At 71.0% G+C, this 57,671-nt stretch carries 43 protein-coding genes (2 of these 43 cut by a window edge); 19 read left to right on the plus strand and 24 right to left on the minus strand.

Features of this window, described 5'->3' with window-relative positions; genetic code table 11:
• Both OG965_RS15860 and OG965_RS15865 read right to left on the minus strand, forming a co-directional pair.
• Window positions 1-630: the beginning of an ABC transporter permease gene (locus OG965_RS15860; RefSeq protein WP_371652721.1), read on the minus strand. Its footprint begins 1,818 nt before the window's first position; the window shows 630 of its 2,448 coding nt (coding positions 1-630); the start codon lies at window positions 628-630; the stop codon falls past the left edge of the window.
• 236 nt (window positions 631-866) lie between these two features.
• On the minus strand, window positions 867-1,679 hold the full coding sequence (locus tag OG965_RS15865; RefSeq protein WP_371652722.1) for an ABC transporter ATP-binding protein: 813 nt from the start codon (window positions 1,677-1,679) through the stop codon (window positions 867-869).
• A gap of 211 nt (window positions 1,680-1,890) precedes the next feature.
• On the opposite strand from OG965_RS15865, the gene OG965_RS15870 reads away from it, so the two are divergent.
• Both OG965_RS15870 and OG965_RS15875 read left to right on the plus strand, forming a co-directional pair.
• On the plus strand, window positions 1,891-2,727 hold the full coding sequence (locus tag OG965_RS15870; protein ID WP_371652723.1) for a Scr1 family TA system antitoxin-like transcriptional regulator: 837 nt from the start codon (window positions 1,891-1,893) through the stop codon (window positions 2,725-2,727).
• Window positions 2,699-2,956, plus strand: coding sequence for a DUF397 domain-containing protein (locus OG965_RS15875; protein ID WP_371652724.1), 258 nt, complete (start codon window positions 2,699-2,701; stop codon window positions 2,954-2,956). The genes OG965_RS15870 and OG965_RS15875 overlap by 29 nt, the downstream gene beginning before the upstream one ends.
• Here the strand turns inward: OG965_RS15875 and OG965_RS15880 are convergent.
• The gene (locus tag OG965_RS15880) at window positions 2,940-4,085 is read right to left on the minus strand and encodes a PP2C family protein-serine/threonine phosphatase (protein ID WP_371652725.1); all 1,146 of its coding nucleotides are present in this window, start codon (window positions 4,083-4,085) and stop codon (window positions 2,940-2,942) included. The genes OG965_RS15875 and OG965_RS15880 overlap by 17 nt on opposite strands.
• 107 nt (window positions 4,086-4,192) lie before the next feature.
• Between OG965_RS15880 and OG965_RS15885 the strand changes: the two genes are divergently transcribed.
• The gene (locus OG965_RS15885) at window positions 4,193-5,422 is read left to right on the plus strand and encodes a GNAT family N-acetyltransferase (RefSeq protein ID WP_371652726.1); all 1,230 of its coding nucleotides are present in this window, start codon (window positions 4,193-4,195) and stop codon (window positions 5,420-5,422) included.
• Between the two features lie 236 nt (window positions 5,423-5,658).
• On the opposite strand, the gene OG965_RS15890 is transcribed toward OG965_RS15885, so the two are convergent.
• Together OG965_RS15890 and OG965_RS15895 are read right to left on the minus strand one after the other, a co-directional pair.
• The gene (locus OG965_RS15890; protein WP_371652727.1) at window positions 5,659-6,474 is read right to left on the minus strand and encodes an Fpg/Nei family DNA glycosylase; all 816 of its coding nucleotides are present in this window, start codon (window positions 6,472-6,474) and stop codon (window positions 5,659-5,661) included.
• 9 nt (window positions 6,475-6,483) lie between these two features.
• Window positions 6,484-6,972, minus strand: a complete 489-nt coding sequence (locus OG965_RS15895; RefSeq protein WP_371652728.1) for a ribose-5-phosphate isomerase — start codon at window positions 6,970-6,972, stop codon at window positions 6,484-6,486.
• A 193-nt stretch (window positions 6,973-7,165) separates the two neighbouring features.
• On the opposite strand from OG965_RS15895, the gene OG965_RS15900 reads away from it, so the two are divergent.
• On the plus strand, window positions 7,166-8,668 hold the full coding sequence (locus tag OG965_RS15900) for an amino acid permease (RefSeq protein WP_371652729.1): 1,503 nt from the start codon (window positions 7,166-7,168) through the stop codon (window positions 8,666-8,668).
• On the opposite strand, the gene OG965_RS15905 is transcribed toward OG965_RS15900, so the two are convergent.
• A complete protein-coding gene (locus tag OG965_RS15905; protein WP_371652730.1) occupies window positions 8,632-10,491 on the minus strand; it encodes a protein kinase in 1,860 nt (619 codons plus the stop codon). The two genes, OG965_RS15900 and OG965_RS15905, sit on opposite strands and share 37 nt — an antisense overlap.
• Window positions 10,492-10,667: 176 nt before the next feature.
• Between OG965_RS15905 and OG965_RS15910 the strand changes: the two genes are divergently transcribed.
• The gene (locus OG965_RS15910) at window positions 10,668-11,423 is read left to right on the plus strand and encodes a hypothetical protein (protein WP_371652731.1); all 756 of its coding nucleotides are present in this window, start codon (window positions 10,668-10,670) and stop codon (window positions 11,421-11,423) included.
• 82 nt (window positions 11,424-11,505) lie between these two features.
• Here OG965_RS15910 and OG965_RS15915 read toward each other — a convergent pair whose 3' ends face one another.
• Window positions 11,506-12,099, minus strand: coding sequence for a biotin transporter BioY (locus OG965_RS15915; RefSeq protein WP_371652732.1), 594 nt, complete (start codon window positions 12,097-12,099; stop codon window positions 11,506-11,508).
• Window positions 12,100-12,391: 292 nt separating this feature from the next.
• Here OG965_RS15915 and OG965_RS15920 point away from each other — a divergent pair, with 292 nt between their 5' ends.
• The 4 genes from OG965_RS15920 (at window position 12,392) to OG965_RS15935 (ending at window position 16,973) form a co-directional block, all read left to right on the plus strand.
• Complete coding sequence (locus tag OG965_RS15920) at window positions 12,392-13,834, plus strand: amino acid permease (protein ID WP_371652733.1); 1,443 nt, start codon at window positions 12,392-12,394, stop codon at window positions 13,832-13,834.
• A 182-nt stretch (window positions 13,835-14,016) separates the two neighbouring features.
• Window positions 14,017-15,420, plus strand: a complete 1,404-nt coding sequence (locus tag OG965_RS15925) for an amino acid permease (protein ID WP_371652734.1) — start codon at window positions 14,017-14,019, stop codon at window positions 15,418-15,420.
• Between the two features lie 183 nt (window positions 15,421-15,603).
• Complete coding sequence (locus OG965_RS15930) at window positions 15,604-16,245, plus strand: superoxide dismutase (protein WP_371652735.1); 642 nt, start codon at window positions 15,604-15,606, stop codon at window positions 16,243-16,245.
• 191 nt (window positions 16,246-16,436) lie between these two features.
• On the plus strand, window positions 16,437-16,973 hold the full coding sequence (locus tag OG965_RS15935) for a DUF4240 domain-containing protein (RefSeq protein WP_371652736.1): 537 nt from the start codon (window positions 16,437-16,439) through the stop codon (window positions 16,971-16,973).
• Between the two features lie 66 nt (window positions 16,974-17,039).
• On the opposite strand, the gene OG965_RS15940 is transcribed toward OG965_RS15935, so the two are convergent.
• Window positions 17,040-17,702, minus strand: coding sequence for a DsbA family protein (locus OG965_RS15940; RefSeq protein WP_371652737.1), 663 nt, complete (start codon window positions 17,700-17,702; stop codon window positions 17,040-17,042).
• A 134-nt stretch (window positions 17,703-17,836) separates the two neighbouring features.
• Here OG965_RS15940 and pepN (OG965_RS15945) point away from each other — a divergent pair, with 134 nt between their 5' ends.
• Both pepN (OG965_RS15945) and OG965_RS15950 read left to right on the plus strand, forming a co-directional pair.
• The gene (pepN, locus tag OG965_RS15945) at window positions 17,837-20,416 is read left to right on the plus strand and encodes an aminopeptidase N (RefSeq protein WP_371652738.1); all 2,580 of its coding nucleotides are present in this window, start codon (window positions 17,837-17,839) and stop codon (window positions 20,414-20,416) included.
• A 136-nt stretch (window positions 20,417-20,552) separates the two neighbouring features.
• Complete coding sequence (locus OG965_RS15950) at window positions 20,553-21,632, plus strand: hypothetical protein (RefSeq protein ID WP_371652739.1); 1,080 nt, start codon at window positions 20,553-20,555, stop codon at window positions 21,630-21,632.
• 36 nt (window positions 21,633-21,668) lie between these two features.
• Here OG965_RS15950 and OG965_RS15955 read toward each other — a convergent pair whose 3' ends face one another.
• The 3 genes from OG965_RS15955 to OG965_RS15965 all read right to left on the minus strand — a co-directional run bounded on the left by OG965_RS15955 (window position 21,669) and on the right by OG965_RS15965 (window position 24,491).
• Window positions 21,669-22,859 (minus strand): serine hydrolase domain-containing protein, encoded by a 1,191-nt coding sequence (locus tag OG965_RS15955; protein WP_371652740.1) that lies wholly within the window; start codon window positions 22,857-22,859, stop codon window positions 21,669-21,671.
• Between the two features lie 117 nt (window positions 22,860-22,976).
• Window positions 22,977-23,864: a pyridoxamine 5'-phosphate oxidase family protein gene (locus OG965_RS15960; protein WP_371652741.1), complete on the minus strand. Its 888-nt coding sequence runs from the start codon at window positions 23,862-23,864 to the stop codon at window positions 22,977-22,979.
• Between the two features lie 174 nt (window positions 23,865-24,038).
• Entirely contained in the window at window positions 24,039-24,491 is a 453-nt protein-coding gene (locus tag OG965_RS15965) for a VOC family protein (RefSeq protein ID WP_371652742.1), read from the minus strand.
• A 123-nt stretch (window positions 24,492-24,614) separates the two neighbouring features.
• Between OG965_RS15965 and OG965_RS15970 the strand changes: the two genes are divergently transcribed.
• Both OG965_RS15970 and OG965_RS15975 read left to right on the plus strand, forming a co-directional pair.
• Window positions 24,615-25,157: a CGNR zinc finger domain-containing protein gene (locus OG965_RS15970; RefSeq protein WP_371652743.1), complete on the plus strand. Its 543-nt coding sequence runs from the start codon at window positions 24,615-24,617 to the stop codon at window positions 25,155-25,157.
• A 157-nt stretch (window positions 25,158-25,314) separates the two neighbouring features.
• On the plus strand, window positions 25,315-28,632 hold the full coding sequence (locus OG965_RS15975; RefSeq protein WP_371652744.1) for a S8 family serine peptidase: 3,318 nt from the start codon (window positions 25,315-25,317) through the stop codon (window positions 28,630-28,632).
• Between the two features lie 68 nt (window positions 28,633-28,700).
• Here the strand turns inward: OG965_RS15975 and OG965_RS15980 are convergent, their stop codons facing one another.
• Window positions 28,701-30,200 (minus strand): M28 family metallopeptidase, encoded by a 1,500-nt coding sequence (locus tag OG965_RS15980; protein ID WP_371652745.1) that lies wholly within the window; start codon window positions 30,198-30,200, stop codon window positions 28,701-28,703.
• Between the two features lie 281 nt (window positions 30,201-30,481).
• Between OG965_RS15980 and OG965_RS15985 the strand changes: the two genes are divergently transcribed.
• Window positions 30,482-31,510, plus strand: a complete 1,029-nt coding sequence (locus tag OG965_RS15985; RefSeq protein WP_371652746.1) for an aspartate-semialdehyde dehydrogenase — start codon at window positions 30,482-30,484, stop codon at window positions 31,508-31,510.
• A 161-nt stretch (window positions 31,511-31,671) separates the two neighbouring features.
• Here OG965_RS15985 and OG965_RS15990 read toward each other — a convergent pair whose 3' ends face one another.
• Window positions 31,672-32,847 (minus strand): MFS transporter, encoded by a 1,176-nt coding sequence (locus tag OG965_RS15990; RefSeq protein ID WP_371652747.1) that lies wholly within the window; start codon window positions 32,845-32,847, stop codon window positions 31,672-31,674.
• Between the two features lie 100 nt (window positions 32,848-32,947).
• Here OG965_RS15990 and OG965_RS15995 point away from each other — a divergent pair, with 100 nt between their 5' ends.
• Window positions 32,948-33,886 carry a LysR family transcriptional regulator gene (locus tag OG965_RS15995; RefSeq protein ID WP_371652748.1) on the plus strand — a complete coding sequence of 313 codons (939 nt, stop codon included), beginning with the start codon at window positions 32,948-32,950 and terminating at the stop codon, window positions 33,884-33,886.
• Here OG965_RS15995 and OG965_RS16000 read toward each other — a convergent pair.
• A complete protein-coding gene (locus tag OG965_RS16000; protein ID WP_371652749.1) occupies window positions 33,837-34,340 on the minus strand; it encodes a DUF1203 domain-containing protein in 504 nt (167 codons plus the stop codon). The genes OG965_RS15995 and OG965_RS16000 overlap by 50 nt on opposite strands.
• A gap of 161 nt (window positions 34,341-34,501) precedes the next feature.
• On the opposite strand from OG965_RS16000, the gene pepN (OG965_RS16005) reads away from it, so the two are divergent.
• On the plus strand, window positions 34,502-37,072 hold the full coding sequence (pepN, locus tag OG965_RS16005; protein ID WP_371652750.1) for an aminopeptidase N: 2,571 nt from the start codon (window positions 34,502-34,504) through the stop codon (window positions 37,070-37,072).
• A 219-nt stretch (window positions 37,073-37,291) separates the two neighbouring features.
• On the opposite strand, the gene OG965_RS16010 is transcribed toward pepN (OG965_RS16005), so the two are convergent.
• Genes OG965_RS16010 through OG965_RS16020 form a run of 3 tightly spaced genes read right to left on the minus strand, consistent with a single transcriptional unit; the run spans window position 37,292 to window position 40,208 of the window.
• The gene (locus tag OG965_RS16010) at window positions 37,292-38,236 is read right to left on the minus strand and encodes a LysR family transcriptional regulator (protein WP_371652751.1); all 945 of its coding nucleotides are present in this window, start codon (window positions 38,234-38,236) and stop codon (window positions 37,292-37,294) included.
• Window positions 38,237-38,257: 21 nt separating this feature from the next.
• On the minus strand, window positions 38,258-39,163 hold the full coding sequence (locus OG965_RS16015; RefSeq protein ID WP_371656951.1) for a DMT family transporter: 906 nt from the start codon (window positions 39,161-39,163) through the stop codon (window positions 38,258-38,260).
• Window positions 39,164-39,221: 58 nt separating this feature from the next.
• Window positions 39,222-40,208 carry an EamA family transporter gene (locus OG965_RS16020; protein ID WP_371652752.1) on the minus strand — a complete coding sequence of 329 codons (987 nt, stop codon included), beginning with the start codon at window positions 40,206-40,208 and terminating at the stop codon, window positions 39,222-39,224.
• Window positions 40,209-40,288: 80 nt separating this feature from the next.
• On the opposite strand from OG965_RS16020, the gene OG965_RS16025 reads away from it, so the two are divergent.
• Window positions 40,289-40,786, plus strand: a complete 498-nt coding sequence (locus tag OG965_RS16025; RefSeq protein ID WP_371652753.1) for a MarR family winged helix-turn-helix transcriptional regulator — start codon at window positions 40,289-40,291, stop codon at window positions 40,784-40,786.
• Between the two features lie 102 nt (window positions 40,787-40,888).
• Here OG965_RS16025 and OG965_RS16030 read toward each other — a convergent pair whose 3' ends face one another.
• The 3 genes from OG965_RS16030 to OG965_RS16040 are packed head-to-tail and all read right to left on the minus strand — an operon-like array spanning window position 40,889 to window position 43,474.
• Complete coding sequence (locus OG965_RS16030) at window positions 40,889-41,116, minus strand: hypothetical protein (protein ID WP_371652754.1); 228 nt, start codon at window positions 41,114-41,116, stop codon at window positions 40,889-40,891.
• Between the two features lie 20 nt (window positions 41,117-41,136).
• Window positions 41,137-43,290: a 4-alpha-glucanotransferase gene (malQ, locus tag OG965_RS16035; RefSeq protein ID WP_371652755.1), complete on the minus strand. Its 2,154-nt coding sequence runs from the start codon at window positions 43,288-43,290 to the stop codon at window positions 41,137-41,139.
• A gap of 4 nt (window positions 43,291-43,294) precedes the next feature.
• Complete coding sequence (locus OG965_RS16040; protein ID WP_329404543.1) at window positions 43,295-43,474, minus strand: hypothetical protein; 180 nt, start codon at window positions 43,472-43,474, stop codon at window positions 43,295-43,297.
• Between the two features lie 350 nt (window positions 43,475-43,824).
• On the opposite strand from OG965_RS16040, the gene OG965_RS16045 reads away from it, so the two are divergent.
• Window positions 43,825-46,884, plus strand: coding sequence for a beta-N-acetylglucosaminidase domain-containing protein (locus tag OG965_RS16045; protein ID WP_371652756.1), 3,060 nt, complete (start codon window positions 43,825-43,827; stop codon window positions 46,882-46,884).
• Window positions 46,885-46,950: 66 nt separating this feature from the next.
• Here the strand turns inward: OG965_RS16045 and OG965_RS16050 are convergent, their stop codons facing one another.
• Window positions 46,951-47,487 (minus strand): HNH endonuclease, encoded by a 537-nt coding sequence (locus tag OG965_RS16050; RefSeq protein WP_361387815.1) that lies wholly within the window; start codon window positions 47,485-47,487, stop codon window positions 46,951-46,953.
• 254 nt (window positions 47,488-47,741) lie between these two features.
• Here OG965_RS16050 and OG965_RS16055 point away from each other — a divergent pair, with 254 nt between their 5' ends.
• Window positions 47,742-48,824: a mechanosensitive ion channel family protein gene (locus OG965_RS16055; RefSeq protein WP_371652757.1), complete on the plus strand. Its 1,083-nt coding sequence runs from the start codon at window positions 47,742-47,744 to the stop codon at window positions 48,822-48,824.
• 207 nt (window positions 48,825-49,031) lie between these two features.
• Here OG965_RS16055 and OG965_RS16060 read toward each other — a convergent pair whose 3' ends face one another.
• The 3 genes from OG965_RS16060 to OG965_RS16070 all read right to left on the minus strand — a co-directional run.
• Window positions 49,032-49,364, minus strand: coding sequence for a hypothetical protein (locus OG965_RS16060; RefSeq protein ID WP_371652758.1), 333 nt, complete (start codon window positions 49,362-49,364; stop codon window positions 49,032-49,034).
• 80 nt (window positions 49,365-49,444) lie between these two features.
• On the minus strand, window positions 49,445-56,401 hold the full coding sequence (locus OG965_RS16065; RefSeq protein ID WP_371652759.1) for a polymorphic toxin-type HINT domain-containing protein: 6,957 nt from the start codon (window positions 56,399-56,401) through the stop codon (window positions 49,445-49,447).
• A 133-nt stretch (window positions 56,402-56,534) separates the two neighbouring features.
• Window positions 56,535-57,671 carry the 3' end of a LamG domain-containing protein gene (locus tag OG965_RS16070; RefSeq protein ID WP_371652760.1) on the minus strand. It continues 2,418 nt past the right edge of the window, so the window shows 1,137 of its 3,555 coding nt (coding positions 2,419-3,555); its start codon lies off the right edge, out of view — the gene reads right to left on this strand; the stop codon is at window positions 56,535-56,537.

Raw genomic sequence — 57,671 nt, forward strand, 5'->3', positions numbered from 1 at the left:
TACGGCGATGGCGTCGGCCTTGCCGGGGTGCCCGGACAGGGCCAGGGCCTGGGTGTCGGTGAACCACATGGTGCCGGGGGCCTTGGTGGTGCCGGACACCGTGAACTGCCGCTTGCCGGAAGGGGTGTCGACGGTGAGTCGGTCGCCGATGGCGGCGCGGTCGCCGGTCACCACCTGGCCGGTACGGGGCGGAGTGCCGGAGGTGAGCTTCGTGCCGGTGAAGGCGGTCGAGCCCCAGCCGTGTGCAGTGGCAGGCGTATTTCCCGTACGTACGTCGCGTACGTCGCGTACGGGAAAGGAGACGTCCGCGATTGCGGCGGCCGCGCCGGGGGCGGTCGCCGCGCGGGCCGTCAGGGCGGCGTCGAGCCGGGCCTTGTCGGGCAGCGCGACGGACTCGGTGTCCCGGTCCTCGCCGCTGCCGGTGGTGTAGTGGGCCTGCTGGTCGGCGGCGACGACCACGGGGGCGCCGGCGTAGCGCTCGGCCGGGACGGCCGCTCGTACGCCGGTCTCCAGGAGGATTCCGCACGCGGAGACGATCATCGCGGCCATGAAGAGGGCGATGAAGGTGCCGACGAAGGCGGACGGTTTGAAGCGGATCGCTGCGCGGGCGAGGCCGTTGGGGCGGGTCATGGTGGGGTCACTCCTGTGGGTGCGTGTTGCGTGTGCGGGTGGGGGTGCGCCTGCGGCGGGCGGGATTCCCCACCCCGCCCCTTCCCGAAAGCCCTGGGCGGGCGGCCTGGAGCTTTGTCCGCGGACCGTGCTGGGTTGCTCGCGCAGTTCCCCGCGCCCCTAGGTAGTTAGGGGCGCGGGGAACTGCGCGACCAGCCACAGACGGCCCGCAGACGAACGGATCCCCCGGGGGGAATTCACGCCGCTGCCGCCGCGTACGTGGCCGCCGGGGCCGTCAGTGACGTCATCCGGGCCGCGATCTGCCCCGCCGACGCGCCGGTCAGCGCATCCGCCATCGACCCGTCCGCAAGGAAAAGGACCTGGTCGGCATAGGCGGCGGCCGACGGATCATGCGTGACCATGACGACCGTCGCCCCCATCCCGTCCACCGCGTTCCGCAGCAGCGACAGCACCTCCGCCGCCGTCCGCGTGTCCAGCGCACCCGTCGGCTCGTCCGCGAACACGACGTCCGGACGGGTGACCAGCGCGCGGGCGATCGCGACCCGCTGCTGCTGCCCACCGGACAGCTCACCCGGGCGCCGCTTCCCCTTCCCCCCGAGCCCCACCTGCCCCAGGAGCTCCTCGGCCCGGCGCCGCTCCGGCCGCCGCCCCGCAAGGCGCATCGGCAGCAGTACGTTCTGCTCCACCGTCAGCGACGGCAGCAGGTTGAACGCCTGGAACACGAACCCCAGCCGGGCGCGCCGCAGTTCGGTCAGCTTGTTCTCGCTCATGCCCGTGATCTCGGTCCCGCCGAGCCGTACGGACCCGTCCGTGGGCCGGTCCAACCCCGCCGCGCACTGGAGGAACGTCGACTTCCCCGACCCCGACGGCCCCATCACCGCCGTGAAGCTCCCGCGCGGCAGCTTGAGGTCGATCCCCCGCAGGGCGTGCACGGCCGAGCCGCCGCGCCCATACTGACGCCGCACCCCGCGCAGCTCGACGGCCCAGCGGGCGTCGCCCTCGACGGCCTCGACCTTTGCCGCCCGCCGCTTGCCGCGTCCCAGTGCCATCGTCCTCGACCTCTCCTCGTACGTGCGTTGTCCGATGCCTCGAAGTTACGGATTCGGGCAGGTCGCAGGCCATGGCGGCTCCCGGCGGATCGGGGGTGGGGACACCCCCACCCCCGTACGGGAGTTGTCCCGTTTCCCCTCGCGGGGTGCGGTTGTTTGGTTACGCTCCGCTATGTGACCTGAGCAACTCCGCGAGCCGCTGGAGGCCGCCGTGGTGAACATCCGCACGCTGGATCCGAGCGCGTCGCCGCTCGACTATTACGGTTCCGAGCTGCGTCGAGAACGTGAGCGCGCCGGAATGACGCAGGAGCAGTTGGGGGGCTGTCTGTTCTGTGCCGCGTCGCTGATCGGGCAAGTCGAGACGGCGATGAAAGTCCCGACGAGGAACTTCTCGGAGCGGCTGGATGCCGCGCTGGGGACGGAGGGCCGGTTCTCCCGGCTGGTGGGGTTGGTGCTGCGCAGCCAACTGCCGACTTGGTTCCAGCAGTTCGCGGAGATGGAGGCGCGAGCTACTTACATCAGCACCTACCAAGCGCAGGTGGTGTACGGCTTGTTGCAGACGAAGGAATACGCGGAGGCGCTTGTGGGCGCCCACAGTCCGGACGAACTCGACACGCTGGTGGCTGCGCGACTGGAACGCCAGCGAATCCTGGAGCGGGACACCCCGCCCGCGCTGTGGGTGGTACTCGACGAGGCGGTGCTGCACCGCGAGGTCGGCGGCAAGAAGGTCATGCGAAAGCAGCTGACCCACCTGCTGAATGTCTGCGACCGCCCGTGGACGTACCTCCAGGTGCTCCCCTTCTCGGTCGGTGAACACCCCGCAACTCTGGGGTCGTTCACCCTCCTGCGGTTCGATGACGACCCGGACCTTTTCTACTCGGAGAGCTACGACAGCGCACACATGACCGCCAACCCTCCAGTGATCAGGGAGCGTTCAGTCAGCTACGCTCGCCTGCAAGCCACAGCCCTCTCCCCCGAGGACTCGGCGGCACTGATCGCTCGCGTAATGGAGGAACGCTATGGACCTGACGGACGCGCGGTGGCGTAAGTCGAGCTACAGCGGAGGCAGCGGCGGCGAATGCGTGGAGTGTGCAGCACTCGGGGGCGCCGCCTGGCGTAAGTCCAGCTACAGCGGGGGCAGCGGCGGCGACTGCGTCGAGGTCGCAGACCTCCCCCACGTCGTCGCCATCCGCGACTCCAAGCGGCCCGAGGGCGCGGCCCTCACCGTCAGCTCGGCCGCCTTCGCCGCGTTCGTCGCGGCTACGCGTCGCGCCTGATCAGCAGCAGCGCGCGGTCGTCGTTGACGTCCTTCGCGACCGCCTCGATCAGGTGCCACGCCGCGCCCTCGAAGCCCGTCGTGACGTAACGGTCGGCCTCGCCCGTCAGGCGGTCGATGCCTTCCGCGATGTCGCGTTCGGCCGTCTCGACGAGGCCGTCCGTGAAGAGCATGAGCACGTCGCCGGGGCCGAGTGATCCCTTGACCGGGTGGAACTCGGCCCCGTCGTACACCCCGAGCAGCGGCCCCTCCCCCGACACCTCGCGCCAGCGGCCGGAGCCCGCCTGGAGGTGGAGGGCGGGGAGGTGGCCGGCGGAGAGCAGCTCGTAGTCGCCGGAGTCCAGGTCGAGTACGAGGTGGATCGACGTCGCGAACCCCTCGTCCCAGTCCTGGCGGAGCAGGTAGCCGTTGGCCGCCGTGAGGAAGCCGTGCGGCGGCAGCGAGCCGAGCAGCCCGCCGAACGCACCGGACAGCAGCAGCGCACGCGACCCCGCGTCCATGCCCTTGCCGGAGACGTCCGTGAGGACGACTTCGAGCGTGCGGTTCCCGTTCGTACGGGCCGCCACGACGAAGTCGCCCGAGAAGGATTGGCCGCCTGCGGGGCGCAGGGCCATCTCGCGGTGCCAGCCTCGCGGCAGGCGCGGCAGGGCGGACTGGACGCGGATGCGTTCGCGCAGGTCGAAGAGCATGGTGCCGCCGCGCCGCCAGGGCACGCCGACGCGGGCCCGGAACTGGGCGATGAGGAGGCCGAAGAGGCCGCAGGCGGCGACCACGAGGACCGTGCCGGGGGTCACCCTGGCGGGGCCCTCCGTGTACGGGCCCAGTTGTACGGACTCCACGATCAGGGCGAGGGCTGAGGCCGCGTACAGGCCCAGCAGGCTCGCGGGGCGGAGCAGGACGCCGCCCGCGACGATCGGCAGGGCCAGCGCGCCGGGCGCGCACCAGACCGGTGAGGCGAGGCTCGCGGCGGTGATCGCCGGAACGGTCAGGAGCAGGCCCGCGAGCGCGATCCAGTCCGATCCGTCGCCCCGGAAGTAGTCGACCCCGGACTTGCGCAGCGCAATACGTGCCCGGTGCGCCGACTTGCGCCACCGGGCACTGAACGAATCCGCTCCCACGCGTCGTGCCATTGCCGGTGACCCTATCCAGCCGACGCCGTCGTGCGCAGGGGGACCCCTCTGGCAGTGCGTTCGAAATCCGGTCGACCGGATGGCATAACCGCTGGTAGTCATGGCGTATGACTGTGGACGTACGTGCTCTGGACCCCTCCGACTTCGACCAGTGGTACGGGGTGGTGGAGCGGGTGTTCGGGGGCGTACCCGAGGACCCGGAGCTGGAGGAGTTCTGGCGCACGGTGATCGATCCGGCGCGGTGCCTGGCGGCGTACGAAGGGCCTTCCGTCGTCGGCACGACGCAGACCTTCGCACTGCCGGTGTCGGTGCCGGGCGGCGGATTCGTCCCGACCGGGGCGGTCAGCGCGGTCGGCGTCGCGGCGACGCACCGGCGGCGCGGGATCCTCACGTCGATGATGCGGAGCCAGCTCGACGCCCTGCGCGAGGAGGGCGTCCCGCTCGCCGTCCTCACGGCGTCCGAGCCGGGGATCTACGGGCGGTACGGGTACGGCCTCGCCACCCAGCAGATGAGCCTGGAGATCGACTCCTCGCGGGTGCGGGTGGATGTGCCGGAGGGCGCGGAGGACGTGACCCTGCGGTACGCGTCGGTCGCGGATGCCGCTTCGGTGTGCGAGGAGGTCTACGGGCGCGCGGTGGGCACGCGCGCCGGGATGTTCCTGCGCACGCCCGGCTGGGAGCGGCACCCGCTGCTCGACCCGCCGGGCTTCCGGGACGGCGGGTCGCCCGCGCAGTGCGTGCTGGCCTCGCGGGGCGGCGAGGTCGTGGGGTACGTGCGCTTCCACACCAAGCCGGTGTGGGACGCGGCGGGCCCGAAGGGCGTCGTGACGCTGCGGGACATCAACGCGGACGACCCCGCCGTGTACGGCGCGCTGTGGCGGTTCCTCTGCGACATCGACCTGACGTCGACGGTCAAGGCGGGGAACCGTCCGGCGGACGACCCGCTGCTGCATCTCGTGTCCGATGTGCGGCGGTGCGGGGTGCGGATGCGGGACGGGCTGTACGTGCGGCTGGTGGAGGTGGGTTCCGGGCTGGCGTCCCGTTCCTACTCGTCCCCGGTGGACGTGGTCTTCGACGTCTCGGACTCGTTCTGCGGCTGGAACGCGGGGCGGTGGCGGTTGAGCGGGGACTCGAAGGGGGCGGTGTGCTCGCGCACGGCGGACCCGGCGGATGTGGCGCTGTCCGCGCGGGAGCTGGGCGCCGCCTTCCTGGGCGGGGTGTCCCTCGCCTCTCTCGCCTCGGCGGGGCGGGTGCGGGAGCTCCGAGAGGGTGCCCTGACGGAGGCGAGCGCGGCGTTCAGCACGGCCTTGGCCCCGTGGCTGCCGCACGGCTTCTAGGCGTTTGAGCCCCCACCCCACCCCTTCCCGAAAGCCCTGGGCGGGCGGCCTGGTTTCTCGGCTGCGAGCCGTCTGTGGCTGGTCGCGCAGTTCCCCGCGCCCCTAGGTAGTTAGGGGCGCGGGGAACTGCGCGAGCAACCCAGCACGGTCCGCAGCCGAACGGGGTCCAGGGGCGCAGCCCCCGGCCGCCCGCCAGAGGGCTTTAGGGAAGGGGTGGGGTGGGGGCTCAATCCCCGTTACGCGTGCCCCTGGCACTGCGGGCACCAGAACAGGTTTCGGGCCGCCAAGTCCGCCGTGCGGATCTCCGTGGTGCAGATGTGGCACGGCAAGTGCGCGCGGCGGTACACGTACACCTCGCCGCCGTGGTCGTCGACCCTCGGCTCGCGCCCCATCGCCTCCGGCATGTGCTCCGGCCGCACCGTGTCGATGCGGTTCAGGCGTACGCCCTCGCGCATCAGCAGAACCAGGTCCGACCACATCGCGTCCCACTCCGCACGCGACAGGGAACGGCCCTCCCGGTACGGGTCGACTCCGTGGCGGAACAGGACCTCGGCCCGGTAGACGTTCCCCACGCCCGCGATGATCTTCTGGTCCAGCAGCAGCGCCGCGATCGTCGTGCGGCTGCGCGAGATCCGCGCCCACGCCTTCTCGCCGGTGTCCGCGGCCCGCAGCGGATCCGGGCCCAGGCGGTCGTGTATCGCCTGCTTCTCCGCGTCGGTGATCAGCGCGCAGGTCGTGGGGCCGCGCAGGTCCGCGTAACCGCCGGGGCCGGAAAGGCGCAGCCGGACCGTCTCCGTGGCCGGCGGGGCCGAACCCGTACCCAGTGCGTACTTGCCGAACAGGCCCAGGTGGATGTGGATCCAGCCGACCGGGCCGCCGAAGCCCAGGAACAGGTGTTTGCCGTGGGCTTCCGCCACCTCAAGCACCTGGCCGTCCACCAGCGCCGCCCCGTCCGAGAACTTCCCCTGCGGACTGGACGCGCATACGCGGCGGCCGCCGAACCACTTCCCGTGGTCGGCGGCCAGCCGGTGAATCGTGTGCCCCTCGGGCATAATGCCAGGTCAGCCCTGCTGCGGGTGGTGCGCGGGGATCTCGGGGAGCTCGCCGGTCGTCTCGTAGCGCGACAGCATCTCGATACGGCGGGTGTGGCGCTCCTCGTTCGAGTACGGGGTGTTCAGGAACACCTCGACGAACTTGGTCGACTCCTCCTCGGTGTGCATCCGGCCACCGATGGAGAGCACGTTCGCGTTGTTGTGCTCGCGGCCGAGCGCCGCCGTCTGCTCGCTCCAGGCCAGGGCCGCCCGTACGCCCTTCACCTTGTTCGCGGCGATCTGCTCACCGTTGCCCGAGCCGCCGATCACGATGCCCAGCGAGTCCGGGTCGGCGGCCGTCTTCTCGGCGGCGCGCAGGCAGAACGGCGGGTAGTCGTCCTGGGCGTCGTAGATGTGGGGACCGCAGTCGACGGCCTCGTGGCCATGGGCCGTGAGCCATTCGACCAGGTGGTTCTTGAGTTCGTATCCGGCATGGTCTGAACCGAGGTACACGCGCATGGTCCCGAGTGTGGCATGCGATCCGGCGGGCAGGGTTCATCGGGGTGAGGCCCGGTAAGGACCTTCGTCCCCGAAAAGTAATGACCTTGTGCCCCTCATCACGATTCGGAGTCAGGCCTTCCGTACTTGGGAGTACCGGGCTTCAATGCGTTGGTTCGTAACCCGAGCGACCCTTAGACCTAAGGATTCGTCCATGACCTCGCAACCCTCCCTTGCGAAGGAAGAAGGCCGACCGGGCGACCCCGGAACGCCCGACTCCCCCGTCGTCGGCGCCCCGCACGGCTCCAACGGCCTCCAGGCCGGTCTCAAGAACCGTCACCTCTCGATGATCGCCATCGGCGGTGTCATCGGAGCGGGGCTCTTCGTCGGCTCCAGCTCCGGCATCGCCGCCGCCGGTCCCGCCATCCTGCTCTCGTACGCGCTCGTCGGCCTCATGGTCGTCTTCGTGATGCGGATGCTCGGCGAGATGGCCGCCGCCCGGCCGACCTCCGGCTCCTTCTCGGCCTACGCCGACCAGGCGCTCGGCCGCTGGGCCGGGTTCTCCATCGGCTGGCTCTACTGGTTCTTCTGGGTCGTGGTGCTCGCCGTCGAGGCGACCGCCGGAGCGAAGATCCTGCACGGCTGGGTCGGGGGGGTCCCGCAGTGGGGCTGGGCACTGATCGTGATGATCGTGCTGACGGCCACCAACCTCGTCTCCGTGTCTTCGTACGGAGAATTCGAGTTCTGGTTCGCCGGGATCAAGGTTGTCGCCATCGGCGCCTTTGTCGCCATCGGGCTGCTCGCCGTCTTCGGAATACTTCCCGGGTCCGACAACCCCGGTGACGGATTCGCGCATCTCACCGATGCCGGTGGATTCATGCCGAACGGCGCCGGAGCCATTCTCACCGGTGTACTGATGGTCGTCTTCTCCTTCATGGGCAGCGAGATCGTCACCCTGGCCGCCGGTGAGTCCGAGGACCCGCAGCGCGCCGTCACCAAGGCCACCAACAGCGTGATCTGGCGCATCGGCGTCTTCTACCTCGGCTCGATCCTCGTCGTCCTCACGCTGCTGAAGTGGAACGACCCGGCGATCCTCAAGGACGGCTCGTACGTCGCGGCGCTCAACTCGATCGGCATCCCGCACGCCGGGCAGATCATGAACGTGATCGTGCTGACGGCGGTGCTCTCCTGCCTCAACTCCGGCCTGTACACCGCCTCCCGCATGGCGTTCTCGCTCGGCCAGCGCGGTGACGCGCCGCGCGCCTTCGCCCGTACCAACGCGCGGGGCGTGCCGCAGGCGGCCATCCTCTGCTCGGTCCTCTTCGGGTTCGTGGCCGTCTTCTTCAACTACAAGTGGCCGGACACCGTCTTCGACTTCCTGCTGAACTCGTCCGGCGCGGTCGCGCTGTTCGTGTGGCTGGTCATCTGCTTCACGCAGCTGCGGATGCGCGGGATCATCCTGCGCGAGACGCCGGAGAAGCTGACGGTCAAGATGTGGCTGTTCCCGTATCTGACGTGGGCGACGATCGCGATGATCTCCTTCGTGCTCGTCTACATGCTCACCGACGACGCCGGTCGCAAGCAGGTGCTGCTCTCGCTGCTGGTCGCGGCGATCGTCGTGGCGATCGCGCTGGTGCGGGACTTCATGCAGCGCGGTGCGGTCGTGGAAGCCGCCGTCGCTCAGAGCGGTGTGAACGACGAGGTCACCGCGGAGTAGGTGCGCAGGGCTTCGTCCTCGGTGGTGGCGAGGTACCAGATGTTGACCTGGTACGACTTGCCGCCCTCGTCGAAGCCCGTCTGGCGGGCCTTCCAGGGGTCGCCGTCCTGTGTGAAGTAGTAGTCCCAGACAACGGCCGGGCGGCCGTTGAAGGTGGTCCGCTCCAGACGGATGTTCCGGTAGCCCGGGACGTCGTGGGAGCCCTGCTCGGCCACCTGCCACTGGTTCATGAGATCGCCGCCGCGTACGAGTGCGTACGAGGCGGCGATCTCCTGTTTTCCGCCGGGCGAGTGGTAGTGGATGTTGGACGGGCTCTTGGCGGTCCGCGTCCAGCCCTTCGGGGGCGCCCAGGCGAAGCCGGTCTCTCCTCGGGTGCCGGGGGGTGGGGTGCTGGGAGGGCGGGAGGTGCCGGCGACGGTGGGGGACACGGTGGGGCTCGTGGTGGTGGGGGGGCCTGCGGTGCCGGTTGCCTTGTCTTTGTCGCCGGTGCCTTGTGTGGTGGCCAGGACGACGACTATGGCTGTGGCCGCGGTGACGGCTGCGGCGGTGGTGATGGCCAGGCGACGGCGATTCCCCCACCCCGCCCCTTCCCTGAACCCTCCGGGGGTGGGGGTGAGTTGAGGCGGGAGGGGTGTTTCTGGGGGCTGCGCCCCCAGACCCCCGGCGGGGGCTTCGCCCCCTGCGCCCCCTTCGGGGCTCCGCCCCGGTCCCCGCTCGGGGTGGGGGGCGGGTGGGGGCAGCGTGTAGGCCTCGGCCCCTCCGGCGGGGAATGGGGGCGGCGAGGCTCCGGCCCCGTCTGCGGCCCAGGCTGGGCGCTGGCTCGGGCCCGGCTGGGGGGTCTCGGGCTCTGGGGCACGCGTCGGTGGGGGAAGCGTGGGGGCTGCCTCCCTTGCGCGCGCCTCGGGCGCCGGGGGGTGCGGGAGCGGTGACTCCGGTGCTTCCGGCGCCGGGGTGGGCGCCGTGTGTGCCGGGGCCGCCAGGGTCGGGGTGCGGGCCAGGACCGTGGGTGGAGCCGCTATCGGCATCAGGAGCGTGGCCAGCGCGTCCAGGGTGGGGCGGTGGTCCGGTTCCTTCACCAGGAGCGCGGCCAGCGTGGGGGCCAACGGGCCCGCCGTGCCCGGGAGTTGGGGCTCCTCGTACAGGACCGCGTGCAGCGTCGCCAGCGTCGTCTCGCGGGCGAACGGGGACTGGCCGCCCACCGCCGCGCACAGCGTCGCGCCCAGGGACCACAGGTCCGACGCCGGGCCCTGGGGCCTGCCGCCCACCCGTTCCGGCGCCATGTAGTCCGGCGAGCCGACCAGCATCCCCACCACCGTCAGCGCCGTCGCGTCCTGGATCGCCGCGATGCCGAAGTCCGTCAGGACGATCCTGCCCGTGCGGCTCAGGAGCACGTTGCCCGGCTTGATGTCCCTGTGCAGGACTCCTACCGCGTGCACCTCCCGTAACGCCTCCACCAGGCCCAGGCCGATCCGTGCCGCCTCTCGCGGAGGCACCGGGCCGTCCTCGACCAGGAGTTGCTCCAGGGAGCGCGCGTCCACCAGCTCCATCACGATCCAGAGGCGGTCGGACTCCTCCACCACGTCGTAGACGCGCACGACGTTCGGATGGTCGATGCGGGCCGTCGCCCGCGCCTCGCGCAGGGTGCGTTCGCGGCGGATGCGGCTGTCCTCGGCGTCGAGGTCGTTCATGCGCATCTCTTTCACGGCGACCTGGCGGTCCAGGGTCTCATCGAACGCCCGCCACACCCGCCCCATTCCTCCCTGGCCGATCGTGACGTCGAGTCGGTATCGCCCCGCTACCAACAGCCCCCGAATTCCCGGCATTACCGCCCGCCCCCTCAGCACCTGGTGCGACCAGGACAGAAACACGAACTTGCCACCATCACAGCATAATTCCGCGAAATCTTGTGGGACCCTTCTCAGCACTGCTTTCAGTAAGTCCAGCCGCCCAACTCGGCTGAGGGGGATGGGAAATGCGTTCGAAGAAACATTGGGGATCTGTGGCCGCCGGTTTGTTCGCCGGGTTGTTGGTTTTGCCGCTGGGGGCCGCGGCTTTTGCCGCCGACCCCACACCCGGCAGTGATCAGGGCGGTTCGCCCGGGCCCAGCGCCCCGGCCGAGCTCAAGATCTCCACCGAGCTGCCCAAGGAAATCAAGGTCGCCAATTCCTCCGGAAAGACCACTCTCACCGCGAAAATCCTCAACAAGGGCACCAAGGACACCGGCCAGATCACCCTCACCGTCCTCGGCCTCGACGGTATGCGGATCACCGGCGTGGACGGGTGCGCGACGGTGCCCGAGAACAAGTTGCCGAAGGGGACCAACACCGGATTCGCCTGTGTCATCGACAATTTGGCCGCCGGTGCCGACAAGTCGTACACCGTCTCCGCCACATACGACCTGAAGAAGACCGGCAAGATCTGTCTGCCGGTCACCGAGGGCACCGGCGAGAAAATCCTCTGGCAGCAGGGGCCGGTCCCGTTCGGGACGACCAAGCCGACGCCCAACGCCCCCGACACCCCGCTGCTGCTCGGCACCGACAACGTGCCGGCCGCGCCGCCGGGCGGCGCCGCCGGCCCGTCCCCGTCCCCGACCACACCCGGCACTCCCGCCCCGACCCCGCCGTCCCAGCTCCCCAAGACCGGCGTCAACGACGGCGTACTGCCGCTGCTCGCGGCCGCGGGCCTGCTCCTCTTCGTCGGCTCCACCGGCATCTGGTGGGCCAACACCCGCCAACACCGCAGGCGTACGCACTGAAGTACTGAAATGACGCACTGACATGCGGAAGGGCCCGGATGCGCTCAGCGCGTCCGGGCCCTTTCCGTCGAACCACTCTTCGTTACTTGCGGCCCACGAACTTCCACGCCGCCGGCAGCGCCCCCATCGCCAGCGCCGCCTTCAGCGCGTCGCCGAGCAGGAACGGGGTGAGGCCCGCCGCGACCGCCTGGTTCAGGGACATACCGGTCGAGGCGGCCAGGTACGGGACGCCGACCGCGTAGATGATCGCCGAGCCGAGGACCATCGTGCCCGCGGTGCGCGGCACCGAGCGGTCGCCGCCGCGGCGGGCGAGGGCGCCCACGACGGTGGAGGCGAGCAGCATGCCGAGCACGTAACCGAAGGACGCGCCGCCCGCTCCCGAGGTGCCGTTCGCGAACCACGGCATCCCGGCCATGCCGATCAGCGCGTACAGCCCGAGCGAGAGGAAGCCGCGGCGGGCGCCGAGCGAGGTGCCCACCAGCAGGGCCGCGAAGGTCTGGCCGGTGACGGGGACCGGGGAGCCGAGGACGGGCACGGCGATCTGGGCGGCCACGCCGGTGAGCGCCGCGCCGCCGAGCACCAGGGCGACGTCCCGGGTGCGGGCGCCGGGCAGCAGGTCGGCGAGGACCTTGCCGGTACGGGGTGCGGCGGGGGCAGTGACTGTGGTCGTGGCCATCGTGGGCTCCGCGAAGTCGGGGACGGGCAACGGGATACGTGCTGGGGACAACGGTGACGTTAGCCGAGGGATTCTCACTCGATCACCATCAGCGGCCCACAAAGCGGTGGTTGGGGCCTTGGTGGAGATCGCACAAAGGCCGGACTGCTTCCGTCCGATGGCGTGACCCTCGTCACTGGATCGATGAGGAGTACGGACGGTTTTGCGGATACGGCCGCGACTCGGGGAGACTGTAGGTTCCCCATAAATGATCAGTTGCTGATCAGTCGCTGATCCGAGAGTTGCGAGCGCCATGCACGACGGCAAGACCACGGCCGGGGCCACCGCCGCCGACACCGCCTCGGTGGAAGCCGAGCCGCTGTCCCACGGGCTGAAGCAGCGCCATCTGACCATGCTGGGCCTGGGCGGGGTGATCGGTGCCGGTCTCTTCGTGGGGTCGGGGGCCGGGATCGCGGTGGCGGGGCCGGGGATCGTCGTCTCGTATCTCATCGCGGGCGCGATCGCGATGCTGGTGATGCGGATGCTCGGCGAGATGTCGTCGGCGATGCCCGCCTCGGGGTCGTTCTCGGTCCACGCCGAGCGGGCGCTCGGCCGCTGGGCCGGGTTCAGCGTCGGCTGGCTGTACTGGTTCCTGCTCGTGGTCGTCCTCGCCGTGGAGGCGACGGGCGCGGCCCAGATCGCCCACGGCTGGGTGCCGGGGATGCCGCAGTGGGCCTGGGTCCTCGTCTTCATGGTCGTCTTCACCGGCGCCAACCTGGCGGCGGTGAAGAACTTCGGCGAGTTCGAGTTCTGGTTCGCCACGCTGAAGGTCGGCGCGATCGTGCTGTTCCTGGTGCTGGGGCTGCTGGCCGTCTTCGGGGTGCTGCCCGACACGGATCCCGTCGGGTTCACCAACCTGACCGGGCAGGGCGGCTTCCTGCCCAACGGCTGGGACGGCGTGGTCTCCGGCGTCCTCGCGGTGATCTTCGCCTTCGGCGGCCTTGAGGTCGTCACCATCGCGGCCGCCGAGTCGGACGACCCGGTGCGCGCGGTCGGCCGCGCCGTGCGCAGCGCGGTCTGGCGCATCCTCTTCTTCTATGTGGGCTCGATGCTGGTCATCGTGACCCTGCTGCCGTGGACCTCGATGGAGCCCGGTCACAGCCCGTACGTCGCCGTGCTCGACTCGATCGGCGTCTCCGGCGCCGGGCAGATCATGAACGTGGTCGTCTTCGTGGCCCTGCTCTCCGCGCTCAACGCCAATCTGTACGGCTCCTCGCGGATGGTCTTCTCGCTGGCCGAGCGCGGCGAGGCGCCGAAGGGGCTGCTCAAGGTGTCGGGCGGCGGGGTGCCCCGGCGCGCGGTCCTCGCGTCGGTCGCCTTCGGGTTCGTCTCGGTGCTGCTCAATCTGAAGTGGCCCGACTCGGTCTTCCTCTACATGCTCAACGCGGTCGGCGCGGTGCTCCTGTTCGTCTGGGGTCTGATCGCCGTCTCGCAGCTGCGGCTGCGGCCCCGGATCGAGCGCGAGGCCCCGGAGCGGTTGACGCTGCGGATGTGGGCCTTCCCGTATCTGACGTGGGCGGCGCTCGCGGCGATGGCGGCGGTGCTCGTCCTGATGCTCCTCGACGACGACGCCCGGCCCCAGGTGCTCTGGTCGGCGGGCGCGACGGGCGCGGTGCTGGTGGTCGCCTTCGTACGGGAGTGGCGGGCGAGGACTGTTGATGCGGCGGCGGTGGCCGACCGATCGTCAGGTCGGTAGTTACGGGCGGGTTTGGCGGGACCCACGAGGGCGGACGTGTGCATTCCGTGGACGAGATGTGCGCAGAGCTTCACACTGTGTGAGTCGAGTGTCCGGATAGCGGTCTGGTGTTCCCTCTGAGCGGTGCCACATCCAGACTGTGGCTCCCGCTCCCCGTCTCAGCTACTGAACAGGGCCTGCCCATGTCCCGGACAAACGCGCCCGCGACGACCGACGCGCAGCCGAAGGTCGACTCCCCACTCACCCACGGTCTCAAGCAGCGCCACCTCTCGATGATCGCCCTCGGCGGCGTCATCGGCGCCGGGCTCTTCGTCGGCTCCGGCGCCGGAATCGCCGCCGCCGGGCCCTCGATCGTCCTCGCCTACGGCATATCCGGCGCGCTCGTCATGCTCGTGATGCGCATGCTGGGCGAGATGTCGGCCGCCAACCCCGCATCCGGCTCCTTCTCCGTGCACGCCGACCGGGCCATCGGGCCCTGGGCCGGCTTCACCGCCGGCTGGGCGTTCTGGGTGCTGCTCTGCGTCGCGGTCGGCCTGGAGGGCATCGGCGCCGCCAAGATCGTGACCGGCTGGCTGCCCGGTACGCCCGAGTGGGCCTGGGTCGCGCTGTTCATGCTCGTCTTCACCGCCACCAACCTCGCGGCCGTGAAGAACTTCGGCGAGTTCGAGTTCTGGTTCGCGGCGCTCAAGGTCGCCGCGATCACGCTCTTCCTCGTCCTCGGCCTGCTCGCGATCCTCGGCGTACTGCCGGACACTCCCGCCCCCGGCACCTCGAACCTCACCGGCGAGGGCGGATTCCTGCCCAACGGCTCCGAGGGACTGGTGCTCGGACTGCTCGCCTCCGTCTTCGCGTACGGCGGCCTGGAGACGGTGACCATCGCGGCCGCCGAGTCCGAGAAGCCGGTGCAGGGCGTCGCCCGCGCGGTGCGCACCGCCATGTGGCGCATCGCCGTCTTCTACATCGGCTCGATGGCGGTCATCGTCACGCTGGTGCCCTGGAACGACAAGACCGTGGTGGAGAAGGGCCCGTACGTGGCCGCGCTCGACCACCTCGGCATCGACGGCGCCGGACAGATCATGAACGTGGTCGTCCTCGTCGCGCTGCTCTCCGCGATGAACGCCAACATCTACGGTGCGTCGCGCATGGCGTACTCGCTGGTCGACCGGGGCCAGGGCCCCAAGGCGCTCGGCCGCATCTCCGGCGGCGTGCCGCGCGTCGGGGTGCTGTGCTCCTCGATCTTCGGCTTCGGGTGCGTGCTGCTGAGCTACTGGCGGCCGGACGACGTCTTCCCCTGGCTGCTGAACATGATCGGCGCGGTGATCCTGGTCGTCTGGATCTTCATCGCCGTCTCCCAGCTGCTGCTGCGCCGGCGCATCGAGCGCGAGACGCCGGAGAGGCTGGTCGTGAAGATGTGGCTGTACCCGGGGCTGACCTGGGTGGCGCTGGCGGCGATGGCCGGCATCTTCATCCTGATGGCCCGTCAGTCCGACACCCGCGACCAGCTGATGGCGTCGGGGGCGCTGACGGTGGTCCTGGCCGTCATCGGCTACGCGCGCCAGCGCATGGCAGCCCGCCAGGAGGCCTGAGCCACCCCGCCCGAAGTCGGCGCGAAGCCCTCGCCAAGCCCGCGCGAAGCCCTGCGTCCGGAGGTCCTAGATCTCCGGACGCAGGGCTTTTTGCTGAGGTCACCCTTAGCTGCGACCGTCCATACCTGCTGATAGCGTGCACTTGCACATCAGTTGCAACAAGCAGTCGGAGGGGCTTCGGACATGGCCATTTACACGCTTCCTGAACTTCCGTACGACTACGCCGCGCTCGAACCCGTCATCAGCCCGGAGATCATCGAGCTGCACCACGACAAGCACCACGCGGCGTATGTGAAGGGCGCGAACGACACCCTGGAGCAGCTCGCGGAGGCCCGCGACAAGGACGCCTGGGGCTCGATCAACGGCCTGGAGAAGAACCTCGCGTTCCACCTCTCCGGCCACATCCTGCACTCGATCTACTGGCACAACATGACCGGCGACGGCGGCGGCGAGCCGCTGGAGACGGACGGCACCGGCGAGCTGGCGGACGCCATCGCCGAATCCTTCGGCTCCTTCGCCAAGTTCAAGGCCCAGCTGACCAAGGCGTCGGCCACGACGCAGGGTTCGGGCTGGGGCGTCCTCGCGTACGAGCCGGTCAGCGGCCGACTCGTGGTCGAGCAGATCTACGACCACCAGGGCAACGTCGGCCAGGGCTCGACCCCGGTCCTGGTCTTCGACGCCTGGGAGCACGCCTTCTACCTCCAGTACAAGAACCAGAAGGTGGACTTCATCGAGGCGATGTGGCGCGTCGTCAACTGGCAGGACGTGGCGAGGCGTTACGCCGCCGCGAAGGCCGCCGGGAACAACCTGCTGCTGGTCCCGTAGGGACCCCCTGTCGTCCTGCTCGTGATCGTCTTCTCAACCTTCACTTGCGGGCGGAAATACGGACGACCCCCGCGAGGACGTGACTCGCGGGGGTCGTTCGCGTACGCGCATCCGTGCGCCGGTGTAGTGCGCCGGTCCTTCACCCTCTCGCCCCGGACCCGTTGTCAGTGGCGGGTGCCATGCTCGGAGCCATGGACACACAGGAGTTCTGGACGCTCATCGACGACGCCCGCGCGCAGGTGGCACACGCGGCGGACGCCGAGGCGGTCGCGGCGCGGGCCGCGGCCCTGCTCTCGGCCCGGCCGGTCGACGAGATAGTGGCATTCCAGCAGGTCTTCTGGGACCTGATGGCCGCCTCCTACCGCCAGCCGCTCTGGGCCGCGGCGTACACGATCAACGGCGGGTGCTCGGACGACGGGTTCGACTACTTCAGGGGCTGGCTGATCGCGCAGGGGCGCGAGGTGTTCGACCGCGCGGTCGCCGACCCGGACGGGCTCGCGGGCCTGAGCGCCGTGCGGGACGCGGCGGTGGAGGGCTGGGAGATGGAGTGCGAGGAGGCGCTCGGCATCGCCTGGGACGCGCACCTGGCCGCGACCGGCAAGGACCTGCCCGGCGACAGCTTCACGATCCGCTACCCGGAACTGGACCCGGGCTGGGACTTCGACTTCGACGACACGGGGGAGATAGCGAGGCGCCTGCCGCGCCTGGCGGCGCTGTACGGGGAGTAGGCGGGGGTGCGGCACGGCCCCCGCGAGTGCGTGACTCGCGGGGGCCGTGACACCGGGGGCGCCGGATCAGTCGAAGATCGGGCCGGATGTGCGCGTCCGCTTGATCTCGTAGAAGCCCGGGGTCGAGGCCACCAGGAGCGTGCCGTCCCACAGGCGTGCGGCGGCTTCGCCCTTGGGGGCCGGGGTGACGACCGGGCCGAAGAAGGCGATCTGCTCGCCGTCCGCGCCGGGCACGGCGATGACCGGGGTGCCGACCTCCTGGCCGACCTTCTCTATGCCCTCCTTGTGGGAGGCGCGCAGCTCCGCGTCGAACTCGTAGGCGCTGTTGTCGACCTCCGCGTGGTCGGCGAGCTCGGCGGGCAGGCCGGCCTCCTCCAGGGCGGCGACGAGGACCTCGCGGCCGGAGCCGAGGTCCTGGTTGTGGAAGCGGGTGCCGAGCGCGGTGTACAGCTTGCCGAGGACCTCCTCGCCGTACTTCTGCTGCGCGGCCATGACGACCTGGACCGGGCCCCAGGCCCGGGTCGTCAGGAACTCGCGGTAGGAGTCCGGCAGGTCGTCGAGCTTGTCCTCGTTGAGGACGCCCAGGCTCATCACGTGCCAGCGGACCTCGACGTCACGGACCTTCTCGACCTCCAGCATCCAGCGGGACGTCATCCAGGCCCAGGGACAGAGCGGGTCGAACCAGAAGTCGACAGGGGTCTTCCCGGTCTGGGGCACGGTCTCGGACATGTCTCTCCTCATCGGGGCACGCTGGGAAATCAACCAAGGGAACACCTCCGGCCACCCGCCGCATTCCCGCGTGTCCACGGCCCGGCGGGCATGGCAGGATCGGTGCTGTTCGAACGAGACACGAAGGAGTGCCCGTGCCCGGTGAGAATCTGTCCCGCGACGAGGCCCGTGAACGGGCCGAGCTGCTGTCCGTCGACGGGTACGACGTCGCCCTCGATCTGCGGTCCGCGATCGGGGACGCCCCGGACGGGCCCCGAACGTTCCGCTCGGTCACCACGATCCGGTTCCGCTGCGCGCGGCCGGGCGCGGAGTCCTTCGCGGATCTGGTCGCGCCGTCGGTGAACGCGGTCACCCTGAACGGCAAGCCGCTGGATCCGGCCGCGGTCTTCGACGGCACCCGGGTGGCGCTCGCGGACCTGGCGGCGGAGAACGTGCTGGTGGTGGACGCGAACTGTGCGTACAGCCGCACCGGCGAGGGTCTGCACCGGTTCGTCGACCCGGAGGACGGCGAGGTCTACCTCTACACCCAGTACGAGCCGGCCGACTCCCGGCGGGTGTTCGCGAACTTCGAGCAGCCCGACCTGAAGGCCCCCTACCGCTTCGAGGCGACGGCGCCCGAGGGCTGGACGGTGTGGTCCAACGGCGAGGGCGCCCGGGGCGAGGACGGGGTCTGGCGGTTCGCCGAGACCAAGCCGATCTCCACGTACATCACCTGTGTGGTGGCCGGGCCGTACCACTACGTGACGGACACCTACCGCCGCACCTTCGACGACGGCACCACGCTGGAGATCCCGCTCGGCGCGATGTGCCGCAAGGGCCTGGCCCGGCATTTCGACGCGGACGACGTGTTCCTCGTCACCAAGCAGGGCTTCGACTTCTTCCACGACCAGTTCGACTACCCGTACCCGTTCGGCAAGTACGACCAGGCCTTCGTGCCGGAGTACAACCTCGGGGCGATGGAGAACCCGGGTCTGGTGACCTTCCGCGAGGAGTTCATCTTCCGGGGCAAGGTGACGCAGGCCGCCTACGAGCGGCGGGCCAACGTCATCCTGCACGAGATGGCGCACATGTGGTTCGGCGACCTGGTGACCATGCAGTGGTGGGACGACCTGTGGCTGAAGGAGTCGTTCGCCGACTTCATGGGCAGCTTCTCGCAGGTCGAGGCGACCCGGTTCACCAACGGCTGGATCACCTTCGCCAACGGCCGCAAGTCCTGGGCGTACCGCGCGGACCAGCTGCCGTCCACGCACCCGGTCACGGCCGACATCCGTGACCTGGAGGACGCCAAGCTCAACTTCGACGGCATCACCTACGCCAAGGGCGCCTCGGTCCTCAAGCAGCTGGTGGCGTACGTGGGCCGGGAGGACTTCCTGGAGGGCGCCCGGCGCTACTTCAAGAACCACGCCTACGGGAACACGCGCCTGGGCGACCTGCTGTCGGTCCTGGAGGAGGTCTCCGGGCGGGACATGGCGTCCTGGTCGCGGTCCTGGCTGCAGACGGCGGGCGTCAACTCGCTGACCCCGGTGGTCACTTACGACGCGGGCGGGCGCATCACCGAGCTCGCCGTGGTCCAGGAGGCCGTCGAGGCCCATCCGACGCTGCGCCCGCACCGGGTCGCGGTCGGCCTCTACCGCTCCGAGGCGGGCGCCCTGGTGCGGTACGCGCGCGCCGAGGTCGACGTGGACGGGCCGCGCACCGTGGTGGCGGAGCTGGCCGGGGCCGAGCGGCCCGAGCTGGTCCTGGTCAACGACGACGACCTCACGTACTGCAAGATCCGCTTCGACGAGGGCTCGCTCGCCACACTCCGGGCCAACCTCGGCGACATCACGGACCCGCTGGCGCGCGCCCTGTGCTGGTCGGCGCTGTGGAACCTGACGCGGGACGCGCTCATGCCCGCGCGGGACTTCATCGACCTGGTGCTCGCCCACTCCGGGCGCGAGACGGACATCGGCGTGCTCCAGATGCTGCACGCCTGGACCCGCTCGGCGCAGACGTACTACGCGGCGCCCGAGTGGCGCGAGCAGGGCGCGCGGCTGCTGGCCGAGGGCGCGCTGCGCGAGCTGCGGATCGCGGCGGCGGGCAGCGAGCACCAGCTGGCCTGGGCCCGTTTCTTCGCCTCCACGGCGACGACCGACGCCGACTTCCAGCTCCTCGAAGGGCTCCTGGAGGGGACCGCGAAGATCGACGGCCTGGAGGTCGACCAGGAGCTGCGCTGGGTGCTCCTGGAGCCGCTGGCCGCGCACGGCCGCGCCGACGAGTCGGTGATCGGCGCCGAGCTCGCCCGCGACGACACGGCCTCCGGCAAGCGCCACCAGGTGCGGTGCCTGGCGGCCCGGCCGTCGGCGGCGGTCAAGGCGCAGGCGTGGGCGCAGGTCGTCGAGTCCGACTCGCTGTCGAACGCGCTGGTGGAGGCCACCATCGCCGGCTTCGGCCAGCCCTCGCAGCGCGAACTGATCGCTCCGTACGCACCGAAGTACTTCGAGGCGATCGAGCGCCTGTGGGCCGAGCGGTCCATCCAGATCGGCATGGACGTCGTGAAGGGGCTCTTCCCGAGCCTGCGGGACAACCGGTCGACGCTCGATTCCACGGACGAATGGCTGACCGCCCACCCGGACGCGGCCCCGGCGCTGCGCCGGCTGGTCCTGGAGGCCCGTGACGACCTGGCCCGCACCCTGCGCGGCCAGGCCTGCGACGCGGCGGCCGCCGCCCGCTGACGCCCGACGGGGGGCCCGGCGACGGGCCCCCTGATCGGCACTCGAACGCCCGTACTTTAGGACGGGCTTGTCCGGAATTGTCGACGGGCTTGTAACAGCGGTTAAGGGCCGCTCCGGGCGCGGAACACCCCCCGGCATGAACCACAACACCCCGACCTTCGGCGGCGAGACCCCCTCCCCGCTCTCCCCGCGCCCCCTCAGCCACCTCACCGATGTGCACCGGCGCGTCTACTCCGCGGCCCAGCTGCGCGCCCACGGCGTCCCCGCCTCCAGCGCCGCCGCCCAGTGCCGCCCCGGCGGCCCCTGGCAGCAACTGCTGCCCGGCGTCTACGTGTTGCACCCGGGACCGCCCACCAGCGAGGAGCGGCTGCACGCGGCCCTGCTGTACGCGGGGCGCCCGGCCCCCGAGCGCGCCAAGGCGATCCCGGTCCAGGGCCAGGCGCACGCGGCGCCCTGCGACGCGATCGTCACCGGGCTCGCCGCGCTCGCCCTGCACCGCTTCTCCTCCGCTCCCCCGCTGCTCTCGCTCGACCGGATCGACGTGCTGGTGCCGCGCACCCGGCGGCTGCGCTCGACCGGCTGTGTGCGCCTGGTGCGGGCGCATGTGATGCCGGTGCCGGAGCCGGTGGCCGGGGTGCCGGTGGCGCCGGTGCCGAGGGCGCTGGCGGACGCGGTGGCCCAGCTCACCGACGCGCACGCGGTACGCCGGCTGCTCACCGAGGCCGTACGCGGCGGACACTGCGAACCGGCCGCCCTCGTACGGGAGTTGACGCAGGCGCGGCTGCTGACGCGGGCGCACGTGGTGGACGCGGTGGACTCGCTGCTCGCCGAGGGGCGGGCCATCGCCGAGAACCGCCTCTACGAGATGGTGCGCACCCACGAACTGCCCGACCCGCTGTGGAACGTGGACCTGCGGCTGCCGGGCGGGCCGCACATCGGGGGCGTGGACGCGTACTGGCCGGACCAGGCGGTGGCGGTGGAGCTCGACACCCGGGCGGCGCGCCAGGGGCGCCGGCGCGAGGAGGACGAGGACGAGCTGTGGTGCGAGTACACGCGCAAGCGCGAGACGCTGGAGCGGCTGGGGATCACCGTCGTCCACCTCACGCCCAGGAAGCTGCGCGAGACGATGGAGCAGCAGGCGACCGTGGTCCGCACCGCCCTGATGGCGTCGGCGGACCGGGAGCCCGCCGCGTATGTGGTGGTGCTCCCCCGGTGAACGGGGAAGCACCACAAGGTCACTTGACGGGCTCGGTCACTTGACCGGCTTGGCCGCCGGCGCGGTGCCGCAGAACTCGGCGATCACGACCGCCGCACTGTCGCCCGACCAGTCGCCGTTGAAGTTGAACGCCAGTGAGTGGCGCCCGTCCTTCGTCGTGAGCGCCTCGGAGGACGAGCCGTGGATCCCGCCGCCGTGGCCCCAGACCTCGGTGCCGCAGGGCAGCTTGTTCACCATCAGACCCAGCCCGTAGCGGCCGTCGCCGGGCGCACCGGGGTCCATCGGGACGGTGGTGGTCATCTCCTTGAGCTGGCGCTGCGGCAGCAGCTCGCCGGTCAGCAGGGCGCGGTAGAAGCGGTTCAGATCGGCCGAGTTCGACACCATCTCGCCGGCCGAGCCCGCGATCGACGGGTTGAGCGCGGTGACGTCGTACGTCCTGCCGGTCGCCTCGCGGGACAGCTTGGAATAGGCCCGGCCGCTGGGCTGCGGCATCCGGGCGTCGGTGCCCGGCAGCGTGGTGGAGCGCAGGTGCAGCGGGCGCAGGACGCGGCGGTCGATCTCGGTGGCGTAGGAGTGGCCGGTGGCCTTCTCGATCACCATTCCGGCCAGGATGAAGTTGGTGTTGGAGTAGTGCCAGGAGGTGCCCGGCGCGAAGTCCGGCGCATGCGTCAGCGCGATGTCCACCAACTGCCGTGGTGCGTAGGTGTCATAGCGGTGCCGCAGGAAGTCCGTGCCGAAGACCCGCTGCCCGAAGGCCTCGTCCTCGGTGTAGTTGAAGATGCCGCTGGTGTGCTGGAGGAGCTGGCGCAAAGTGATCTTCGCGCCGTCGTGGCCGTTGCCCCGCACCACGCCCGGCAGCCAGTGCTCGACGGTGTCGTCCAGGCTCAGCCTGCCCTCGGCTTCGAGCTGGAGGACGACGGTGGCCACGAACGTCTTGGTGATGGACCCGACCCGGTAGCGGTCCTCGGCCTGCCGCTCGCGGCCGGTGCGCAGATCGGCGACGCCCGCGTCCCCGCTCCAGCCGCGCCCGCCCTGCTGGGCGAGCCCGACGACGCCCGGCACACCGTCCCGCACGGCCGCGTCCATGGCCTGCTGGGTGGCGCGGTGGGAGACGGGCGCCGCCTCCCGCGCCGAGGCCGGGGCCGCGCAGACGGTCGCGGTGATCCCGGCGGCCACGGCCACTGCGAAGGCGGCGGTCCTGACTCTCCTGCCCGTACGTACCGACATGCGCTCTCCCTGTCGCCCGCGGCGCCCACAACAGCGCCGTCGAAGGACAGGACCCCGCCCCCGCCGGGCCAGTTGCCCGGCGGGGCGAGGTTGAGCGGATTTCAGCCGATCCCCGACTCACCGGGGCGGGTTGGCCGGTGAGTAGTCGGGCGCGGACCACCGCAGCGGGCTCGCCCCCTGTGATCGCACCGCGCGCTCGACCGTGAACCGGACCGTGCGCTCCCCCGCAGCGAACACGGTGCGGGCCGTGCCCGAGAGCTGGAGCGTGGTGCCGTCCGCCCAGTCCACGAAGAGCAGCCCGGCGCGCGGGTCGGCCTCCAGGTTGCCGAGGGTGAGGAACATGGAGTTGCCGGGGTAGTCGCGCCACTCCAGGTGGCGGGGCGAAGTGACGCGTACGAAGCCGGGGTTGCCGCCCCGGTGGCTGGCGTCCACGCCGTCGGGGGCGGTGGTCGCGATGAAGAAGGTGTCGGCGGCGCGGACGAGCTCCTCCTGGTCGGGGGTGAGCCGCTCGCCGCGCCGCACGGCACCGGTCCCGTCCGGCGTGGGTGCGTACGCCTCGATCTCGCGGTGCTGGAGGTACTTGGGGCAGTTCGAGAAGACCTGCTCGGCCTCGACGGCGAGGCCGCGCGGGGTCGGGCGGGCCGTGCCGTTGAGCCGCATCCGGCGCCGGGTGCGCGGGTCGAGCGCGATCGTGCCGACGGGGCTCTCCCCGGCCGCGAGCACCCCGGCGAGGGGGTCGCTCCCGGCGGGGCGGCCCACCACCGAGATCTCATCGGGCCCGGTGGCCCGGACGAATCCGGGGCGCCCGGTGAGCAGCGAGGCCCACATCCGGCCGCCCTCGTCCGCCGCCCCGAGCACCAGCATCGGCTGGAGTTCGAGGAAGGCGGCGGCGACCGGCCGGATGCCGGGCCCGACGGCGCGCCCGACGTGGTCGGCCGCCTCCCGAACGCCGACGCGGTCCTGCACGGCACGGGAACCGGGGTGGTACGGGGTGGGCGTGGCCATCGGGACGTCCTCCGTTTCGAGTTCGTCTGCGGGTTGTGGTGGGTTGCTCGCGCAGTTCCCCGCGCCCCTGAATGCGCCCCTGCGGGGCGCCCAGGGGATTGCCGCGCAGCGGCACCCAAGGGGCGCGGGGAACTGCGCGACCAGCCCCCACCCAGCCGCAGACGAAGGCCGGACCTAAAAGAAGCCGCAGGTGGGGGCAGCCGACGGGGCGGGGGCCCGGTCCGTGCCCAGGGGGGCCGAGATCTCCAGGCGCATCCCGTCCGGGTCGTGGAAGAAGATCCCCCCGGAGGCCGCACCCTCATGGTGCGCCACGACCCCCTCGTACGCGAACTCCACTCCGTACGCGCGCAGTTCGCTCTCGTACGCCTTCACCTCCTCGATCGTGTCGACGGCGAAGGCGAGGTGGTGCAGCCCGGCGCGGTCCGGGGCGAAGGCGCCCTCGGCCTGCTGCCAGAGGGTGAGCGAGAGCTGTCCGTCGCGGCCGAGGAGGGCGAAGCGGTGGTCCTCCCCCTTGCCCTCGGACAGGACCTCGAAGCCGAGGAGGTCCCGGTAGAAGCCGAGGGAGCGGTCGAGGTCGGTCACATTGAGCCCGATGTGGCCGGTGCGGAACGTGCTGGTCGCCGTCATGGCGGTCCCCTTCCCGAGCGAGGTCGTCTAACCTCTTAATTCGAGATTAGAGGTTAGGTGCGAGGGATGCAACCGGTCACGTAATCTTTAGTGGTTAGCACCGCCGCACGAGAGGAGACCGGGATGTCCGCGCCCGATCCGCGTCCGCTCACCGGAGAGCCCGTCTCCCTCGACCTGCTGAACACGCGCTGGATGCACGACGGGGAGCGGCAGGACCTGCTGGCCTCCGCCGACGGGCTCGCCGTCTGGCTCGCCGCCACCGGGCTCGACGCGCGCTTCCCCGCCGACGAGGCCGCGCTCGGGCCGCTGCTGCGGGCCCGGGAGGCGCTGCTGCGGGCCGTGGAGTCCCCCGGCGACCCGGCGGCGACGGCGGACGTCGACGCGATCCTCGAACACGGCCGCATTCGCGCCACTTTGTCCGCCGAGGGGCCGGGCGAGCGGGCCGAGTTCGCCGATCCGGCGTGGGGGCCCGCCTGGACGGCCGCGCGCGACTACCTCGACCTGCTGCGCACCGCGCCGGACCGGATCCGCGCCTGCGCCCATGACGCGTGCATCCTGCACTTCTTCGACATCTCGCGGAACGGGACGCGCCGCTGGTGCTCGATGACCGCGTGCGGCAACCGAGCGAAGGCGTCCCGTCACTACGCCCGTACCCGCGAGGGCTGATTCGCCCCGTTTCACCCCGCCTGGCGCCCGTTGGCGTATGGCGGGATCACGCCATGTCCGATTCCGGACCCGGTCAACTCTCTACAAACAACTGCCATATACGAAATGCTCAGCGGTCATCCGGCCCCGTATTCCGGACCCTTTCTGACCATTAGGGATGCTGATGACCTCCGATTCGCCGCGCGCCATACCCGGCGCTAGACGCACGGCCCAGATAGCGGCCGCGGCCGGCATGGTGGCCGCGCTCGTCGCCGCCGGCGCCGCCCCCGTCTTCGCCTCCGGGACGGCCGATCCGACGCCCGCTCCGGTGAAGTCCACCCCCGCCAAATCCCCGGCGGACAAGCTCGGCGCGGCCGACGAGCAGCGGCTCGCCGAGGCCCAGGCCAAGGGCGAGAAGACCGTCACCGTGATGGTGGCGACCGCCCCCGGCGCCACCGGCGCCGTCTCGCACCAGCTGGACTCGGTGCCGGGCGCCACCGTCGGCAAGACCGACGACAAGCTCGGCTATGTGCGGGCCACCCTGCCGACCGGCACCGCGGAGTCGGCCCTGAAGGCCGCCGCGAAGCTGCCCTCGGTGCACGGGATCGACCTCAAGCAGGAGATCCAGCTCGACGACCCGACCCCGTCGGCCGACAGCGCCAAGGGCGCCGCCGCCCCGCGCCGGTCGCTCTCGGGCTCGTACGCGGCGCCGGGCAAGGGCACGCCCGCGAAGAACCCGTACAACCCGTCCTTCGAGACGGGCGCGGTCGACTTCGTCAAGCAGCACCCCAAGGCCGACGGCCGCGGCGTCACCATCGGCGTCCTCGACTCGGGCGTGGACCTGGGCCACCCGGCGCTGCAGAAGACCACCACCGGCGAGCGCAAGATCGTCGACTGGGTCACCGCGACCGACCCGGTGGCCGACGCCGACGGCACCTGGCGCCGGATGAACACCGCCGTCTCCGGCCCGGAGTTCACCTTCCAGGGCCGCAGCTGGAAGGCCCCGGCGGGCAGTTACGACGTGAGCCTCTTCTCGGAGAAGATCACCGCGGGCGGCGACGCCAAGGGCGACGTGAACCGCGACGGCGACACCACCGACACCTGGGGCGTGCTCTACGACCCGGTCGCGGGGACCGTCCGCGTGGACCTCAACAACAACGGTGACTTCACCGACGACGAGGCCATGAAGCCGTACAAGGACGGCTACCAGGTCGGCTACTTCGGTACGGACAACCCGGCGACCGACGTCGTCGAGCGGATGCCGTTCACCGTCGAGATCCGCAAGAACGTGAAGTACGACGCGGCCGGGCACACCTCCGACTACGTCAACATCGGCGTCATCGAGTCCGAGCACGGCACCCACGTCGCGGGCATCACCGCCGCGAACGGCCTGTTCGGCGGCAAGATGAGCGGCGCCGCCCCCGGCGCCAAGATCGTCTCCTCGCGGGCCTGCAACTGGTCCGGCGGCTGCACCAACATCGCGCTGACCGAGGGCATGATCGACCTGGTCACCAACCGCCACGTCGACATCGTCAACATGTCGATCGGCGGTCTGCCGGCGCTCAACGACGGCAACAACGCGCGCTCCGAGCTCTACAAGCGCCTGATCGACAGCTACGGCGTCCAGCTGGTCATCTCGGCCGGCAACGAGGGCCCCGGCGTCAACACCATCGGTGACCCGGGCCTGGCGGACCACGTCATCTCGGTCGGCGCCTCCATCTCGCAGGCGACCTGGGCGTCCAACTACGGCTCCAACGTGTCGAAGAAGTACGACATGATGCCGTTCTCCTCGCGCGGTCCGCGTGAGGACGGCGGCTTCACGCCGACCCTGTCGGCGCCGGGTGCCGCGATCAACACCACGCAGACGTGGCTGCCGGGCTCCCCGGTCAAGGAGTCGGGCTACTCGCTCCCCGCCGGCTACTCGATGCTCCAGGGCACCTCGATGGCCTCGCCGCAGGCGACGGGCGCCGCGGCCCTGCTGCTCTCGGCCGCCAAGCAGAAGCACCTCGACCTGGCCCCGGCCGACCTGCGCACCGCGCTGACGTCGACGGCCAAGCACATCAAGGGTGTTCAGGCGTACGTCGAGGGCGCGGGCCTGATCGACATCGTCGACGCCTGGGACGCGATCGAGGACGGCGCGACCGCCCACGAGTACAGCGTGAAGGCGCCGGTGAAGACCGCGATCGACTTCGCGCTGAAGACGCCAGGCTTCGGCACCGGCATCTACGACCGCGAGGGCGGCCTCAAGGCGGGCGAGAAGAAGACGTACGACGTCACCGTCACCCGCACCACGGGCCCGGACAAGGCCGTGAAGCACAAGCTGTCGTTCAAGAACAACGACGGCACCTTCAAGGTCCTGGGCTCCGACGAGATCGCGCTGTCGCTGAACACGCCGGTCACCGTCAAGGTGCAGGCGCAGCCGAAGTCGGCGGGCATCCACAGCGCCATCCTGGAGGTCAACGACAAGCGGACGAAGGGCGTGGACCAGCAGATCCTCGCCACCGTGATCGTCGCCAAGCCGCTGGCCAAGCCGTCCTACACCTTTACCGACTCGTCCTCGGTGCAGCGCAACAGCACCAAGTCGTACTTCGTGACGGTTCCGGCGGGCGCCAAGGCTCTTGAGGTGTCCATGGGCGCGCTGCGCTCGGGCAGCCAGACCCGGTTCATCGCCATCCACCCGTACGGTGTGCCGGTCGACGACACGGGGACGCCCAACTGCTACCCGAACTACGACAACCCGGCCAACAAGTGCCGCCCCGACCTGCGCTCCTACGCGGACCCGCAGCCCGGTGTGTGGGAGATCGAGGTCGAGTCCCGCCGTACGTCGCCGTACCTCGACAACCCGTACAAGCTGGATGTCGCGCTGCTCGGCGCCGCCTTCGACCCGGCCGTGAAGACGGTCCCGGAGGCCAAGGTCGGCACCTCGACCCCGGTCGAGTGGAAGGTCACCAACGGCTTCGCCGCCATCGACGGCAAGCTGCAGGGCGGCTCGCTGGGCTCCGCGAAGGTCGCCAAGCCGACCATCAAGGCCGGTGAGAACCAGACGACCACGCTGACCATCGGTGAGGGCGTGGAGCGCCTCGACGTCGCCATCGGCGGCGTCTCGGACACCGCGGCCGACCTGGACCTCACGGTCCTCAAGGACGGTGTGAAGGTCGGCTCGTCCGCGGACGGCGACTCCGAGGAGGCCGTCAGCCTGGTGAAGCCGGCCGCCGGCACCTACACCATCGAGGTCGCGGGCTACGCGATCCCGTCCGGGGCGACGACGTACAACTACCGCGACGTGTACTACGCGCCGTCGCTCGGCACCGTCAAGGTCGACGACTCCAAGCCGGTCAAGCTCGCCAACGGCGCCACGGCGACCGTCGGCGCGCAGGTCCTGGTGAGCGGCGCGGCCCCCGAGGGACGTCAGTTCTTCGGCGAGGTCAAGCTGGTCAACGCGCGCGGCACCGCCGCGGGCACCGGCAGCGTCGTGATCGAGAAGGTCACGCCGTAACGGTGTGAGCAGGCAGAAGGGCCCGGCGTTCGTGACGAACGCCGGGCCCTTTCCGCTGAGTACGCGTGTCAGCCCTTGAGCGAGCTCAGGTCCTGGGCGTACGTGCCGACCGCGTGCGCGATGACGTCGATGTTGAGGTCGAAGTACTTGCGGTCGATGTTCTTCAGGGTGTCACCGGCCGCGTGGTAGTTCGCGTCGTACGGCTGACCGGCCTTGCCGCCCGCCTTGGCCGCCTGGTCCTCCGTCTTGAGGCCCTCGGCGCCGGTGAAGGTGCCGCCCGCCGGGATGCCCTGCTCGATGAACGGGCCGTAGTCGGAGCGGCCGTCGAAGTCGGTGCCCCAGTGCGGGACGCTCTTCTTGTCCAGGTAGCCGTTGATCAGCCGCTCGATCTGGGCGGAGCCGGCCGGGCCCGCGCCCTCGCCCGTGTTGTCGGAGTTGTCGCCGTCGTAGACGAGCTCGGCCGGGTTGGGCGAGCCGATCATGTCGAAGTTGAGATACAGCTTGATCCGCTGCTTCTCCTTCTCCGTCAGGGACTTGACGTAGTGCTCGGAGCCCAGCAGGCCCAGCTCCTCGCCCGACCACCAGGCGAACCGCACCTTGTTGGCGGTGGACTTGGGGTGCTTCTTGGTCTGCTTGGTCTCCTTGGCGAGCTTGAGCGCGACTTCGAGCAGCCCGGCCGAGCCGGAGCCGTTGTCGTTGATGCCGGGTCCGGCCGGGACCGAGTCGAGGTGGCTGCCGAGCGCGACGACGTTCGCCGGGTCGCCGCCCCTGGTCTCGGCGATCACGTTGCGGGTCTTGTGGGCGACCGCCTCGGTGGCGACGTCCAGGGTGACGGTGACGTCGCCCTTGGCGACCTGCGCGGCCAGTGCCTCGCCGTCGGCGAGCGAGATGCCGGTGGCCGGGATGTGCGCGTTGGCGGGGTCGCTGACGGTGCCGCGGACGGGGGCGTCCCCGGAGTGGTTGTAGAGGATGATCCCGGCGGCGCCCGCCTCGGCCGCGACGGCCTCCTTCTGCTGGAAAGTGCAGCTGCCGCGCTTGACCAGGGCGATCTTGCCGGTGAAGGTGTCCGACGCGTAGTCGTCGAGCGCGCAGCCGGGGGTGGCGTCGACGCGGGCCGCCTTGACCTGGGCGGTGAGGCCGCCGGCCGGGCTCGCCTTGCTGAACTGGTAGGCGGTGGTCTTCAGCTCGCGCGGCCCGGGCGAGACGACGGTGAGCTTCTCGCGCAGGGTCTTGGACTCGTAGATGTCGAAGTCCTGGTACGAGACGTCGTACCCGGCCTTCTTGAGCTGTCCGTAGACGTACGCGGCCGAGGCGTCGTAGCCGGGCGTGCCCGCGACGCGGTTGCCGCCGTTGGCGTCGGCGATCTTCTGGAACTGCTCCAGGTGGCGGTAGGCGCTCTCCCCCGACGCTTTCGACACCAGCTTTCTGGCGAGCCGCTCCGCCTGCTTCTGCTGCTTCTGCGGGTCCTTGCGGTCGTGCGAGTGGGCGACGGCGGGGCTTGCGGCCGCCAGGAGTACGGGGGCTGCGGCCAGGACCGCTATGGCCCGGCTGCGGCGGGATGCGCGCACGGAGTTCCTCCGGAATACGGGGGGTGGTGACCGTTTATCGGTCCCGACCGCAGGACCGTAACCAGCGAAAGGGCCGTCCGGGGGCATTCCGGGGCGGATGCAACAGAGCTGCCATGAACTCGTCACAAGTGGGAAGGTGTCCCCCGCTTCCCCGTCCGGTCGTACCGGGGGTCACTCCCCAGGTCGTCCCATCCCCCGGACAATGGATTGGACAAGTCCGCCGGGCACCGTCGCATGATGGAGGCGCCCGAGCCGTTCAGGCGCGTACAAAAGGAGTCACCGTGAGGGTCGGAATCGTCGGAGCCACCGGACAGGTCGGCGGAGTCATGCGCACCATCCTCGCCGAGCGGAAGTTCCCGGTCGACGAGCTGCGCCTGTTCGCCTCCGCGCGGTCCGCGGGCTCCACCCTCACGTGGGAGGGCCGGGAGATCACCATCGAGGACGCGTCCACGGCCGACTACGCCGGCCTGGACATCGTGCTCTTCTCGGCGGGCGGCGCGACGTCGCGCGCGCTGGCGGAGAAGGTCGCCGGGCAGGGCGCCGTCGTGATCGACAACTCGTCGGCGTGGCGGGGCGACCCCGAGGTGCCGCTGGTGGTCTCCGAGGTGAACCCGGAAGCGATCAAGGACCGGCCCAAGGGCATCATCGCCAACCCGAACTGCACCACGATGGCCGCGATGCCCGTGCTGCGGCCGCTCCACGACGAGGCCGGGCTGACCGCGATGGTCGCCACCACCTACCAGGCCGTGTCCGGCTCCGGCCTCGCGGGCGTGGCGGAGCTGCACACCCAGGCGTGCGCCGTGGCCGAGTCGGCGGACCAGCTCGCCTTCGACGGGGACGCGGTGTCGTTCCCGGAGCCCGGCGTCTACAAGCGCCCGATCGCCTTCAACGTGCTGCCGCTGGCCGGGTCGATCGTGGACGACGGGTCGTACGAGACGGACGAGGAGCAGAAGCTCCGCAAGGAGTCCCGCAAGATCCTCGGCATCCCGGACCTGAAGGTGTCCGGCACGTGCGTGCGCGTCCCGGTCTTCTCGGGCCACTCGCTCCAGGTGAACGCGCGCTTCTCGCGGCCGATCGGGGTGGAGCGGGCGTACGAGCTCCTGGCCTCGGCTCCCGGCGTCGAACTCTCGGAGATTCCGACGCCGCTGGAGGCCGCGGGCAAGGACGCGTCGTATGTGGGCCGCATCCGGGTCGACGAGACCGTCGAGAACGGTCTCGCGCTGTTCCTGTCCAACGACAACCTCCGCAAGGGGGCTGCGCTGAACGCGGTCCAGATCGCGGAGCTGGTGGCGGAGGAGCTGCGCGGCTAGCCCAAGGTTTTGGCCCCACCCCGCCCCTTCACCTAGACCCTCCGGGGGTGGGTGGGGGTGAGGGTGGCGCTCCCGGGGGCTGCGCCCCCGGACCCCGTTCGTCTGCGGGCAGTCTGTGGCTGGTCGCGCAGTTCCCCGCGCCCCTACGGGCGCTGGACACCTCACCCCGGGGACCGCACGCACACCACCACCCCCACCCCCGCAACCCCCGCCCCCACCACCAACACCCCAACCACTCCCACCCCGTCCACCACGCCCCCGCCCACCGCGGCCCCCGCCGCGATCGCCGCGTTGAACGCCGCCGTGAACAGGGCCGACACCGCCTCGGGGGTCGTGGGGGCCGCGCGGAGGAGCCAGGTCTGGGTGGTGACGGAGACGCCGCCGTAGGCCAGGCCCCACAGGGCCAGGAGGGCCACCGACACAATCGCGCTGCCGGACGACACCGTCAGGGCCGCCAGCGTCAGCGTCAGCAGCGCCGCGATCAGGAGAAGCGCGCGGCGCGGGCCGCGTACCGTGCCCGCGAGGAAGTTGCCCGCCACCCCCGCCGCCCCGTAGAGCAGCAGCAGCCCGCTCACCGCCCCCGGGCCGACCCCCGCCACCCGCTCCAGGACCGGGCGTACGTACGTATACGCGGCGAAGTGGGCCGTGACCAGCAGCAGGACCAGTGCGAGGCCCGTCCGGACCGCCGGCACCCGGAGCAGATCCACCGCCCGGGACCGCCGCGCCGCCCGGTCCGGCGGCAGCGGCGGCAGCAGCCTCGCCAGCAGGCCCGCCACCACCAGTGCCAGCACACCCACCGCCCCGAACCCCCAGCGCCAGCCGGCCAGTTCACCCGCGAGCGCGCCCGCCGGGACGCCCACCACCGACGCCACCGCTATCCCGCTGAAGATCACCGCCGTTGAGCGGGCCACCGCTTCCGAGCGGACCAGCCGGGGCGCCAGGCCCGCCGCCACCGCCCAGACCCCGCCTATGCACACCCCGACCACCAGCCGCGCCCCCAGCAGCACGCCGAAGCCGGGTGCCAGCGCCGAGGCCAGGTCGGCCGCCGCGAGCAGGAGGACGAGGGCGACCAGGAGCGTACGACGGTCGGTGCGGCCCGCCAGGGCGGGCAGGAGTGGGGCCGTCAGGGCCGCCACCACGCCCGGCAGGGTCACGGCGAGACCCGCCCTGCCCTCGCTCACCCCCAGCGCGTCCCCGAGCGGGCTCAGCAGGCCGACCGGGAGCATTTCGGTGGTGACCACGCTGAACGTGGTGGCCGCGACCGCGAGCACGGCCGCCCGGCCGCGTGCCGGACTCCAACTGCCGCCGCCCACAGGACTCTCAGTGATCGTTTCCATGCCTCACAGCCTTCGCGGCCCGCGCCACGGGAACAACGGGAGAGTCCTCATCCTTTGATTAGCCGGAGTCATCGATGTCATCGATCCACCTGGGGGGCGTGTGAGCACGCTTGAAGTCCGTGAGCTCGAATGCTTCCTCGTCCTCGCCGACGAGCTGCACTTCGGGCGGACCGGCGAGCGGCTGTACGTCTCGCAGAGCCGGGTCAGCCAACTGCTCGCCGCCCTGGAGCGGCGGCTCGGCGCGCGGCTCGTGGAGCGCACCAGCCGGCGCGTGCGCCTCACCCCGTTCGGGGAGGGCTTCCTCGCTGAACTGCGGCCTTCCTACGACGAGTTGGCCGCCGTCGTCTCCCGGGCGCAGGAACGCGCCCGGGGGCTCACCGGGACCCTGCGCATCGGCTTCCAGGGCACGGCCACCTCGTATCTCATGCGGGCCATCGAGGCGTTCCGGCGGGAACACGCCCACATCCGTCCGCATCTCGTCGAGATACCTCTCTGCGACCCCTTCGGGGCGCTGCGGCGCGGGGACGTCGACACCGCCGTCGTCCTGCTCCCGGTGGCCGAGCCGGATCTGGAACTGGGCCCCGTCTTCTCGGAGCAGCGGCAGACCCTGGCCGTCTCGGTGCGGCACCCGTACGCCTCCCGCGACCGGCTGTCCGCCGCCGAGCTGCGCGGGGCGGACCTGATCGCCCCGGCCGCGCCCGCCCCCTCCTACTGGCGTGCGGCCCAGGCACCGGGCGCGGCGGGCGGGCCCGCCGTGGCCACGCTCCAGGAGGGCCTCACGCTGGTCGCGGCGGACATCGGCGCGATGCTGCTGTGCCGCCCCAGCGCCGACTACCACGCCCGCGACGACATCGTGTTCGTCCCGGTGGACGGGCTGCCCGAGTCGGCGCTGGGGGTGGTGTGGCGCGGGGGCGGCGACACGGCGGCCGTGCGGGCCTTCGCGGGCGCGGTGGCGGTGGCGCGCCCGGTCAGCGGCGGCGCACCTCTGATCAGGGGCGGCGCACCTCGAAGTGGAAGCAGCCGTACTCCAGCGCCCTGACGTGGACCAGCGCCACCTCCGGGTCCGCGAACGCCTCCGCGAAGGCCGCCTCGTACCCCGCCGCGGTGTCCTCGGGGATCTCCAGGAGGCGGCCGCCCACGATCCGGCCCTCCGCGTCGTAGCGGCGGACCGTGCGCAGCGCGCCCGCGCGGGCGAACGGATAAGCCTCCGCCGCGCCGCCCGGCCCGTCGCACCGCGCGCAGATGAACACCGGCCCCTGCTCGTCGTACGCCCCCGGCTTCGCCCACGTCTCGGCCGCCCAGCGGCGCAGCGGCGCGTACGAGACGAGTGCGATGCGCTCGCCCGGCTCACTGGGGCGCAGGCAGCAGCGCAGCGGGGCGCCGCCCTCCTCGTCGGTGAAGGGGATGCAGGGGTGCCCGGCGTCGTCCGTGGTGCGGAGCTCCTCAAGGGCGGCGGGCGGGATCGCGCGTGCGGTGTAGGTCGTCGTCTTCATGGGTCCAGCGTGCCGACCCGCCCCCGCCCCCCACCGGCGGAATTCGGACCTGGAGCCCCCGGGCAAAAGCCCTGTACGCCCCCGGCGCGTCTCGTGCAAGGATGGCCGGAACCGTCACGATCTGATGGATCTAGCTGAGATTTTCTGAAGGAGATGGCCGGGTGCCTGGCACGAATCTGACCCGTGAAGAGGCCCAGCGGCGCGCGGAGCTGCTGAGCGTCGACTCGTACGCGATCGAGCTCGATCTGAGCGGCGCGCAGCAGGGCGGGACCTACAGGTCCGTGACCACCGTGCGCTTCGACTCCGCCGAGGCCGGTGCGCAGACGTTCATCGACCTCGTCGCGCCCGCCGTGCACGAGGTCGTCCTCAACGGCACCGCGCTCGATGCGGCCGCCGTGTTCGCGGACTCGCGGATCGCGCTGGCCGGTCTTGAGGCGGGTCCGAACGAGCTGAAGGTCGTCGCGGACTGCGCGTACACCAACACGGGTGAGGGCCTCCACCGGTTCGTCGACCCGGTCGACGACCAGGCGTACCTGTACACCCAGTTCGAGGTGCCGGACGCGCGCCGCGTCTTCGCCTCCTTCGAGCAGCCGGACCTGAAGGCGACCTTCCAGTTCACCGTGAAGGCCCCCTCGGGCTGGACCGTGATCTCGAACTCGCCGACCCCCGAGCCCGCCGACGACGTGTGGGTCTTCGAGCCGACGCCCCGGATCTCCAGCTACATCACGGCGCTGATCGTCGGCCCGTACCACTCGGTGCACAGCGTGTACGAGAAGGACGGCCAGTCGGTGCCGCTGGGCATCTACTGCCGCCCCTCGCTCGCCGAGTTCCTCGACGCGGACGAGATCTTCGACGTGACCCGGCAGGGCTTCGACTGGTTCCAGGAGAAGTTCGACTACGACTACCCGTTCGCCAAGTACGACCAGCTCTTCGTGCCGGAGTTCAACGCGGGCGCGATGGAGAACGCGGGCGCGGTGACGATCCGCGACCAGTACGTGTTCCGGTCCAAGGTGACCGATGCCGCGTACGAGGTGCGCGCCGAGACCATCCTGCACGAGCTCGCCCACATGTGGTTCGGCGACCTCGTCACCATGGAGTGGTGGAACGACCTGTGGCTGAACGAGTCGTTCGCCACCTACACCTCGATCGCCTGCCAGGCGTACGCGCCGGGCTCCAAGTGGCCGCACGCCTGGACCACGTTCGCCAACTCCATGAAGACCTGGGCGTACCGGCAGGACCAGCTGCCGTCCACGCACCCGATCATGGCGGACATCCGCGACCTCGACGACGTGCTCGTCAACTTCGACGGCATCACGTACGCCAAGGGCGCCTCCGTCCTCAAGCAGCTCGTGGCCTACGTCGGCATGGACGAGTTCTTCCAGGGCGTGCAGGCGTACTTCAAGGCGCACGCGTTCGGCAACACGCGTCTGTCCGACCTGCTGGGCGCGCTGGAGGAGACCTCCGGGCGCGACCTGAAGACCTGGTCGAAGGCGTGGCTGGAGACGGCCGGCATCAACATCCTGCGCCCGGAGATCGAGGTCGACGGCGAGGGCGCCATCACCTCCTTCACCGTCCTCCAGGAGGCCCCGGCGCTGCCCGCCGGCGCCAAGGGCGAGCCGACGCTTCGCCCGCACCGCATCGCGATCGGCTTCTACGACCTGAACGAGGCGGGCAAGCTGGTCCGCACGAACCGCATCGAACTGGACGTGGACGGGGCGCGCACGGCCGTCGAGCTCCCGGCGGGCACCCGCCGCCCGGCCGTCGTCCTCCTCAACGACGACGACCTCTCGTACGCGAAGGTGCGCCTCGACGAGGAGTCCCTGAAGGTCGTCACCGCGCACCTCGGCGACTTCGCCGAGTCGCTGCCGCGCGCGCTGTGCTGGGCCTCCGCCTGGGACATGACCCGCGACGGCGAGCTGGCGACCCGCGACTACCTGGCGCTGGTGCTCTCCGGCATCGCCAAGGAGTCCGACATCGGCGTCGTGCAGTCCCTGCACCGCCAGGTGAAGCTGGCCATCGAGCTGTACGCGGCGCCCGAGTGGCGCGAGACGGGTCTGGCCCGCTGGACCGAGGCGTCCCTGGAGCAGCTGCGCGCGGCCGCGCCCGGCAGCGACCACCAGCTGGCGTGGGCGCGGGCGTTCGCGGCCACGGCCCGTACGGCCGAGCAGCTCGACCTGCTACAGGGCCTGATGGACGGCACCGAGACGGTGGACGGCCTGGCCGTCGACACCGAGCTGCGCTGGGCGTTCCTGGAGCGGCTCGCGGCGACCGGCCGGGCCGACGAGAAGGCCATCGCGGCCGAGCTGGAGCGGGACCGTACGGCGGCGGGCGAGCGCCACGCGGCCACCGCGCGCGCCGCGCGTCCGACGGCCGAGGCGAAGGCCGAGGCGTGGGCGTCGGTGGTCGAGGGTGACACGCTCCCCAACGCCGTGCAGGAGGCGGTGATCGGGGGCTTCGTCCAGTTCGACCAGCGCGAGCTGCTCGCCCCGTACACGGAGAAGTTCTTCGCGGCGGTCAAGGGTGTGTGGGAGTCCCGCTCCCACGAGATCGCGCAGCAGATCGCGACGGGTCTTTACCCGTCGCTCCAGGTCTCCCAGGCGACCCTGGACACCACGGACGCGTGGCTGGCCTCCGCCGCCCCCAACGCGTCCCTGCGCCGCCTGATCTCGGAGTCCCGAGCGGGAGTGGAGCGGGCGCTCCGCGCCCAGGAGGCGGACGCGGCGTCGTCGTAACGGGTGCTTGCCCCCCACCCCGCCCGTTCCCTTAAGCCCTGGGCGGGCAGCCGGGTGGGGGGTCGGGGTGGGCTGCTGCGGGCCCGGTGGGGGCTGGTCGCGCAGTTCCCCGCGCCCCTAAAGGGGCACGGCAAAATTCAGCCCCTCCGGCGTTTGAGGAGCGGGGTCCGGGGCGGAGCCCCGGGAGACCACCTCAGCCCCCACCCACCCCCGGAGGGTTTAGGGAAGGGGCGGGGTGGGGGAACTCGCGCGGAGCGCGGACAGCACGTGTCCCAGCCCCGCTCCCCCCTCCGCCCCCCGCCGCACCGCAGCCACCACATGCCGGTAGGGGCGGTCCGGGCCCAGCTCCCGCATCACCACCCCCTCCCGCCGCGCCGCCGCCAGGCGCGGCACCAGCGCGACCCCCATCCCCGCCTCCACCATCGCCAGGATCGCCGTCCAGCCCGCCGCGCTGTGCGCCTGCTCGGGGACGAAGCCGGCCGCCTCGCACGCCGCCGTCGTGATCTGCGACCACGGCCCGCTGCCGCCGAAGATCCACGGCTCGCCCGCCAGATCGGCCAGGCGCAGGTCCGGCGAGGTCGCGAGGGGGTGGTCGGCGGGGAGTGCCACGTCCAGCGGGTCGGCGAGCAGCGGGACCACCGTGAACCGGGGGTCCCGGGCGCTCGGGGCGTGCGCGGCCAGCGACAGGGCGAGGTCGACCGCCCCGGCCGACAGCAGCTCGTACGCCTCGGCCGCCTCCGCCTCCCGTACCCGTACCTCCAGCGCGGGATGGCTGCGCCGCAGCCGCAGCACCGCCGGTACGACCAGCGCGGGCACCGCCGTCGAGAACGCCCCCACCCGTACCCGGCCCGCCTCGCCCCGCAGATACCCGGCCAACTCCGCGTCCGCCCGCTCCAGTTGGGCGAAGACGGCCTCGGCGTGGCGCAGTACGAGATGGGCGGCGTCGGTGAGGCGGACCCGGCGGCCGTCCGCCTCCAGGAGGGGTACGCCGAGCTGCTTCGCCAGGTTGGTCAGCTGCTGCGAGACCGCCGAGGGCGTCATGAGCAGCGCCTCGGCGGTCGCGGTCACGGTCCCCCGGTCGCGCAGGGTCCGCAGGATGTGGAGCTTCCTGATGTCCCAGTCGTGCGGCTTGGCGGAGGTTCCCCCGGGCTCGTTCGCGTTCATGGGCGCAACCTACCGACCGCGCTACCGGCGTGATCCCAGCACCACTCCGCCCAGGATCAGCGCCATGCAGAGCAGTTGGCCCGGGCCGGTCGCCTCGCCCAGGAGGGCGAAGGAGAGCAGGGCCACGCAGACCGGCTGGAGGTAGTAGACGACGCCCGCCCGGGCCGCGCCGATCAGCGCGATCGCCTTGTTCCAGGCGAAGAAGGCGACCGCGGAGGAGAGGACTCCCACGTACACCAGCGGCCCGACGGTCCCCGGCGTCGCCGCGAAGCCGCCCTGGACGGCGAGGCTCACCCCGTACACCGGCGCCAGCATCAGCGCGCCCAGCGCGAACGTGGTGAACAGGAAGGCGAGGCCGCCGAGTTCGGCGGGGCGGCGGCGCAGCAGGGCACTGTACGAGGCGAAGGAGACGGCGGCGGCGACCATCCACAGGTCCCCGGCAGCGAAGCTCGGCGCGAGCGAGCCCTTGCTCACCAGCAGCAGCACCCCGGCGCAGGCGACGAGCATCCCGGCCGTCCGCCGCGCCCCGAGCCGCTGCCCGCCGAGCCGCTCGTACAGCGCCATCAGGACCGGCGAGGCGGCCATGATCATGCCCATGTTGCCCGCGGAGGTGGAGAGTCCGGCCTGGTTGACGAGCGTGTTGTAGACCGTGACGCCGAGGAGGGCGGCCAGCAGGAGGAAGCGCAAGTGGCGGCGGATCAGGGCCCGTTGGCGCCAGGTCTCGCGGGCCGCGAACGGCGCCACCGCCACCAGGGCGATGATCCAGCGCCAGAAGGCGGCCTGGACGGGGGGCACCGAGTCGTGCAGGGCCCGGGAGGCGACGAAGCTGCCCGACCAGACGACGGTCGCGACGCCCGCGAGGGCGAGCCCGGGGCCTGCGGCCCGGCTCACCCTCGCGATGGTCGGTGTGGTGCGGACGCGCTCCAGGACTGCCACGGTGGCCGGTGCTCCTTCGTTCGGTTCGTTCGGTTCGTTCGGTTCCGGACTACCGTCGCACCGACGAAACCATCACGTCCATCGAATCTTTTCGACTGATCTCTTTAGGAGAAGTGAACGGTTCGAGCTTGGCGGCTTCGAGCTTGGCCGCTTCGAGCTTGGCGGCCTTCGCGGCCCGGGGCACGTACTGGCCCGCGAGCGTCGCCCCGAAGGCGATCGCCATCCCGGTGAGCTGGAGCGGGGTGAGCGCCTGGCCGAGCGCGGCCCAGCCGATGACGGCGGCGGCGAGCGGCGACAGCGGGCCGAGGAAGGTGACCGAGGTGGCGGTGAGGCGGCCGATGCCGCGGAACCAGAGCCAGTACGCGACGGCGGTGTTGACCAGGGCGAGGTAGAGGTAGCCCGCGAGGTTGCGTCCGTCGAGCGCGGGCGGTGCGCCCTCGATCAGGAAGGCGACCGGCGCGATGAGCAGTCCGCCCGCGGTCAGCTGCCACCCGGTGAGCACCAGCGGCCCGACCCCCTCGGGCCGTCCCCACCTCTTGGTGAACACGGTCCCCGCCGCCATCGCCACGGACGAGGCGACCCCGGCCGCGACTCCGACGGCGTCCAGTGCCCCCGTCGCCTTCAGGACCACCAGGGTCACCCCGAGGGCCGCCGCGATCCCGGTGAGCAGGGTCCGCAGGGACGGGCGTTCACCGAGGAAGAGCGCGGCGAGCCCGGCCACCCACAGCGGTCCGAGGGAGCCGATCACGGCGGCCATGCCGCCGGGCAGCCGGTAGGCGGCGAGGAAGAGGAGCGGGAAGAAGGCCCCGATGTTGAGCGCCCCCAGGATCACCGCCTTCCACCACCACTCCCCGCGTGGCAATCGCCGGGTGACGAGGAGGAGCGCGAGCCCGGCGGGCAGCGCCCGCATCATGCCCGTGAACAACGGCCGGTCGGCGGGGAGGAATTCGGTGGTCACGGCGTAGGTGGAACCCCAGGAGACCGGGGCGAGGGCGGTGAGGGCGACGGTGGCTATGCGGCTCTGGGTTCGCTTCATGGAAAGTAGCTTACTCGTAAGCTACTTTTCGTCAAGCAACTTTCTTGCGCCCGATCCAATCCGCTCGGATACTGGTGCCCATGACTGCGACCCCCCGTGACCCCGTCGACGCCATCGCCGCGCAGTGGGCGGAGGTCAGACCCGACCTCGACACCGTTCCGATGGCCGTCTACGGGCGCATCTACCGCATCTCCCGGGCCATGGGCGACCGGGTCGAGAAGGTGTACAAGCGGTTCGGGATCTCGCGCGGCGAGTTCGACGTACTGGCGACGCTGCGGCGCTCCGGCGAGCCCTACACGCTCTCGCCGCGCCAGCTCTCGGCGACCCTGATGCTCACCACCGGCGGGATGACCGGACGGCTGGACAAGCTGGAGAACGCCGGGCTGCTGAGCCGCAGCCCGGATCCGAACGACCGGCGCGGGCTGCGCGTCACCCTCTCCGACAAGGGCCGGGAGCTCGTCGACGAGTCGGTGACGGCGGGCCTGGAGATGCAGCACGAGGTGCTGGACGGGGTGCTCGACGCGGCGGAGGCGGAGCAGCTGAACGGGCTGCTGCGCAAGCTGCTCTCGGCGCACTGAGGCGACCGGAACGGAAATCGGAACAGAAAGAAGAAAAGGCGCTTTGCGGTACGAGTGCCACTCGTACCGCAAAGCGCCTCACAGCGCGTGAAACGCGGTCGGTCAGGCCTTCTTCGACTTGTCGAGGACCATGACCAGACCGGCGATGACCGCGAAGAGCGCGAGGGGCGCGATCACGTACAGACCGATCGTGTCGAACACGCTCAGGCCGGAGCCCGGGTCGTCGCCGTCGTCGCGGGTGACCGCGAGGGCGGGGGCCGACATGAGCAGCATCATCAGCGTCGTACCGGCTGCCACGGCGCCGGCGCGCAGGGTGTTCTTCTTGTCCACGGTGCAAACGTAGCGAACGCCTAAGTGGGGCGCGCGCCCGGGGGTGCCGTACGAGTCCGCGCGCCCGCCGCCGCGGGGCCCGGCCAGGACGCGAACACCCGCATCAGGCCGTGCAGCCGGGGCGAGGAGACCACGTCCTCCAGGGCGAGCGGGCGGCCGTCGGGACCTGCCACCGGCAGACGCCAGTTGGGGTACTGGTCCCAGGTGCCCGGCAGGTTCTGCGGACGGCGGTCGCCCACCGCGTCCGGCAGCCACACGCCGACCATCCGGGCCGGGGTGCGCAGCAGGAACCGGTAGACCGCCCGCACCGCGCCCTCCTCGCCCCGGGCGCCCTCGGGCAGCAGCCCGAGCCGGGCGAGATAGGCCAGCCACTCCCCCACCTCGGCCGCGTCCTCGGCCTGCTCCTCGGCCAGCGGGCGGGTGAGCAGCCCGAGGCGGTGGCGCAGTCCGACGTGCTCGCCGGTGAGCCGGGCCGCCGTGGACGGCAGGTCGTGGGTGGTGGCGGTGGCCACGCAGGCCTCGCGCCAGGCGGCCGGGGGCAGCGGGCGGCCGGTGCCCTCCCAGTCGCGCTCGAACCAGAGCACCGAGGTGCCGAGCACCCCGCGCCGGCTCAGGGCCTCCCGTACCCCGGGCTCGACCGTGCCCAGGTCCTCCCCTATGACCACGGCGCCCGCCCGGTGGGCCTCCAGGACGAGCACGGCGAGCATCGCCTCCGCGTCGTAGCGCACATAGGTGCCCGCCGTCGGCTCCTGTCCCCGCGGCACCCACCACAGCCGGAACAGGCCCATCACATGGTCGATGCGCAGGGCTCCGGCGTGCCGCAGCAGATTGCGCAGGAGTCCCCGGTACGGGGCGTAGCCGGACGCGGCGAGGACGTCGGGGCGCCAGGGCGGCAGCCCCCAGTCCTGGCCGCGCGCGTTGAAGGCGTCGGGGGGCGCGCCCACCGACATGCCCTGGGCGAAGGTGCGCTGCTGCGCCCAGGCGTCGGCGCCGCCCGGGTGCACCCCGACGGCCAGGTCGTGGACGAGGCCGACCGCCATCCCGGCGTCCCGGGCGGCCCGCTGGGCGGCGGCCAGCTGAGTGTCCGTCAGCCAGGCGAGCCGGGTGTGGAAGTCGACCCGGTCGATGAGCTCGCGCCGGGCGCGGGCGGTGGCGGCCGAGCGGGGGTCGCGCAGCCCGCCCGGCCAGCGGGTCCAGTCGGGCCCGTACCGCTCGGCGAGCGCGCACCAGGTGGCGTGGTCCTCCAGGGCCTGGCCCTGGTGCGCCAGATAGTCGCAGTACGCGGCCCGCCGCCCGGGCGCCTGCGGCACCGTATGGACGGCCTCAAGGGCCTCCCGCTTCAGCGCCCACACCGCGTCCCGGTCGATCAGCTCGCCGTCGTCGAGCACCGACCGGCGCAGCGCGTCCGCCGCCTTCAGCAGCTCGTCGAGCCGCTTCCGCTCGCGTACGTAGGCGTACTCCGGGATGTCCTCGATCCGCAGGTGCACGGGGTCGGGGAAGCGGCGCGAGGAGGGGCGGTACGGGGACGGGTCGGTGGGCGTGCCGGGGACGGCCGCGTGCAACGGGTTGACCTGGAGGAACCCCGCCCCCACGGCCCGCCCGGCCCAGCCGGCGACCTCGGCGAGGTCCCCGAGGTCGCCCATGCCCCAGGAGCGGGCGGAGAGCAGCGAGTAGAGCTGCACGAGGAAGCCGTGGGTGCGGGCGGGGGGCTGCGGGGTGCGCTCGGGGGCGACCACGAGGGTGGTGCGGGCCGTGCGGCCGTCGGGGGTGCGGGCGGTCGCCCGGTGGACGCCGAGCGGGAGGGCGGGCCAGGGGGCTTTCGGCCCGGCCGCCTTGGTGCCCGGCGCCGTCCAGTCGGCCTCCCCGCCGTCCTCCGCCTCGATACGGACGCGGGTGCCGGGCGGCAGGGCGGCGACCAACGGGGGCGGGAGCGGGGGCGCGGACGGCGGGTCCTGGGCGTGCCAGTGGACCACGGTCGGGGGCAACAGGCGGGCCGCCGCGGCCAGTTCGGCGGCGGCGAGGGACGCGCTCACCGCCTCCGGGGTGGCCGCGTCGACGCCCAGCGCCGCGAGGACGGCGACGACCGTGGCGTCCGGGACCGGGACCGTACGGTCGGCCGACGGGGCGTAGGACGTGGCGACGCCGTGCAGCGCGGCGAGCCGGGCGAGGGTCATGGCGTCAGGCTCCGGCCGGCGCCACCACCGGGGTCGGTTCGCTGGTCAGGGGCGCCGCCTCGGTCAGCGGGGGCTCGCTGGTCAGCGGTTCGGCGTCGGCCAGCGGAGGTTCGCTGGTCAGGGGCTGTTCAAGGGCGGAGACGGCCACGGAGGGCTCCACGAGGGTCGGCAATGGGGGACACAGCAGCCCTACCCCGTGGGCGGACTCCCAGACGTACAACGTGGGGGGTGTCACGACCGTCACTCGGAACGCTCGTGCACGCCATCGGACGGCGGCCCGGATTCCACTTCCCGGCGGCCCGTGCGCCGCACTCCTGGTAGCCGTGCGCCGCATTCCCGGTGGCTCACGTTCCGCTCTCCGGCGGCCGGTTTTTGTCTCCCCCGGAGTCAACCGCAGCCCGTTCCGCAGCCACCGGAACGGGCAATTCCGGCACAACAGTCACGCGCATTGACACCCTCGCCACGGGGGTGGTGGGCTCGGGGCCGATCGGCGGCGCGGGGGCCGCAAAAGCGGTGCCTAGGCGAGGAGATGGCGTGCAGTTCGGGCGCGGAAAGCGAGCGACGGCCGTCGCGGTCGCCGTCATCGGCGGGCTGCTCGGCGCGGCGCCCGGCGCCCTCGCGGCACCCGTGGATCCCGCGGCCCCCGAACAGCCCTCCGCCACGGGCCCGTCGAAGGACGCGGTACGGGACGACACCCCGGCGGTCTGGCCCCGGCCGCAGTCCGTCAAGCACGCGGGACCGGGGCTGCGCCTCGGCTCCGAGGCCGTCCTGATCACCGACCCCGGCGCCGACCCGTACGCGGTGGCCGCGCTCGCGGACGTACTGGACAAGGCCGGTGTCACCACCCTGCACTACGGACTCCGGGGCGCCGGGCCGGTGTTCCGCGTCGGCGGGAGCGGCGCGCAGGACGCGCTGCGCGCCCTGCGGGTCGCCGAGCGCGGGGACCTGCCGTCCGGCGGGTACCGGATCGGCGTCGGCCGGGCCGGCGGGCGGGACACGGTCGCGCTCGACGGGGTCGGCGAGGACGGGCTCTTCCACGCGGTGCAGACCCTGCGCCAGCTCCTCGGGCAGGACCGGCGGGGCGACGCCACGCTGCCCGGCGTGCGGGTGCGCGACTGGCCCGCCACGGCGGTGCGCGGCACGACGGAAGGTTTCTACGGGCAGCCCTGGACGCGCGAACAGCGCCTGGGCCAGCTCGACTTCATGGGCCGCACCAAGCAGAACCGCTATCTGTACGCGCCGGGCGACGACCCGTACCGCCAGGCCCGCTGGCGCGACCCCTACCCGGCCGACCAGCGCGCCGACTTCCGGGCGATCGCCGCCCGCGCCGCCGCCAACCACGTCACTCTCGCCTGGGCGGTCGCGCCCGGCCAGGAGATGTGCCTGTCCTCCGACAAGGACCTCAAGGCGCTCCTGCGCAAGCTCGACTCGATGTGGGCGCTGGGCGTGCGCGCCTTCCAGCTCCAGTTCCAGGACGTCAGCTACAGCGAGTGGCACTGCGGGCGGGACGCGGACACCTTCGGACGGGGACCCGCCGCCGCGGCCCGCGCCCACGCGCGCGTGGCCAACGCCGTCGCCGCGCACCTGGCCGAGCGCCACCCCGGCGCGCAGCCGCTGTCGCTGATGCCGACCGAGTACTACCAGGAGGGCGCCACCACCTACCGCTCCGCCCTGGCGGACGGGCTCGACGCGCGTGTACAGGTCGCCTGGACGGGCGTCGGGGTGGTGCCGCGCACCATCACCGGGCGCGAACTGGCGGGCGCCCGGGCCGCGTTCGGGCATCCGCTGGTGACGATGGACAACTACCCGGTGAACGACTGGGCGCCCGGCCGGATCTTCCTCGGCCCCTACACGGGCCGCGAGCCCGCCGTCGCCACCGGCTCGGCCGCCCTGCTCACCAACGCCATGGCGCAGGCGTCGGCCTCCCGCATCCCGCTGTTCACGGCGGCCGACTACGCCTGGAACCCGCAGGGTTACGAGCCGGAGGCCTCCTGGCGGGCGGCGATCGCGGACCTCGCGGACGGCGACGCGCCGCTGGGCGAGGCGCTCACGGCGCTGGCGGGCAACGACTCGTCGTCCGTCCTCAGCAGCGCCGAGTCGGCCTATCTGCGCCCGCTGCTCGACGCGTTCTGGACCTCGCGCGGCGCGGCGGACGCGGCGGCGCGGGACGGGGCGGCGGCGCGGCTGCGCGCGGCGTTCACGGTGATGCGGCAGACGCCCGCCCGGCTCGCGGACAGCGGCGCGCTCGCAGACGAGGTGCGCCCGTGGGCCGACCGGCTCGCCCGGTACGGCCGGGCCGGGGAGACCGCCGTCGACATGCTCCAGGCGCAGGCGCACGGCGACGGCGCGGCCGCCTGGCGGGCCACGCTCGCCCTGGAGCCGCTGCGCCGGGCCGCCGCCACCGGCTCGGTCACCGTCGGCAAGGGCGTCCTGGACGTGTTCCTGACCCGCGCGGCCGGGGCCTCGGCCACCTGGACGGGCGCGGACCGGCCTGCCGGGGACGTCAGTGTCTCGCCGGACGCGTACACCGTGCGCCTGGGCCGGGTCCGCCCGGTGGAGGCGGTCACCGTCATGGACGACTCGGGCGCCGGGCCGAGCCCCTCGGTCGGCCCCGGCTCGGGCCCGCCGGCCTGGGCCACGGCGGGCGCCCAGCCCGTCGAGGACGCCGCGTGGGGGCCGGGGCCCGGTCCCGGGCGGGTCGCCTGGGCCGAGGGCGGGGCGCTGGTGCAGGTGCATCTGCCCGGCGTGGGCTGGCGCAGCCTCGGGCCGCTCTCGCCCAGCGGCTGGACCCAGAGCGCCGCGCGGGGCGTGCGCGCCGACGCCGTCCGCGTGACCGGCCCGGCCGCCTCCGTACGGGCCGTACGGCATCTGGTCCCGTGGTTCGCCGACGAGCCGCGGGCCCGGCTGGAGCTCGCCCGGGACGAGGCGGACGCGGAGATCGGCGGGAAGCCGCTGCGGGTGGCGGCCGTACTGACGTCCACCCGGCCCGCGGACGTGCGGGGCACGCTCAGCGCGAAGGCGCCCCGGGGCATCACCGTCAAGGCCCCCGGCGCGCTCACGGTCCCGCGCGGCGCGGCGGCGAGCGTCCCGGTGGAGGTGTCGGTGGCGCCGGGCACCCCGGCGGGCGAGTACCGGGTGCCGGTCGCCTTCTCCGGGCAGGAGCGCGTCCTGACCGTACGGGCGTATCCGCGCACGGCCGGTCCCGATCTGATCGCGGGGGCCGCGGCCTCCTCGTCGGGCGACGAGACCCCGGCGTTCCCGGCGCGCGCGGCGTCCGACGGCGACCCGTCGACCCGCTGGTCCTCCCCGGCGCAGGACAACGCCTGGTGGCAGGCCGAGCTGCCCGCCCCGAGCAGGGTCGGCCTGGTGGTGCTGACCTGGCAGGACGCGTACGCGAGCGCCTTTACGGTGCAGGTCTCCCCGGACGGCCGCACCTGGCGCACGGCGGCGACCGTGCGCGACGGCAGGGGCGGCCGGGAGGCGGTCCGCATGGACGCGCGCGACACCCGCTTCATCCGGGTGCAGGGCGCGACACGGGCGACCCCGTACGGGTACTCGCTGTGGTCGGTGGAGGCGTACGGCGTGGCCCCGTAGCCGGGCACGCGCAAGCTGGGGACCGGCGGACCGGTCCCCAGGGCCAAGGACGACAAAGGCCCGGTCTCAGGCGGAAATGCCGTCGATCCGGGCCAGGGCGTCGTCCGCGCCGAACGGTTGGAGGTACGGGAGCCAGCGTGGGTCCCGGTGCCCCGTGCCGATGATGCGCCAGGCCAGACCACTGGGCGGAGCGGGCTGGTGGCGCAGGCGCCAGCCGAGCTCCAGCAGGTGCCGGTCGGCCTTGACGTGGTTGCAGCGGCGGCAGGCCGCCACCACGTTGTCCCAGACGTGCTGACCGCCGCGGCTGCGCGGAATCACGTGGTCGACGCTGGTTGCGACGCCACCGCAGTACATACAGCGCCCGCCGTCACGCGCGAAGAGCGCACGACGGGTCAGCGGAACGGGCCCCCGGTAGGGGACCCGTACGAATCTTTTGAGCCGGACCACGCTGGGCGCGGCGACGGCCCGGGTCGCGCTATGCATGAAGGCGCCGGATTCCTCTAGGCAGACTGCCTTGTTTTCGAGCACGAGGACGAGCGCGCGGCGGAGCGGTACGACGCCGAGCGGCTCGTACGACGCGTTGAGGACCAGGACGTGCGGCACGGTGGATGCCTCCTTGTACGCCGGCGGCGCGTGGCTCGCGCCGGGACGATCTGCCTTCAGTCTCTCCTCATGCCTGGTCGAAGCGCCACCACGTCCGGGTAACGGCCTTGAAGTGTTTTCGACCACACCCCACTACATCCCCAGCTCCGGGCGCGCTCTCCCCCGAACACGGCAACGAAGCACACACGTTGCCCCGTTAGTGTGGTTGGCCTGCCGTCGCACCGTCGGCAGCGCAATGCCTGGAGGTTCCCCCCGTGCACTGGCCCGCCGTACTGGCCGCCGGATCCCCGTCCGATCCCACCGCTCCGACGACCAAGCCGGTCACCCTCGACGACGCCCAGAAGTCGGCCACGGAGGCCGCGGGCTGGGTCGAGGAGAACTGGTCGACCTGGCTCGCCATCGGCCTGCGCATCCTCCTGATCGTGATCATCGCGTCGGTGCTGCGGGTACTGGTCCGCCGGGCGCTGACCAAGCTCATAGACCGGATGAACCGCAGCGCCCAGGCGGTGGAGGGCACGGCGCTCGGCGGCCTCCTGGTCAACGCGGAGCGCCGCCGCCAGCGCTCGGAGGCCATCGGCTCGGTCCTGCGCTCGGTGGCGTCCTTCCTGATCCTGGGCACCGCGGCCCTGATGATCCTCGGCGTCCTCAACATCAACCTGGCACCGCTGCTCGCCTCGGCGGGTGTCGCGGGTGTGGCGATCGGCTTCGGCGCGCGCAACCTCGTCACGGACTTCCTCTCCGGTGTCTTCATGATTCTGGAGGACCAGTACGGGGTCGGCGACTCGATCGACGCGGGCGTGGCCTCCGGCGAGGTGGTCGAGGTCGGTCTGCGCGTGACGAAGCTGCGCGGCGACAACGGCGAGATCTGGTACGTGCGCAACGGAGAGATCAAGCGCATCGGCAACCTCAGCCAGGGCTGGGCCACGGCGGCCGTCGACGTCCAGGTCCGCCCGACGGAGGACCTGGACCGCGTCCGCGCGGCCATCACCGAGGCCGCGGAGTCCATGGCCAAGGCCGAGCCGTGGAACGAGCGCCTGTGGGGCCCGGTCGAGGTCCTCGGCCTCAACGAGGTGCTGCTCGACTCGATGGTGATCCGCGTCTCGGCGAAGACGATGCCGGGCAAGGCGCTGGGCGTGGAGCGCGAACTGCGCTGGCGCATCAAGCGTGCCCTGGACGCGGCGGGGATACGGATCGTGGGCGGCGTACCGCTCCCGGCCGAGGACCCGGCCCCGGACCCGTCGGCCGCGGTGGCCGCCCCCTCGGCCCTGAACAACCCGACGTCCCCGCAGTCGCTGGCGACGGCGCCGATACCGCCGGGGCAGAGCTTGTCGAAGTAGTACCTGCGTAGCACGCGAAGGGCGCCCCTGCCGGTGGTCGGCGGGGGCGCCCTTCGTTGCGCCTGATGGTCAGCCGTTCGGGGGCACCGTCTGAGGGTCGCCGCAGAACGGAGCCCATCGTGCCGCAGAGCATCGAGGGTTAAGGGCTTAACAGGATCATGACGAGCGGACAGTATCCGCTCACGGCAGAGACCGGGCTATCGATGCTTAGTCCGATTCTTCGACAGACAGCAAGATCCTCAGGCGCCGAACCTCAGCCACGAGCTTCGGAACGGCCTCCCGGGCCATTGCGATGAATGCCGCATTCTCATCCCAGCATTCATCTGCAACATCTACGTAGCGAGGGTGTTGCACCAACGTGGCGGCGACAATCTCGCGGTGATCAAAGCTCGGCCACCTTTCAGATTGTCCAGTGTCCGCAGTAGTGCTTACAGCCACTAGCCCCATGGCCGACTCATCGTCCAGAGTCCTGACAAACCAAGGCCCTGGTGTCGCCGCCGAGCACAACTCTTCGATCTCTCCGAGCTCGTCATCGGTCATGGACTCACCCTGATCCATCCGGGCACCCCCCTCTCAGCTCTCCTTGGAAGCAAACCGATCAAGCCAGGCATCGAGCGCAGCTAATATCTCTCTGTTGCATACCCAAGCCTTTCCGCATTCTTGTAGAATCTCTTGTCATTCGTGATTATCGATAGCCCCTCCTGTGCTGCCGAGTGCAGAACCGAAGCATCATCGTCAGCAATCATAGGGTTGAAGGATTTGCCCTTCCACATCGCCCGCAGCCTTCCTTGAAGACCAGCCACACCTTCCGGAGTTGACCCAACGCCCATTCGCCCACCTCGCGCTGCGAGCCAACCGGATATACCCTCCGTTGAATGCCCGCCTTCAATGAGCTCTCGATGGGCTGTAGGTGAAAGTACTGGCGCCCGTCCAGCCAAGACCGTATCCACTTCTGCCGTCTTAGCGCCAGACAATGCGTCAGTCACTGCATTCGTATCAACCGCGACCTCGCTGCAATTGTGCACAAGGACCGGCGCGGCTCCCGCCACCACATAGTACGAGTGAATCCCACTCACCGTCAGGTCATGCGTCCGCTGGCGCTTGTCGAAGTGGCGGACGCCCTCGACCGTCGCCGTACTGCCGTCCGCCTCGCGGAGGGTCATGCCGGGCTTGAGGTCGCCGGCGTCGATCCAGGCGTTCGCGGACTTGACCCAGAACGGGTGCGTCGTGGTGGCGATCAAGGCCGCCGCGCCGCCGCTCTTCGCCTTGATGGTCAGATCGACGAAGTGCTTGTCGTCCTCGGTGACGATGGTTCCGACGACCTCGCGGGTCGTCGTCCTGCCGGTCGCCGGATCCGTGGCGACCACCTTGTCGCCGAGGGCGACCTTGTCGATCGACTTCGTAATTCCGTTTACCAGGAGGACCTTGGTGCCCGGCAGGAAGCTGTGACAGACGGTGGGGTCATCCTTCTTCACCTTGCTGATCGCGGCTTTCGCCTTGGCTCGGGCAGCGGCCAGCCCGTCCTTCGCCTTGGCCAGGGCCTTGGAGGACTTCGCCACGTCCTTTACACCGCCGACAAGGTCAGCGATAAGCCCTGCAACCTTCTTGACGAGCCTTACACCCTTGGCCCATTTCCATGGCGCTCCATACTTCGCCAGGATTTTTCCAGCAAGCCCACCAGCGAAGCTTCCAGCGACGTTAAGCAACGTCTCGCCACAGGCCCCGAGGTCTCCACTGGAGAAGCAGTCGAGCGCGGCATCGACACCGATCAGATCACGGACAATCTTGATCAGGACCTTGGCGACATGCCTGACGCGCTGCTTCGTGTCACTCAGGTTCTGTTCGGCCTGCTTGACGTCTTCCTGAGCCTTCTTCGTCTCCCCTGTTTCTCCGGTCTTGCAGGTGTAACAGATCTTCCCGCCGCAACTCCCCCCGTAGTCGGGCACCCCGGGAGCACAAGGAGCCAACCCCGTCGGGTCGGAGAGCGTGACCGGACTGTTGTTGGCGTACGCGTAGCCGTTGATCTGTTGCGGACTCGTGTAGTCGATGACCGGGTCGACCGAGATGAACTTGCCCAGGCTGGAGTCGTATTCACGAGCGCCCAGATGCGTCAGACCCGTGGACTCGTCGATCGTGCCGCCGACGAAGCCCTTTTCCCCGGGCCAAGTGCCCGTCGCTTCGCCGCGAGTTCCGCCGTATGGGTCGAAGCGGCGTTGCGTGACCGCGCCCGTCGTCGGATTGATGGCGAGCTCGCTGGTGCCGTGGTGATCGGCGGCGAGGAACGTCAGTTCGTTGTTGTTCTGCCGGACCGCGACCGTCTGACCGGCGTAGGAGTAGTAGCGCGTGGCCTCGACCGTGCTGCTGTTCTTCGGGAGTTTGAGCTCCATGCCGGGGAGGTAGACCGTGGTCGCGTTGGCGTCCCGCCTCAGGACCCGATCACCCGAGGCGTCGTAGATGTAGCCGGTCGCTTTCCCGTCCGCCTCGGTCGTCTTGGCCAGGTCACCGCTCGCGTCCCAGGTCAGGGTCTGTGTATTGCCGCCGATCGTGCGCGTCGTGGTGTTCCCGGAAGCGTCGTACGCGAAGGTCGACTGACGGTCGCCCGTCGGGGTCTTGTCGACCACCTTGGTCACGGCATGCGGACCGGCTGTCCCCTCGCCATAGGTGAAGGTGCGGGTCACGTCCTTCGACGCGTCGCGGCCGACGTCGTGCGTGACGTCCTTCGTACGGTTTCCGATCGCGTCGGTCTCGTACGACTTCCAGTACGGGGCTGGGCCGCCCAGGGCCTTCTCCCCGGCGGCCGCCGCGCATGCGCTGGGAGTACCGGCCGTGAGCTGGCTGCCCGCGGTACCCGCCCCGGCCGCCTCGGCAGCGGTCGCGGCAGGCGTCCAGGCCTCGGCCAGCCGCTGCCCCGCGTCATAGCCGAAGCACTGCACGTCGGGAGAGCCACCGGACGTGTCCGAGATGGCCAGGACGTTCCCGGCCTGGTCGTAGGAGTAGCTGGAGTCCTTGACTGCTCCGGTGACGCCGACGACGTCCACCGTCGACCGTGTCAGACGGTCCGTGCCCTTCTCGTAGGTGAGGCTCTGCTGGATCTTCTTGCCGCTGCCGGTGTAGAGGTGCAACGCCTTGAGCTGGCTGGTGGCCGTGTACTGGGTGTCGCTGACATAGGACGTCTTGCCCGTCATGCTGATCGGGCGCTGCAGATCGTCATAGCCGTACGCGATGGCTTCTCCGCCGAGCCCGCCCGCCGCCGGCACGCCCTGGCCACTGACAGTGCCGTCCGGGTTGTAGGACGTGGTGAATGTGTACGTGCCCGCCAAAGCGCCCTCGGAGGCGGGCACCGTGTACGCGGTCTTCTTCACCCGGTACAGGGCGTCCATGTCCTGGGTGATGGAGGCGAAGTAGTCCGTGGCGCTGGTGTAGCGCAACGAGGCCCAGGCGTAGCCGAGCCATCCCGCTTTGTCGTACCGCGTCTCGGTCAGCTTGGTGCCGGTGTCCGGCGCACCCTCCCACGTGGTGACCGGGCGGCCCAGCTTGTCGTAGGCGGTGGAGGTCGTCTTGCCACGGCCGTCCGTCGCGGAGACCGGTCGGTCGACAGCGTCGTAGACCGTGGTCGAGGTGCCCGAGTCCGGGTCGATGTTCTTGGTCTTGCGGCCCAGCTGGTCGTACTCGTATCTCCAGATGTTGCCCTGGGCGTCTGTGACGGACTCCATCAGGCCGCCGGGCGTGTACGTGTACTTCGTCGAGTCGTACTGCGCGCCGGGCCCGGAGGGCTGGGGCGAGGCGCTGTGATAGTGCCTCAGCTCTGACACTCGCCCCGCAGCATCGGTGAGCGATGTGGTCGGCATCTGACCTGTGGGCGGGTCGACGTGGGTGCGGTCGCCCTCATAGACCGTCGTCGTTCGCCACTGCTCAACGCCCGCCATCTGGAAGATCGACGCAGTGGTGCGGCCCAGGCCGTCGTACTCATTGACGGTCTGCCCGCCGACTTCACCATTGGCCACGGTCAGCAGGTCTTCGGAAGGCGCGTTGGCCGCGTTGTAAGTGGCGTTGGTCTTCTTGACCTTGCCGGTGCCGTCATAGAAGACATCGGCGACCATCCGACTGCCGTTCGGGCCCTCGGTCTGCTTCTGGCGCGCGCGCAGCAGGCTGTCGTAGAGCTGGTACTCGACTCCGTAGCCGCCAGTGGTCTCGATCTTCTCGGTCTTGACGACGACAGACTTGTCCTTGCGGACGTTGTACGCGTACTTGATGCTCGGGCTCTGCGTCTTCCTGCGGTCGGCCAGCCAGACCGCGGTCAGCCGCCCCAGTGCGTCGTAGGCGAGGTCGGTGCGCCTGCCGTTGGGGTCGGTCTGGCCGGTAGAGGATCCCCACGCCGGGGCGTAGTCCGTGGTCGTGACGTGCCCCAGAGCATTGGTGACCTTGGTCTGGGAGATCAGCCCGTTGACGTCCGTATACGCAGTACTGGTCTCCGCACCTGCGGCGTCCTTCTGCGAAGTGGGGCGGCCGAACTTGTCGTAGGTCGTGGTGCCCGTCACCTGATAGGTGCCGGTTTTGCCGTCGTGAGAGGCGAGGCGCTCCGTCGTAGTGGCATCCCCGGTGACCGGGGCCGCGCCGAAGCCGGCGCCGTCGTACGAGGTCCTCTCGTCGGCAAGCACCTGCGTCCTGCGATCCGGGACGGTCAGACAGCTGACGGACACGGTCTCGCTGCGGGACGGGAGCTCAAGGATGTTCAGCTTGGGATTGTCCGCGTACCAGAGCCGCGTGCAGGTGTTGTCCTCGTCTCTTGTGACATCGCCGAGGTCTTCTGTCCCCTGCAGACGGACGGCACCGTGGTCGACATCGAAGAACGAGCGCGACTTGGTGGTGCGCCACGTACCGTCGGCCAGTGCCGTATAGCCCCGCGAGACTTCCGGCTTGACCACTGTGGCCTTGCTCGTCTTCCACGCCCGCGTCTGGGTGGCCGTGTCGTACTTCCACGGCTCCAAGATGCTCTTGGAGACGACCTTCCCGGCATCGAAGGCCTGAGTCTCGACCTCGAAGCCGGTGAACTCCTTCTCGCCGGTGTACTCGGTGCCCGTGGAGTCCGTGACCCTCTCCGTGCGCGTACCGCCACCAGGGAGCTTGTCGCCGTTCAGACCCTGCAAGTACGTGTAGTCGACACGGGTACGCATGGTCTGACGGTTACCGCTGGTGACGGACACCTTGCCGTATCCCTGCCACTGCCCCCAGGTCAGGAACTTCTCGTCGGCCAGGCCGTCCGGCTCCGCGTGCCGCCATCCCGCGTCGCCCTGATAGTCGTAGCGAGTCAGCAGGTCCTCACCGCCGCCGGTACGGTCCGTCTCCTCGACCTCGGCAACGACGTACTTGTGGAACCAGTCCGTGCGCGGCTCGATGGTGCCGGGCGGTGCCCAGACCACGGGGAAGCAGCGCTTGGTGGACTCGCCGGGCTTGGGCAGCGCGGTGGCGGTGCACTGGGCGGGCGCGTAGGTGATGTCCAGTTGGGCGCCCGTCTCACTCAGGACGGTCGCGAGCCGGAACCTGTTGATCGCGTCGATGTTGTCCGTGTCGCTGTCCACCCGGTTCCGCAGGTGGACGCCTTGCAGGTCCACCGAGGGCAGGGGCACCGACTCGCCACCCTGGCCGTTGAAGTCGGCACGGCCCTCGTGGTCGATCCGGGAGAGCCAGAGCGTCTTCGTGTCGTCGCCGTTGTCGGTGAAGATGTGGGTGAACTTCCACGCCTCGACGTCGTTGTAGTCGCTCACCCCGGAGCCCGTGCTCATCTGGGTGGTGACACCGGTCAGCCGCTTCGTCGTCCAGAAGGTCTGGGACGACTGTCCGACGGTGCACTTGGTGCCCGCCTTGCAGTAGCGGTCGACGGGGGTGTCGGGCCAGCGGGCGGCGTTGGCGACGGTGAACTTGGACTCGGCGCAGTCGAAGGAGGCATCGGCGAGGCAGCGCTCGGCGGTGTTGAAGACCACACGGGCCGGGGCCTTGGCGGTGTAGACCGCGCCGTCGCGCTGACCGTAGTCGATGCGCTTGAGGTAGCCGCCCCGGTCGTACTCGGTTCCGTTGACGTCCGTCTTGGCGTTGAGGGCGTAGCTGTTCTTCTCGGCGCCGTAGAAGTAGGACATCACGTTGCCGTGGGTGTCCTTGACGTAGTCGAGGTTCCAGCGCCATGCCTGCTTGCAGTGGGCGTTGGCGAAGGTGGCGTTGTAGCAGGGCTCGCCCGCGTTGTTGCCGAAGACCGGGGTCGACCAAGTCGAGTCCGTCGTCGGGTCGGGGTCGACCGTCCCACTGGTCGCCGGGTTGTCCGAGCGCCAGCCGGGAAGCTTGTTCAGGCCGAAGTAGTACTCGGTGCCGTCGGTGGTCGTCAGCTTCCAGTACTCGCCGTCGTTGTCCCCGTTGCCGGCCCCCGTCAGCTTGGCGATCTTGGAGCCGTTCTCCGAGGTGAGGTGCCACTCCTTGGTCGTGTCGTCCTGGATGAGCTCACCGGACATCCCGTTGAGCATGATCGTGGCGTTGTCGAAGGCCCAGCACTGCTCCGCCGAGGTCTTCTGACCGTCCTCGGAGCAGGGCTTGTACGAGCGCTCGATGTATCCGGGCTCGTAGCTGAAGCCCTCGCCCACCCAGGAGCCCTGGTTGTTGGTGGCGGCCGTGCGGCCGTCGGCGGACTGCGACGAATAGCCCAGCCCGACGGTCGGCGTGAGTCCGCCCGGCGTCGGGATCATCCGCAGGGGATAGTCCCAGGAGAACCCGCCGGAGGAGTTCGCCACCGACCAACTCGCGGACGGGGCCAGGCTGGTGGCCTTGTAGTCGCCCTTCGAGGAGGAGTCGCCCGCGGCTACCGCGAAGACCGCGCCCACGCCAGCGCTGGCGGGCGCCGCCGGCACTTGCCCGGTGATGGTGTGCGTCGCCGGGTCGTTGCGGAAGGGGATGCGCTCGGGAGGGCTCTTGCAGTCCGCCGTACCGGGCGCTTCGGCCACGGCACAAGCGGGCAGCTTCAGGAGCTGAAGGCGGGACCCGTAGGCGCCACCGGCGCCGTCGGCGAACGACGCGTAGTCCAGCGAGAGTTCGACGGATGCCGGCGCAGCGCCGTCGTCCGCCCGCCGCACGGTCAACAGCGCGGCGCTCCCCCACTTCTCGGCCGCCGTGCGCCCGAGCGAGGCCACAGTGACCTTCGACGGCACCGAACCCGACGCCGCGCCTCGCGGAGCCTTGCCCGGGGCGACGGTCACCGGTATCCCGCCGACCCTCTTCTTGACCACCGGGGCAGCGGGGGCAGCCGGGCTCGCCGACAGCTGACGGGATGTGAAGGCGGAGGCGTACGACAGCGGGAGCTCCACGCTTCCCGGCTGCGGCCAGGTCACGGGGTCCAGGGTCTTCGCCGCCGCCCGTGCCGTCCGGTCGGCGGGTCTGGGCTTGGACTTGGCGTTCTTTCCCTTCACCGGGTCGGGGTTTCCCGCTATTCCCGGTAACCGGGCATCGGCGCCGACGGCGGGTACGGCCTGGGCATTGCTCGCCGACATGACGAGCGCCAGGCCGAGGATGACGCCGCCGACGGCGCTTCGAGGCATACGGGAGGCCAGTAAGCGGCCACGGAAGAACATCAGGCAACTCCGCAGGGCAAGTTCGGGGGCGAGGAGAGGACGGCGGGCCGGGTGGGTGGCCGGGTGGGTGCGCTTCACCCGCCCGGCCGCTGCACCCGCGCTAGAGGTCGACGTCCTCCGAAGGCACGTTCATCCGGGCGACTGTCACGGGGTCCGCGACTCCGACGTAGACGCGTACGTCGTCGACGGCCCCGGCGAGGTATCCGCTGCCACCGCCCAGAGCGGAGCGACCGACCTGCAGGCCACCTCCGGACAGCCAGGTGGTGTGGTCGTAGCCCCTCGCCGTCTCCCGGAGGCTGCCGTTCACATACAGGCGCACCTCGTGGGTGAGGGAGTCGAACGTCACCGCCAAGTGCTGGCCGCCGATGTCCGTCGTGGGCAACTGCTGGTCGTCGGTGACCGTGGTCACCTTGGGTGTGCTGTTGTCGGCGTCCGTCAACGCCAGTTCCCACTGGCCGGAGGCCGCCTGGTAGCGGACGGCCACTCGGTCGGCGTTCTGTCCGGGCAGCGACAGCACGGTCTGGGTCTTGTCCGGATCGAGCGTGGTCAGCCTGACCCGCGCCGCGACGGTGTAGCTGTCCGCCCCGGTGACCACGGCACTCGCCGTGGATGCCCAGGAACCGGTCCCGTCCAGCGTCAGATGACCCTTGCCCGCGAGTGCCGCCTCGTCGAACTCGGTGGCCGGGTTGTAGATCGCTGCCCCACCGTGCAACGTCAGCGGCTGACCATCCGTCTGCACGTTGGCGGAGACGCCGCCCGACACGCTCTCCAGCGGCCAGTACGCCTTGCGCTGCGGCTTGATCGTCTCCATTTCGGCGACCTGGGCGTCGGGCAGAACCCGGTCGAAGACCCGTACCTCCGTCATGTCTCCCTGGAACTGGTTGCGGTAGCCGCTCTTCGTCTGCACCCGGCCGATCTGCAGGCTGCGCCGGGACGACCAAGTGGTGTAGCGGCGTGCGGTACCGGCCCTCACGTCGTTGACGTAGATCCGCAGCTCGGGCCCGGCGGCGGCGTTGGCGTCGAACACTCCGGTGAGCAACACCCACTGATCCGCCTTGACCTCGATGTTCGAGGCGACGGCCTGCCAGTTGCTCATCGCCTGGACGTCCAGGTCGGGTGTGGAGAAGACCCACCTCTTCAGGGTGGCGTCATAGCCGAGGACGAATCCGGGTTCGCCCGTGCTGTCCTGGCTGATCACTGCCATGTCCCGGTCCAGCGTGGCCGGCTTCACCCAGGC

Source organism: Streptomyces sp. NBC_00224, assembly GCF_041435195.1.
Lineage (GTDB): Bacteria > Actinomycetota > Actinomycetes > Streptomycetales > Streptomycetaceae > Streptomyces.

Excerpts from the sequence above, each read along its gene's own strand:
- OG965_RS15925 (WP_371652734.1), top strand. The coding sequence starts at position 14,017 with ATGTCCCGGACAAACGCGCCCGCGACGACCGACGCGCAGCCGAAGGTC.
- OG965_RS15885 (WP_371652726.1), top strand. The coding sequence starts at position 4,193 with ATGACTGTGGACGTACGTGCTCTGGACCCCTCCGACTTCGACCAGTGG.
- OG965_RS15965 (WP_371652742.1), bottom strand. The coding sequence starts at position 24,491 with ATGACGGCGACCAGCACGTTCCGCACCGGCCACATCGGGCTCAATGTG.
- OG965_RS15895 (WP_371652728.1), bottom strand. The coding sequence starts at position 6,972 with ATGCGCGTGTACCTCGGTTCAGACCATGCCGGATACGAACTCAAGAAC.
- OG965_RS15920 (WP_371652733.1), top strand. The coding sequence starts at position 12,392 with ATGCACGACGGCAAGACCACGGCCGGGGCCACCGCCGCCGACACCGCC.
- OG965_RS16000 (WP_371652749.1), bottom strand. The coding sequence starts at position 34,340 with ATGAAGACGACGACCTACACCGCACGCGCGATCCCGCCCGCCGCCCTT.
- OG965_RS15880 (WP_371652725.1), bottom strand. The coding sequence starts at position 4,085 with ATGGCACGACGCGTGGGAGCGGATTCGTTCAGTGCCCGGTGGCGCAAG.
- OG965_RS16025 (WP_371652753.1), top strand. The coding sequence starts at position 40,289 with ATGACTGCGACCCCCCGTGACCCCGTCGACGCCATCGCCGCGCAGTGG.
- OG965_RS16010 (WP_371652751.1), bottom strand. The coding sequence starts at position 38,236 with ATGAACGCGAACGAGCCCGGGGGAACCTCCGCCAAGCCGCACGACTGG.
- OG965_RS15955 (WP_371652740.1), bottom strand. The coding sequence starts at position 22,859 with ATGTCGGTACGTACGGGCAGGAGAGTCAGGACCGCCGCCTTCGCAGTG.
- OG965_RS15875 (WP_371652724.1), top strand. The coding sequence starts at position 2,699 with ATGGACCTGACGGACGCGCGGTGGCGTAAGTCGAGCTACAGCGGAGGC.
- OG965_RS15935 (WP_371652736.1), top strand. The coding sequence starts at position 16,437 with ATGGACACACAGGAGTTCTGGACGCTCATCGACGACGCCCGCGCGCAG.
- OG965_RS15905 (WP_371652730.1), bottom strand. The coding sequence starts at position 10,491 with ATGCCGGGAATTCGGGGGCTGTTGGTAGCGGGGCGATACCGACTCGAC.
- OG965_RS16060 (WP_371652758.1), bottom strand. The coding sequence starts at position 49,364 with ATGACCGATGACGAGCTCGGAGAGATCGAAGAGTTGTGCTCGGCGGCG.
- OG965_RS16065 (WP_371652759.1), bottom strand. The coding sequence starts at position 56,401 with ATGCCTCGAAGCGCCGTCGGCGGCGTCATCCTCGGCCTGGCGCTCGTC.
- OG965_RS15990 (WP_371652747.1), bottom strand. The coding sequence starts at position 32,847 with ATGGAAACGATCACTGAGAGTCCTGTGGGCGGCGGCAGTTGGAGTCCG.
- OG965_RS15940 (WP_371652737.1), bottom strand. The coding sequence starts at position 17,702 with ATGTCCGAGACCGTGCCCCAGACCGGGAAGACCCCTGTCGACTTCTGG.
- malQ (WP_371652755.1), bottom strand. The coding sequence starts at position 43,290 with ATGACCCTCGCCCGGCTCGCCGCGCTGCACGGCGTCGCCACGTCCTAC.
- OG965_RS15890 (WP_371652727.1), bottom strand. The coding sequence starts at position 6,474 with ATGCCCGAGGGGCACACGATTCACCGGCTGGCCGCCGACCACGGGAAG.
- OG965_RS15900 (WP_371652729.1), top strand. The coding sequence starts at position 7,166 with ATGACCTCGCAACCCTCCCTTGCGAAGGAAGAAGGCCGACCGGGCGAC.
- OG965_RS15930 (WP_371652735.1), top strand. The coding sequence starts at position 15,604 with ATGGCCATTTACACGCTTCCTGAACTTCCGTACGACTACGCCGCGCTC.
- OG965_RS15915 (WP_371652732.1), bottom strand. The coding sequence starts at position 12,099 with ATGGCCACGACCACAGTCACTGCCCCCGCCGCACCCCGTACCGGCAAG.
- OG965_RS15960 (WP_371652741.1), bottom strand. The coding sequence starts at position 23,864 with ATGGCCACGCCCACCCCGTACCACCCCGGTTCCCGTGCCGTGCAGGAC.
- OG965_RS15975 (WP_371652744.1), top strand. The coding sequence starts at position 25,315 with ATGCTGATGACCTCCGATTCGCCGCGCGCCATACCCGGCGCTAGACGC.
- OG965_RS15970 (WP_371652743.1), top strand. The coding sequence starts at position 24,615 with ATGTCCGCGCCCGATCCGCGTCCGCTCACCGGAGAGCCCGTCTCCCTC.
- OG965_RS16020 (WP_371652752.1), bottom strand. The coding sequence starts at position 40,208 with ATGAAGCGAACCCAGAGCCGCATAGCCACCGTCGCCCTCACCGCCCTC.
- OG965_RS15865 (WP_371652722.1), bottom strand. The coding sequence starts at position 1,679 with ATGGCACTGGGACGCGGCAAGCGGCGGGCGGCAAAGGTCGAGGCCGTC.
- OG965_RS15950 (WP_371652739.1), top strand. The coding sequence starts at position 20,553 with ATGAACCACAACACCCCGACCTTCGGCGGCGAGACCCCCTCCCCGCTC.